The 57,120-nt window shown below is 72.9% G+C and carries 51 protein-coding genes and 1 pseudogene (1 of these 52 cut by a window edge); 33 read left to right on the plus strand and 19 right to left on the minus strand.

The genetic code is table 11. The annotated features are described in order from the left end of the window. A complete protein-coding gene (locus ACQEVB_RS33050; protein WP_432980972.1) occupies window positions 1-1,056 on the plus strand; it encodes a zinc-dependent alcohol dehydrogenase family protein in 1,056 nt (351 codons plus the stop codon). Here the strand turns inward: ACQEVB_RS33050 and ACQEVB_RS33055 are convergent. The 4 genes from ACQEVB_RS33055 to gltB all read right to left on the minus strand — a co-directional run bounded on the left by ACQEVB_RS33055 (window position 1,033) and on the right by gltB (window position 7,853). Then, window positions 1,033-1,536, minus strand: a complete 504-nt coding sequence (locus tag ACQEVB_RS33055; RefSeq protein WP_432980975.1) for a TA system VapC family ribonuclease toxin — start codon at window positions 1,534-1,536, stop codon at window positions 1,033-1,035. The two genes, ACQEVB_RS33050 and ACQEVB_RS33055, sit on opposite strands and share 24 nt — an antisense overlap. After that, the gene (locus ACQEVB_RS33060) at window positions 1,496-1,735 is read right to left on the minus strand and encodes a ribbon-helix-helix protein, CopG family (protein WP_432980978.1); all 240 of its coding nucleotides are present in this window, start codon (window positions 1,733-1,735) and stop codon (window positions 1,496-1,498) included. Before ACQEVB_RS33060 ends, ACQEVB_RS33055 begins: the two co-directional genes overlap by 41 nt. A 105-nt stretch (window positions 1,736-1,840) precedes the next feature. Next, window positions 1,841-3,295 (minus strand): glutamate synthase subunit beta, encoded by a 1,455-nt coding sequence (locus tag ACQEVB_RS33065; RefSeq protein ID WP_432980981.1) that lies wholly within the window; start codon window positions 3,293-3,295, stop codon window positions 1,841-1,843. Next, complete coding sequence (gene gltB, locus ACQEVB_RS33070) at window positions 3,288-7,853, minus strand: glutamate synthase large subunit (RefSeq protein ID WP_432980984.1); 4,566 nt, start codon at window positions 7,851-7,853, stop codon at window positions 3,288-3,290. Before gltB ends, ACQEVB_RS33065 begins: the two co-directional genes overlap by 8 nt. Window positions 7,854-8,508: 655 nt before the next feature. Between gltB and tig the strand changes: the two genes are divergently transcribed. The 8 genes from tig to ACQEVB_RS33110 all read left to right on the plus strand — a co-directional run bounded on the left by tig (window position 8,509) and on the right by ACQEVB_RS33110 (window position 15,671). Beyond that, on the plus strand, window positions 8,509-9,933 hold the full coding sequence (gene tig / locus ACQEVB_RS33075) for a trigger factor (protein ID WP_432980987.1): 1,425 nt from the start codon (window positions 8,509-8,511) through the stop codon (window positions 9,931-9,933). A 199-nt stretch (window positions 9,934-10,132) separates the two neighbouring features. After that, window positions 10,133-10,735 carry an ATP-dependent Clp protease proteolytic subunit gene (locus ACQEVB_RS33080; protein ID WP_432980990.1) on the plus strand — a complete coding sequence of 201 codons (603 nt, stop codon included), beginning with the start codon at window positions 10,133-10,135 and terminating at the stop codon, window positions 10,733-10,735. Between the two features lie 2 nt (window positions 10,736-10,737). Continuing rightward, window positions 10,738-11,412, plus strand: a complete 675-nt coding sequence (locus tag ACQEVB_RS33085; protein ID WP_432980993.1) for an ATP-dependent Clp protease proteolytic subunit — start codon at window positions 10,738-10,740, stop codon at window positions 11,410-11,412. 159 nt (window positions 11,413-11,571) lie between these two features. Further along, entirely contained in the window at window positions 11,572-12,849 is a 1,278-nt protein-coding gene (gene clpX, locus ACQEVB_RS33090) for an ATP-dependent Clp protease ATP-binding subunit ClpX (protein WP_432980996.1), read from the plus strand. Between the two features lie 9 nt (window positions 12,850-12,858). Continuing rightward, window positions 12,859-13,677 (plus strand): hypothetical protein, encoded by an 819-nt coding sequence (locus tag ACQEVB_RS33095; RefSeq protein ID WP_432980999.1) that lies wholly within the window; start codon window positions 12,859-12,861, stop codon window positions 13,675-13,677. Window positions 13,678-13,791: 114 nt separating this feature from the next. Further along, on the plus strand, window positions 13,792-15,159 hold the full coding sequence (locus tag ACQEVB_RS33100) for an OFA family MFS transporter (RefSeq protein ID WP_432981002.1): 1,368 nt from the start codon (window positions 13,792-13,794) through the stop codon (window positions 15,157-15,159). Continuing rightward, entirely contained in the window at window positions 15,156-15,302 is a 147-nt protein-coding gene (locus ACQEVB_RS33105) for an MFS transporter small subunit (protein ID WP_432981004.1), read from the plus strand. Before ACQEVB_RS33100 ends, ACQEVB_RS33105 begins: the two co-directional genes overlap by 4 nt. Window positions 15,303-15,392: 90 nt before the next feature. Continuing rightward, window positions 15,393-15,671, plus strand: a complete 279-nt coding sequence (locus ACQEVB_RS33110) for a DUF6457 domain-containing protein (protein WP_432981007.1) — start codon at window positions 15,393-15,395, stop codon at window positions 15,669-15,671. Here ACQEVB_RS33110 and ACQEVB_RS33115 read toward each other — a convergent pair. Continuing rightward, the gene (locus ACQEVB_RS33115) at window positions 15,668-16,087 is read right to left on the minus strand and encodes a PPOX class F420-dependent oxidoreductase (protein ID WP_432985411.1); all 420 of its coding nucleotides are present in this window, start codon (window positions 16,085-16,087) and stop codon (window positions 15,668-15,670) included. The genes ACQEVB_RS33110 and ACQEVB_RS33115 overlap by 4 nt on opposite strands. Window positions 16,088-16,198: 111 nt before the next feature. Here ACQEVB_RS33115 and ACQEVB_RS33120 point away from each other — a divergent pair, with 111 nt between their 5' ends. From ACQEVB_RS33120 to ACQEVB_RS33155, 8 genes are all read left to right on the plus strand, one after another. Beyond that, complete coding sequence (locus ACQEVB_RS33120; RefSeq protein WP_432981010.1) at window positions 16,199-16,876, plus strand: hypothetical protein; 678 nt, start codon at window positions 16,199-16,201, stop codon at window positions 16,874-16,876. Window positions 16,877-17,011: 135 nt separating this feature from the next. Beyond that, window positions 17,012-19,633, plus strand: a complete 2,622-nt coding sequence (locus tag ACQEVB_RS33125) for a valine--tRNA ligase (RefSeq protein WP_432981013.1) — start codon at window positions 17,012-17,014, stop codon at window positions 19,631-19,633. Beyond that, on the plus strand, window positions 19,630-21,171 hold the full coding sequence (locus tag ACQEVB_RS33130; RefSeq protein ID WP_432981016.1) for a bifunctional folylpolyglutamate synthase/dihydrofolate synthase: 1,542 nt from the start codon (window positions 19,630-19,632) through the stop codon (window positions 21,169-21,171). The genes ACQEVB_RS33125 and ACQEVB_RS33130 overlap by 4 nt, the downstream gene beginning before the upstream one ends. Further along, complete coding sequence (locus ACQEVB_RS33135; RefSeq protein ID WP_432981019.1) at window positions 21,168-21,557, plus strand: DUF4233 domain-containing protein; 390 nt, start codon at window positions 21,168-21,170, stop codon at window positions 21,555-21,557. The genes ACQEVB_RS33130 and ACQEVB_RS33135 overlap by 4 nt, the downstream gene beginning before the upstream one ends. A gap of 35 nt (window positions 21,558-21,592) precedes the next feature. Then, window positions 21,593-22,105, plus strand: a complete 513-nt coding sequence (locus tag ACQEVB_RS33140) for a DM13 domain-containing protein (protein ID WP_432981022.1) — start codon at window positions 21,593-21,595, stop codon at window positions 22,103-22,105. Window positions 22,106-22,248: 143 nt separating this feature from the next. Further along, the gene (locus ACQEVB_RS33145) at window positions 22,249-23,040 is read left to right on the plus strand and encodes a hypothetical protein (RefSeq protein ID WP_432981025.1); all 792 of its coding nucleotides are present in this window, start codon (window positions 22,249-22,251) and stop codon (window positions 23,038-23,040) included. 268 nt (window positions 23,041-23,308) lie between these two features. After that, complete coding sequence (locus ACQEVB_RS33150) at window positions 23,309-24,100, plus strand: sugar phosphate nucleotidyltransferase (protein ID WP_432981028.1); 792 nt, start codon at window positions 23,309-23,311, stop codon at window positions 24,098-24,100. After that, complete coding sequence (locus tag ACQEVB_RS33155) at window positions 24,097-25,059, plus strand: NAD-dependent epimerase/dehydratase family protein (protein WP_432981031.1); 963 nt, start codon at window positions 24,097-24,099, stop codon at window positions 25,057-25,059. The genes ACQEVB_RS33150 and ACQEVB_RS33155 overlap by 4 nt, the downstream gene beginning before the upstream one ends. A 1-nt stretch (window position 25,060) precedes the next feature. Here the strand turns inward: ACQEVB_RS33155 and ACQEVB_RS33160 are convergent, their stop codons facing one another. Then, window positions 25,061-27,175 carry a hypothetical protein gene (locus ACQEVB_RS33160; RefSeq protein ID WP_432981034.1) on the minus strand — a complete coding sequence of 705 codons (2,115 nt, stop codon included), beginning with the start codon at window positions 27,173-27,175 and terminating at the stop codon, window positions 25,061-25,063. A 163-nt stretch (window positions 27,176-27,338) separates the two neighbouring features. Between ACQEVB_RS33160 and ACQEVB_RS33165 the strand changes: the two genes are divergently transcribed. The 9 genes from ACQEVB_RS33165 (at window position 27,339) to ACQEVB_RS33205 (ending at window position 38,670) form a co-directional block, all read left to right on the plus strand. Then, window positions 27,339-29,279, plus strand: coding sequence for a TIGR03960 family B12-binding radical SAM protein (locus tag ACQEVB_RS33165; RefSeq protein WP_432981037.1), 1,941 nt, complete (start codon window positions 27,339-27,341; stop codon window positions 29,277-29,279). Further along, the gene (locus ACQEVB_RS33170) at window positions 29,272-29,754 is read left to right on the plus strand and encodes an N-acetyltransferase family protein (protein ID WP_432981040.1); all 483 of its coding nucleotides are present in this window, start codon (window positions 29,272-29,274) and stop codon (window positions 29,752-29,754) included. Before ACQEVB_RS33165 ends, ACQEVB_RS33170 begins: the two co-directional genes overlap by 8 nt. Window positions 29,755-29,863: 109 nt before the next feature. After that, window positions 29,864-30,637: a TIGR03936 family radical SAM-associated protein gene (locus ACQEVB_RS33175; protein ID WP_432981043.1), complete on the plus strand. Its 774-nt coding sequence runs from the start codon at window positions 29,864-29,866 to the stop codon at window positions 30,635-30,637. Window positions 30,638-30,806: 169 nt separating this feature from the next. Continuing rightward, window positions 30,807-33,740 carry a translation initiation factor IF-2 N-terminal domain-containing protein gene (locus ACQEVB_RS33180; protein WP_432981045.1) on the plus strand — a complete coding sequence of 978 codons (2,934 nt, stop codon included), beginning with the start codon at window positions 30,807-30,809 and terminating at the stop codon, window positions 33,738-33,740. Between the two features lie 159 nt (window positions 33,741-33,899). Beyond that, entirely contained in the window at window positions 33,900-34,208 is a 309-nt protein-coding gene (rplU, locus tag ACQEVB_RS33185; RefSeq protein ID WP_432981048.1) for a 50S ribosomal protein L21, read from the plus strand. Between the two features lie 12 nt (window positions 34,209-34,220). Further along, window positions 34,221-34,478, plus strand: a complete 258-nt coding sequence (gene rpmA, locus ACQEVB_RS33190; RefSeq protein WP_432981051.1) for a 50S ribosomal protein L27 — start codon at window positions 34,221-34,223, stop codon at window positions 34,476-34,478. Window positions 34,479-34,561: 83 nt separating this feature from the next. After that, entirely contained in the window at window positions 34,562-36,052 is a 1,491-nt protein-coding gene (gene obgE / locus ACQEVB_RS33195; protein WP_432981054.1) for a GTPase ObgE, read from the plus strand. Continuing rightward, complete coding sequence (proB, locus tag ACQEVB_RS33200) at window positions 36,049-37,170, plus strand: glutamate 5-kinase (protein WP_432981057.1); 1,122 nt, start codon at window positions 36,049-36,051, stop codon at window positions 37,168-37,170. The genes obgE and proB overlap by 4 nt, the downstream gene beginning before the upstream one ends. A gap of 126 nt (window positions 37,171-37,296) precedes the next feature. Next, window positions 37,297-38,670: an amidase gene (locus ACQEVB_RS33205; RefSeq protein WP_432981060.1), complete on the plus strand. Its 1,374-nt coding sequence runs from the start codon at window positions 37,297-37,299 to the stop codon at window positions 38,668-38,670. Window positions 38,671-38,680: 10 nt separating this feature from the next. On the opposite strand, the gene ACQEVB_RS33210 is transcribed toward ACQEVB_RS33205, so the two are convergent. Continuing rightward, window positions 38,681-39,772 (minus strand): threonine aldolase family protein, encoded by a 1,092-nt coding sequence (locus tag ACQEVB_RS33210; RefSeq protein ID WP_432981063.1) that lies wholly within the window; start codon window positions 39,770-39,772, stop codon window positions 38,681-38,683. Between the two features lie 83 nt (window positions 39,773-39,855). On the opposite strand from ACQEVB_RS33210, the gene ACQEVB_RS33215 reads away from it, so the two are divergent. Beyond that, on the plus strand, window positions 39,856-40,905 hold the full coding sequence (locus tag ACQEVB_RS33215; RefSeq protein WP_432981066.1) for a DNA topoisomerase IB: 1,050 nt from the start codon (window positions 39,856-39,858) through the stop codon (window positions 40,903-40,905). 5 nt (window positions 40,906-40,910) lie between these two features. Here ACQEVB_RS33215 and ACQEVB_RS33220 read toward each other — a convergent pair whose 3' ends face one another. From ACQEVB_RS33220 to ACQEVB_RS33235, 4 genes are all read right to left on the minus strand, one after another. Then, window positions 40,911-41,750 carry an NAD(P)H-binding protein gene (locus tag ACQEVB_RS33220; protein ID WP_432981069.1) on the minus strand — a complete coding sequence of 280 codons (840 nt, stop codon included), beginning with the start codon at window positions 41,748-41,750 and terminating at the stop codon, window positions 40,911-40,913. Window positions 41,751-41,877: 127 nt separating this feature from the next. Then, a complete protein-coding gene (locus ACQEVB_RS33225) occupies window positions 41,878-42,855 on the minus strand; it encodes an AsnC family transcriptional regulator (protein ID WP_432981072.1) in 978 nt (325 codons plus the stop codon). A gap of 22 nt (window positions 42,856-42,877) precedes the next feature. After that, entirely contained in the window at window positions 42,878-43,306 is a 429-nt protein-coding gene (locus tag ACQEVB_RS33230; protein ID WP_432981075.1) for a nitroreductase/quinone reductase family protein, read from the minus strand. A 23-nt stretch (window positions 43,307-43,329) separates the two neighbouring features. After that, complete coding sequence (locus tag ACQEVB_RS33235; protein WP_432981078.1) at window positions 43,330-45,423, minus strand: RecQ family ATP-dependent DNA helicase; 2,094 nt, start codon at window positions 45,421-45,423, stop codon at window positions 43,330-43,332. Between the two features lie 81 nt (window positions 45,424-45,504). Between ACQEVB_RS33235 and ACQEVB_RS33240 the strand changes: the two genes are divergently transcribed. After that, complete coding sequence (locus ACQEVB_RS33240; protein ID WP_432981081.1) at window positions 45,505-46,149, plus strand: nitroreductase family protein; 645 nt, start codon at window positions 45,505-45,507, stop codon at window positions 46,147-46,149. A 22-nt stretch (window positions 46,150-46,171) separates the two neighbouring features. On the opposite strand, the gene ACQEVB_RS33245 is transcribed toward ACQEVB_RS33240, so the two are convergent. Continuing rightward, window positions 46,172-46,366 (minus strand): hypothetical protein, encoded by a 195-nt coding sequence (locus ACQEVB_RS33245; RefSeq protein WP_432981084.1) that lies wholly within the window; start codon window positions 46,364-46,366, stop codon window positions 46,172-46,174. A gap of 265 nt (window positions 46,367-46,631) precedes the next feature. On the opposite strand from ACQEVB_RS33245, the gene ACQEVB_RS33250 reads away from it, so the two are divergent. Then, window positions 46,632-47,504: an AAA family ATPase gene (locus ACQEVB_RS33250; protein WP_432985414.1), complete on the plus strand. Its 873-nt coding sequence runs from the start codon at window positions 46,632-46,634 to the stop codon at window positions 47,502-47,504. Here the strand turns inward: ACQEVB_RS33250 and ACQEVB_RS33255 are convergent. From ACQEVB_RS33255 to ACQEVB_RS33285, 7 genes and pseudogenes are all read right to left on the minus strand, one after another. Further along, complete coding sequence (locus ACQEVB_RS33255; protein WP_432981087.1) at window positions 47,501-47,929, minus strand: hypothetical protein; 429 nt, start codon at window positions 47,927-47,929, stop codon at window positions 47,501-47,503. The two genes, ACQEVB_RS33250 and ACQEVB_RS33255, sit on opposite strands and share 4 nt — an antisense overlap. A 106-nt stretch (window positions 47,930-48,035) precedes the next feature. Further along, window positions 48,036-49,166 carry a serine hydrolase domain-containing protein gene (locus ACQEVB_RS33260; RefSeq protein WP_432981090.1) on the minus strand — a complete coding sequence of 377 codons (1,131 nt, stop codon included), beginning with the start codon at window positions 49,164-49,166 and terminating at the stop codon, window positions 48,036-48,038. A 20-nt stretch (window positions 49,167-49,186) separates the two neighbouring features. Continuing rightward, entirely contained in the window at window positions 49,187-49,966 is a 780-nt protein-coding gene (locus ACQEVB_RS33265) for a sigma factor-like helix-turn-helix DNA-binding protein (protein WP_432981093.1), read from the minus strand. After that, window positions 49,939-50,715 (minus strand): annotated as a pseudogene (locus tag ACQEVB_RS33270) (sigma factor); the annotation flags it as partial. The pseudogene ACQEVB_RS33270 and the gene ACQEVB_RS33265, both read right to left, overlap by 28 nt. A 33-nt stretch (window positions 50,716-50,748) precedes the next feature. Continuing rightward, entirely contained in the window at window positions 50,749-52,455 is a 1,707-nt protein-coding gene (locus tag ACQEVB_RS33275; RefSeq protein ID WP_432981096.1) for a DUF4153 domain-containing protein, read from the minus strand. Beyond that, the gene (locus ACQEVB_RS33280) at window positions 52,452-53,462 is read right to left on the minus strand and encodes a HAMP domain-containing sensor histidine kinase (protein ID WP_432981099.1); all 1,011 of its coding nucleotides are present in this window, start codon (window positions 53,460-53,462) and stop codon (window positions 52,452-52,454) included. The genes ACQEVB_RS33275 and ACQEVB_RS33280 overlap by 4 nt, the downstream gene beginning before the upstream one ends. Continuing rightward, the gene (locus ACQEVB_RS33285; RefSeq protein WP_432985417.1) at window positions 53,459-54,151 is read right to left on the minus strand and encodes a response regulator; all 693 of its coding nucleotides are present in this window, start codon (window positions 54,149-54,151) and stop codon (window positions 53,459-53,461) included. Before ACQEVB_RS33285 ends, ACQEVB_RS33280 begins: the two co-directional genes overlap by 4 nt. 137 nt (window positions 54,152-54,288) lie before the next feature. Between ACQEVB_RS33285 and ACQEVB_RS33290 the strand changes: the two genes are divergently transcribed. From ACQEVB_RS33290 to ACQEVB_RS33305, 4 genes are all read left to right on the plus strand, one after another. Further along, the gene (locus tag ACQEVB_RS33290; RefSeq protein WP_432981102.1) at window positions 54,289-55,722 is read left to right on the plus strand and encodes a vWA domain-containing protein; all 1,434 of its coding nucleotides are present in this window, start codon (window positions 54,289-54,291) and stop codon (window positions 55,720-55,722) included. 56 nt (window positions 55,723-55,778) lie between these two features. After that, window positions 55,779-56,552 carry an SAM-dependent methyltransferase gene (locus ACQEVB_RS33295; RefSeq protein WP_432981105.1) on the plus strand — a complete coding sequence of 258 codons (774 nt, stop codon included), beginning with the start codon at window positions 55,779-55,781 and terminating at the stop codon, window positions 56,550-56,552. Between the two features lie 97 nt (window positions 56,553-56,649). Next, a complete protein-coding gene (locus ACQEVB_RS33300; RefSeq protein ID WP_432981108.1) occupies window positions 56,650-57,015 on the plus strand; it encodes an SPW repeat protein in 366 nt (121 codons plus the stop codon). 76 nt (window positions 57,016-57,091) lie between these two features. Continuing rightward, window positions 57,092-57,120 carry the 5' portion of a TetR/AcrR family transcriptional regulator gene (locus tag ACQEVB_RS33305; protein WP_432981111.1) on the plus strand. It continues 544 nt past the right edge of the window, so 29 of the gene's 573 nt are visible here — the first part of the coding sequence; its start codon is at window positions 57,092-57,094; its stop codon lies beyond the right edge, outside the window.

The following is a 57,120-nucleotide window of genomic DNA, read 5'->3' on the forward strand; positions in this document are numbered from 1 at the left end:
ATGACCGTTGCACCATCCACCATGCGCGCCTGGACCACCCGCGGACTCGGCATCGACGACCTCGCCGAGGAGACCGTGCCGGTGCCCGTCCCAGGACCGACCGACGTGCTGGTGCGCATGTCCGCCGTCGGCCTGAACTACCGCGACCTGCTCGTCGTCGGCGGGGTGGACGGGTGGCGCCCTGCCGCCCCGGTCGTGCCGATCTCCGACGGTGCCGGCGTCGTCGTCGCCGTCGGGGACGCGGTGACCGCCTGGCGGCCGGGCGACCGCGTGTCAGCGGCGTTCCTGCCGCGCTGGCGGTCCGGCCCGCTCACCCGCGAGACGTACGTCGCGCCGGTCGGCGGACCGGTCAACCGCGGCATGCTGGCCGAGTACGTGCTCCTCGACCAGGACGAGGCCGTGCGCGCGCCCGAAACCCTCGACGACGTCCACGCCGCCGTCCTGCCCGCCGCCGGCGTGACCGCGTGGCACGCGCTCGTCCGCCGCAGCCGGGTCCAGGCCGGTGAGACGGTGCTGGTCCACGGCACCGGCGGCGTCGCCCTGTACGCGGTGCAGATCGCGCTGGCACTGGGTGCACGCGTCATCGTCACGTCCGGCAGCGACGAGAAGCTCGCCCGCCTGCGCGAGCTCGGCGACGTCCTGACGATCAACCACCGCACTGCCGACGTCGCCGCCGAGGTGCTGGCCCTCACCGGCGGCGAAGGAGCGGACCACGTGGTCGAGACGGTGGGCGGCACCAACCTCAACGTGTCGCTCGCATCGGTGCGCATCGGCGGCACGATCGCGTTCATCGGCCTCATCGCCGGCCGCGCCGCCGAGATCAACACGTACGAGTTCGTGACCCGCAACGTCACCGTGCACGGCATCGAGACCGGCTCGCACGAGATGTTCGCCGAGCTCGCCGCCTTCGTGGACGAGCACGGCATCGTGCCCGTCCTCGACTCCGTGCACCCCGTCGAGGACGTGCGGGAGGCCCTGCGGCACCTGGAGCACGGCGCGCACTTCGGGAAGATCGCGGTGACCCTCCCCGGCTCAGCCGTTGCGTTGTCCGGGTAGGTCGACCGCGGGATCGAACCACGGCACACCGAAGCGGGCGAACCCGCGATCCGCGGTCGCCACGGTGCCCCCGTGCGAGGCGGCCAAGGCGGCGATCCAGGCATCCGGCACGAGGTTCCCGCGGATCTGGCGGTCGGCCGCAACCAGCGTGCTGAAGCGGCTCCAGGTGGTGTCCGTAGCTGGGCAGGGATGCGCGCGCGATCCGCTGCGGAGAACCTCGACGAACCCGAGTGCATCGTCGGTCGGCGCCGGAGTCGCCAGGATGCGTGGATTGGTCACGATCCGCACGAAGCCGGTGAGCACCGTTTCCGGCAGCGCCAGCTCGTCCGCGCCAGCGACGATCCGGTTCAGCCACCCCGCGTACCGATCGTGCAGCTCGGCTTCTCGGCGGTAGGCGTACACGAGCACGTTCACATCGGGAATGATCATCAGCGCCGGATCATCGCAGCCCGTCGGCGTCCAACGCGGCCCACACCGCATCCCGATCGGTGATGTCGACGAGGAACCTTCCGCCAGGGTCTCCGAAGGCGGGCAGTTCGCGCGTCGCAGAGGGTGGGGTGCTCGCCATCACAAGGCGCAGGCCTTCCTCGATCAGGCTGGTCACGGTGCGGCCCTCCGCCGCAGCGCGAGCTTTGACCGCTTCGGCGAGGGAATCCGGGAGGTTCACCGTAGTGCGCACGCATACGAGCATACGCGTCGATATGGCGGTGTGCCCCGGAACCCTGGCCGGACGACGCAGCCCCGCCGGAAAGCGCCCGGCGGGGCTGTGACGTCGACCGGCGACCTACGCGATCGGCCGGTCCGTCGGCTCGATCGGCCGCGGCAGGACCGTCCGCCCGGTCAGGTAGGCGTCCACCCCGGCCGCCGCCGCGCGGCCCTCGGCGATCGCCCACACGATCAGTGACTGGCCACGGCCCATGTCACCGGCCGAGAACACGCCGTCGACGGAGGTCATGAACTGCTCGTCGCGCGCGACGTTGCCGCGCCCGTCGATCTCGACGCCCAGGTCGGTCAGCAGCTTGCCCTTCTCCGGCCCGACGAAGCCCATCGCGAGCAGGACGAGCTGCGCGGGCAGCTCCTGCTCGGTGCCCTCGATGGGGACGAACCGGCCGTCGGCGTCGCGCTGCACCTCGACGATGCGGATGGCGCGCAGCTTGCCCTCGTCGTCGGCGAGGAACTCGGTGGTGTTGACCGAGAACAGCCGCTCCCCGCCCTCCTCGTGCGCGGAGGAGACGCGGTAGACCATCGGGTACGTCGGCCACGGCATGCCGGCGGTGCGCTTCTCCGGCGGCGTCGGCATGATCTCCAGCTGCGTGACCGACGCGGCGCCCTGCCGGTGCGAGGTGCCGAGGCAGTCGGCGCCGGTGTCGCCACCGCCGATGATCACCACGTGCTTGCCCTCTGCCGAGATGGGCGGCGCATCGATGTCGCCCTGCTGCACGTGGTTGGCCCACGGCAGGAACTCCATCGCCTGGTAGACGCCCTCGACCTCGCGGCCCTTGGCCGGCAGGTCGCGCCACGCGGTGGCCCCGCCGGCCAGCACGACGGCGTCGAAGTCGGCCCGCAGCTGCTCGGCGGTGATGTCGGTGCCGACGTCGACGGACGCGCGGAAGAGCGTGCCCTCCTCGCGCATCTGCGTGAGCCGACGGTCGAGCCGCGACTTCTCCATCTTGAACTCGGGGATGCCGTAGCGCAGCAGCCCGCCGATTCGGTCGGCCCGCTCGAACACGACGACGTCGTGCCCGACCCGGGTGAGCTGCTGCGCGGCGGCGAGCCCGGCCGGCCCGGAGCCGACGACGGCCACCTTCTTGCCGGTCTTCGTGACCGGCTTCTGCGGGGTGACCCAGCCCTCGTCCCACGCCCGGTCGATGATCTCGATCTCGACCTGCTTGATCGTGACGGCGTCGTCGTTGATGGCCAGCACGCAGGCCGCCTCGCAGGGTGCGGGGCAGAGCGTGCCGGTGAACTCCGGGAAGTTGTTCGTGGCGTGCAACCGCTCCGACGCCGTGCGCCAGTCCTTCCGGTAGACGAGGTCGTTCCACTCCGGGATGAGGTTGCCCAGCGGGCAGCCCTGGTGGCAGAACGGGATGCCGCAGTTCATGCAGCGGCCGGCCTGCTTCTCCAGGGTGTCGCGGGAGAAGTCCTCGTAGACCTCTTTCCAGTCCAGGAGTCTCAGGTCGACGGGGCGGCGGGTCGGGCCCTGACGGGGGGTCGTCAGGAAGCCCTTCGGGTCACCCATGAGCGGCCTCCATGATCGCGGCGTCGACGTCGCGGCCCTCCGCCTCGGCGGTGGCCTGCGCCTGCAGGACGCGCTTGTAGTCCTTGGGCATGATCTTCGCGAAGCGGCCGACCGACTCGTCCCACTCGGTGAGCAGGCGCTTCGCCACGGCCGACTCGGTCTCGGCGTAGTGCCGCTCGACGGCGTCGCGCAGGAACGCGCGGTCGTCGTCGTCGAGCGGGTCGATGTCGACCATCTCCGGGTTGACGCGGCCGCGCGGCGCGTCGAGCACGTAGGCGATGCCGCCGGACATGCCGGCCGCGAAGTTGCGGCCGATCTTGCCCAGCACGACCACGCGCCCGCCGGTCATGTACTCGCAGCCGTGGTCGCCCACGCCCTCGACGACGGCCAGCGCGCCGGAGTTGCGCACGCAGAACCGCTCGCCGACCACGCCCCGGACGAAGATCTCGCCGGACGTGGCGCCGTACAGGATGACGTTGCCGGCGATCACGTTCTCCTCGGCCGTGAACGGCGCCGACGGGTCGGGCCGCAGCGTGAGCCGCCCACCGGACAGGCCCTTGCCGAAGTAGTCGTTGGTGTCGCCGACCAGGCGCAGCGTGATGCCCTTGGGCACGAACGCGCCGAAGCTCTGCCCGGCCGAGCCGGTGAACGTGACGTCGATCGTGTCGTCGGGCAGGCCGTCGCCGCCCCACCGCTTGGTGAGCTCGTAGCCGAGCATCGTGCCGACGGTGCGGTTGACGTTGCGGACCGGCAGGTCCAGCCGCACCTTGTCGCCGGACGACAATGCGCCCTCCGACAGCTGGATCAGCGTGTTGTCCAGCGCCTTCTCCAGGCCGTGGTCCTGGCTGCGGGTGCGCAGCCGCGCGGTGCCCGGCGGCAGCTCCGGCATCGTGAAGATCGGCCGCAGGTCCAGGCCCTGGGTCTTCCAGTGCCGGACGGCGTCGTCGGTGTCGAGCACCTCCGCGTGCCCGACGGCCTCGGCGATCGAGCGGAACCCGAGCGCCGCCAGGTACTCGCGGACCTCCTGCGCGATGAAGCGCATGAAGTTCACGACGTACTCGGGCCGCCCGTCGAACCGGGCGCGCAGCTCCGGGTTCTGCGTCGCGACGCCGACCGGGCAGGTGTCGAGGTGGCAGACCCGCATCATGATGCAGCCCGACACCACCAGCGGCGCGGTGGCGAAGCCGAACTCCTCGGCGCCCAGCAGCGCGGCGATGACCACGTCGCGGCCGGTCTTCAGCTGCCCGTCCGTCTGCACGACGATGCGGTCGCGCAGGTTGTTGGCGAGCAGCGTCTGCTGCGTCTCGGCCAGACCCAGCTCCCACGGGCCGCCCGCGTGCTTGATCGACGACAGCGGCGACGCGCCCGTGCCGCCGTCATGGCCCGAGATGAGCACGACGTCGGAGTACGCCTTCGCCACGCCCGCCGCGACCGTGCCGACGCCGACCTGGCTGACCAGCTTCACGTGGATGCGGGCGCGCGGGTTGGCGTTCTTCAGGTCGTGGATGAGCTGCTTGATGTCCTCGATCGAGTAGATGTCGTGGTGCGGCGGCGGGGAGATCAGCCCCACGCCGGGCGTGGAGTAGCGGGTCTTCGCGATCCACGGGTAGACCTTCGCGCCCGGCAGCTGACCACCCTCGCCGGGCTTGGCGCCCTGCGCGATCTTGATCTGCAGGTCGTCGGCGTTGACCAGGTACTCGCTGGTGACGCCGAACCGGCCGGACGCCACCTGCTTGATGGCGCTGCGCCGGGAGTCGCCGTTCTTGTCCGGGGTGAACCGGTCGGCGTCCTCACCGCCCTCGCCCGTGTTGGAGCGGGCGCCGAGCCGGTTCATGGCGATGGCCAGCGTCTCGTGCATCTCCTTGGAGATGGAGCCGTAGGAGATCGCGCCGGTGGAGAACCGCTTCACGATGTCCTCGACCGACTCCACCTCGTCCACCGGCACCGGCGGGCGCACGCCCTCCTTGAACCGGAAGAGCCCGCGCAGCGTCATCAGCCGGTGCGCCTGCTCGTCGACGGCCTTCGTGTACTCCTTGAAGATCTCGTACCGGCCCTGCCGGGTGGAGTGCTGCAGCTTGAAGACGGTCTGCGGGTTGAACAGGTGCAGCTCGCCCTCGCGCCGCCACTGGTACTCGCCGCCCACGGTGAGCGCGCGGTGGTTGGGGCGCACGCCGTCGGGCGGGAACGCGCGGCGGTGGTGCTTGAGCACCTCCTCGGCGAGCACGTCGAAGCCGACGCCGCCGAGGCGGGACGTGGTGCCGGTGAAGCAGGTGTCGATGACCTCCTGGCCCAGCCCGATGGCCTCGAAGATCTGCGCGCCGGTGTACGACGCGACCGTCGAGACGCCCATCTTCGACATGGTCTTGCGCACGCCCTTGCCGAGCGCCTTGACCAGGTTCTTCGCCGCCGTAGCCGGGTCGACGCCGGGGATGTCGCCGCGCAGCGCCATGTCCTCGACGGTGGCCATCGCCATGTACGGGTTGACCGCGGCCGCGCCGAAGCCGAGCAGCAGCGCGATGTGGTGCACCTCGCGGGCGTCGCCGGACTCGACGACCAACCCGACCCGGCTGCGCTTCCGCTCCCGCACGAGGTGCTGGTGCACCGCGCCGACGAGCAGCAGCGACGGGATCGGCGCCAGGTCCTTCGTGACGCCGCGGTTGGACAGCAGGATCAGCCGGGCGCCGTCCTCGATGGCCTCCGACACCTGCGTGCAGATCTCGTCGAGGCGCCGCTTGAGGCCCGCGCCGCCCTCGGCCGCGCGGAAGGTGCCCATGGCGGTGACGGCGGTGAAGCCCGGCTTGTCGCCGTCGTCGTTGATGTGGACGATCTTGGCGAGGTCGTCGTTGCCCAGCACCGGGAACGGCAGCACGATCGTGCGACAGCTCGCCGGCGACGCGTCGAGCAGGTTCTGCTCCGGCCCCAGCTGGCTGGTCAGCGCCGTGACCAGCTCCTCGCGGATCGCGTCCAGTGGCGGGTTGGTGACCTGGGCGAACAGCTGGATGAAGTAGTCGTAGAGCTGCCGCGGGCGCTCCGAGATCGCCGCGATCGGCGCGTCGTTGCCCATGGAGCCGATCGGCTCGGCGCCGGTGGCCGCCATCGGCTTGAGCAGGACCGACAGCTCCTCCTCCGTGTAGCCGAACGCCTGCTGGCGCAGCTCCAGCGCGGAGTGCCCGGGGATCTCGCGCTCCCGCTCCGGCAGGTCGCGCAGGTGGATGAGCCCGGCGTGCAGCCAGTCGGCGTACGGGTGCTCCGCCGACAGCGCGCCCTTGATCTCGGCGTCGTCGACGACCTTGCCGGCGTCGGTGTCCACCAGGAACATGCGGCCCGGCTCCAGCCGGCCCTTGCGCACCACCTGGTTCGGCGCCACGTCCAGCACGCCCACCTCGGACGCGAGCACGACCGTGCCGTCCTCGGTGATCCAGTAGCGGGCCGGGCGCAGGCCGTTGCGGTCGAGCACCGCGCCGATCTGGGTGCCGTCGGTGAAGCAGACGAGCGCGGGCCCGTCCCACGGCTCCATGAGGGTGGAGTGGAACTCGTAGAAGGCCCGGCGGGCCGGGTCCATCTCGGTGTGGTTCTCCCACGCCTCCGGGATCATCATCAGCACCGCGTGCGGCAGGCTGCGCCCGCCCAGGTGCAGCAGCTCCAGCACCTCGTCGAACGTGGCGGAGTCGCTCGCGTCCGGGGTGACGATGGGGGAGAGCCGAGCCAGGTCGCCCGGGATCAGGTCGCTCTCCAGCAGCGCCTCGCGGGACGCCATCCAGTTGCGGTTGCCGCGCAGCGTGTTGATCTCCCCGTTGTGCGCCACGTAGCGGTACGGGTGCGCGAGCGGCCACGCCGGGAACGTGTTGGTGGAGAACCGCGAGTGCACGACGGCCAGCGCGCTGGTCACCCGCTCGTCGGCGAGGTCCGGGTAGAACGCCTCGACCTGCGGCTCGGCCAGCATCCCCTTGTAGACGATGGTGCGCGGCGACAGGCTCGGGAAGTAGGTGCCGGTGGCGTGGTCGGCCCGCTTGCGCAGGCAGAACGTGCGCCGCTCCAGCTCGATGCCGGTCTCGCCGGCCTTGCCCGCGACGAACAGCTGGCGGAACGCCGGCATGGCCGCGCGGGCCGTCGGGCCCAGGTCGGCCGCCTCGACGTCGGTGGGCAGCTCGCGCCAGCCCAGCACGACGAGACCCTCCTCGTCGGCGATGCGGTCGATCTCCGCGACCGCGGCGTCGGCCTTCGCCACGTCGACGGGCAGGAACGCGATGCCGGCCGCGTACGCGCCGGCGGCGGGCAGGTCGAAGTCGACGACCGCCCGGAAGAACTCGTCCGGGATCTGGAGCAGGATGCCGGCGCCGTCACCGGTGTTGTCCTCGGCGCCGCGGGCACCGCGGTGCTCCAGCCGGAGCAGGGCCGTGATCGCCTTGCGGACGATGTCGTGGGAGCGGCGGCCCTTCAGGTCGGCCACCATCGCGACACCGCAGGCGTCGTGCTCGAACTCGGGAGAGTAGAGCCCACCGGCCGACGGGGGGAGCGGGACACTGGCAGGACCGGTCCCGTGGTTCGTCTCAGCCAAGAGTGACCTCCTGTCGTCTCGGTGCACCCCGACCTCAAGGCATCGGGACGACGCTGCTGAAAGTGGAGAGAGGGTACGTGACTAAGCTGTCCGGGCGCCCGTCGAAGGACGCATCGGAGCAGCGCGCAGTGCCGAAGGGCCGAGGGTTTGTGGCCGCGGACGCCGGCACGACGACCGGAGCCGTGGTGGGCGTCGGCCGGGCTGTGGTGCTGAGTGCAGTGCGCACGCGTCAGTGGGTGCGGTCTTCCGTCGCACAATGTCGCATGCGGTAGCCGGAATCCGCCAGACGGAACGGGAGTGACCAGCGCAACCTCCCGTTCACATTGCGGGACACCGCCGATCGGGTAGTCCGGCATGACCTGGACCACGTGGCCCCGCTCACGCACACCGTCGGGCGCTCACGCACAGCGTCGAACGTGTGCGCGGGCGCGCGGAGGTGTGCGTGAGCGGGGCGAGCGTGGGCCGCCCGACCGCTCGCGCGCGCACCGCCTAGACTCGACGGGCCCGGCCGTGCGCCTGCCGGCCCTGCTCGCAGGGCTTGCGCCGACCGCGGCGACGAGCCAGATCGCCCGCCGGTGGCGAGCGGCGCGGGAGCCGGTGCGGCGCCCGGCCGCCGTCGCACGTTCCACCAGTTCCACCGATCGAGGAGTACGCAGTGAAGAGCACCGTCGAGCGGCTGAGCCCGACCCGGGTCCGCATCAACGTCGAGGTGCCGTTCGACGAGCTCAAGTCCGACTTCGACCGCGCGTACCGCTCGCTCGCCAACCAGGTCCAGGTCAAGGGCTTCCGCAAGGGCAAGGTGCCCGCGCGGGTCATCGAGGCGCGCGTCGGTCGCGGCCCGATCCTCGACGAGGTCGTCAACGCCGCCATCCCGCGCAGCTACGAGGAGGCCGTCACCGCCTCCGCGGAGAAGGTGCAGCCGCTGGGCCGCCCGGAGATCGAGGTCACCGAGATCGCCGACGGCGAGCGCATCGCGTTCACCGCGGAGGTGGATGTGCGCCCGGAGATCGCGCTGCCGGACCTGAAGTCGATCGTGGTGTCGGTCGACGACGTCGAGCTCGACGAGGCCGACGTCACCGAGCAGCTCGACAACCTGCGCGCCCGCTTCGGCACCCTCACCGGGGTCGACCGGCCGGCCGCGAAGGACGACTTCGTGCTGATCGACCTCTCCGCCACCGTCGACGGCAAGCCCGTCGAGGAGGCCCAGACCACCGGCTTCTCCTACCAGGTCGGCCAGGGCGGGCTCATCGACGGCATCGACGAGGCCATCACGGGCCTGTCCGCCGGCGAGGAGAAGGTCTTCACCACCAAGCTGGTCGCCGGCGAGTTCGAGGGCCAGGACGCCGAGGTCACCGTCAAGGTCACCGCGGTGAAGGAGCGCCACCTCCCCGACGCCGACGACGAGTTCGCGCAGCTGGCCAGCGAGTTCGACACGCTCGACGAGCTGACCGAGGACCTGCGCACCCGGCTCGGCCGCGTGCGGCGTATGGAGCAGGTCACGGCGGCCCGCGACAAGGTGCTGGACGCGCTCGTCGAGGCCACCGAGGTGCCGCTTCCCGAGGGCATCGTGCAGGCCGAGGTCGACAACGCCGTGCACGACGCGGTGCACCCGTTCGACCACGACGAGGACAAGTTCGCCGAGTCGCTGGTCGAGCAGGGCAGCTCCCGCGAGGAGTTCGACACCGAGACCCGCGCCGAGGCCGAGAAGTCGGTCCGCACCCGCCTCGTGCTCGACGCGCTGGCCGACGCCCAGGAGGTCACCGTCTCCGAGCAGGAGCTGACCGAGCGCATCGTCTTCCAGGCCCAGCAGTACGGACTGGCGCCGGAGGAGTTCGTGCGCCGGCTGCAGGAGGCGCAGCAGCTGGGCGTGCTCTACGCGGACGCGCGGCGCTCCAAGGCGCTGATGCTCGCCGTCCGCGAGGCCACGGTCACCGACTCGGCCGGCGCGGCGATCGACATGTCGGAGTTCCTCGGGACGGACGAGGACGAGGCGGCGCAGGCGGGGACCGAGACCGAGGCCGAGACCGAGGCCGAGGAGTCCACCGAGGAGCCGGCCGCGTCGAGCACGGGCTCGGCCTGATCTCCGGGCCGGTGCGCGACGGGTTCGCACGCCCAGAGCGAACAACCCGGGTGTGCGGCCCGTCATCGGCCGGTTTCCGCGTAGGGTCTGGAAACGTGACAGGGGCTTACCGAGTGATCGGCGAAAGCAGGGTGAAGTGAGGGATCAGGTGAATCGTCGGGTCGGGTCCCCGTTGTCGCGCAGCGGTTCCGGGGTCGCCATGGGATTGTCGGACTCGGTGTACGAGCGGCTCCTGCAGCAGCGCATCATCGTGCTGGGCCAGGAGGTCGACGACGACATCGCCAACCGGATCTGCGCGCAGCTGCTGCTGCTCGCGGCGGAGGACTCCGACCGCGACATCATGCTGTACATCAACTCGCCCGGCGGGTCGGTGACGGCGGGCATGGCGATCTACGACACGATGCAGTGGATCAAGCCGGACGTGCAGACGGTCGCGATGGGCATGGCCGCCTCGATGGGGCAGGTGCTGCTCACGTCGGGCGCGCCGGGCAAGCGGCTGGCGCTGCCCCACGCCGAGGTGCTGATGCACCAGGGCTCGGCGGGCGTCGGTGGCGACGAGTCCGACATCGTCATCCAGGCGAAGCGGCTCACCCGCATCAACAAGGACCTCGCGGAGCTGACCGCCCGGCAGAGCGGCCAGACGGTCGAGACCATCATCCGCGACTCCGACCGCGACCGCTGGTTCACCGCGCAGGAGGCCAAGGACTACGGCCTGATCGACGCGATCATCCCGATCGGTCAGTTCGCCCGCGGATTCGAGGGCGTCGACTCGACCAATGGCAGCACGAACGGAGCGTCGTGACGATGGACGATTCATTCCGCGCTATGTACCAGCCGGGTCTGAACCCGCAGTCGGTCTACAACGTGCAGTTCGAGGAGCGCACCAACTACGGCGTGCGCACGATGACGCCGATCGCGAAGCTGTTCGAGGAGCGCATCATCTTCGTCGGCGGCACGATCGTCGGCGAGGCCGCCGACCAGCTGATGGCGCAGCTGCTCGTGCTGGAGTCGCTCGACCCCGACCGCGAGATCACGATGTACATCAACTCGCCGGGTTCGGGCCCCAACGACGAGTACGCCGACGACATCTACTCGCTCACCGCGGTCTACGACACGATGCAGTACGTGCGGCCCGACATCCGCACGGTCTGCCTCGGCCAGGCGGTGTCCACGGCGGCGGTGCTGCTCGCGGCCGGCGCGCCGGGCAAGCGGCTCACCGTGCCGAACGCCCGTGTGCTGATCCGGCAGCCGCGCAGCGGTTCGCCGCGTCGCGCCCAGATCACCGACCTCGAGATCAAGGCCAACGAGGTGTCGCGCACCCGGCAGCTGCTGGAGTCGACGCTGTCGCGGCACACCGGTCGGCCGGTCGAGGACGTGCGGCTCGACATCGAACGCGAGAAGATCCTCACGGCCGAGGAGGCCAAGGAGTACGGGATCGTCGACGAGATCATCCAGAGCCGCAAGCTTTCCGCGGTCTGATCGTCTACGGTTCTCCAGCTACAAGCCAGGAACTGCTCGACCGGTCGGCGCGTCACCCGAAACTCCGGGGTGCTGGTGCTCCCGCGGGGACGCGTCGACCGGGTACCGTCACAAGGGCGCGTCGTACGGGCGCGCCAGATGGGACTGGGGTCTGCACTCATGGCACGCATCGGTGACGGCGGTGACCTGCTCAAGTGCTCCTTCTGCGGGAAGAGCCAGAAGCAGGTCAAGAAACTCATCGCCGGTCCAGGCGTCTACATCTGCGACGAGTGCATCGATCTCTGCAACGAGATCATCGAGGAGGAGCTGGCCGAGGCCGGTGAGGTCAAGCTCGACGAGCTGCCCAAGCCCGCCGAGATCCACGACTTCCTCGACCAGTACGTGGTCGGCCAGAGCCAGACCAAGCGCACGCTGTCGGTGGCCGTCTACAACCACTACAAGCGCATCCAGGCCGGCGACAAGGGTGGCCGCGACGGCGACGCCGTCGAGCTGGCGAAGTCCAACATCCTGATGCTGGGCCCCACCGGATGCGGCAAGACCTATCTCGCGCAGACGCTGGCGAAGCTGCTGAACGTGCCGTTCGCGATCGCCGACGCCACCGCGCTCACGGAGGCCGGCTACGTCGGCGAGGACGTCGAGAACATCCTCCTCAAGCTGATCCAGGCCGCCGACTACGACGTGAAGCGCGCCGAGACGGGCATCATCTACATCGACGAGGTCGACAAGATCGCCCGCAAGTCGGAGAACCCGTCGATCACGCGCGACGTGTCCGGCGAGGGCGTGCAGCAGGCACTGCTGAAGATCCTCGAGGGCACCACGGCGAGCGTGCCGCCCCAGGGTGGGCGCAAGCACCCGCACCAGGAGTTCATCCAGATCGACACGACGAACGTGCTGTTCATCGTGGCCGGCGCGTTCGCCGGGCTGGAGAAGATCATCGGCGATCGGGTCGGCCGCCGCGGCATCGGCTTCGGCGCGGAGATCCGGTCGAAGAACGACGTCGAGTCGGCGGAGAGCTTCGCCGACACGATGCCGGAGGACCTCATCAAGTTCGGGCTGATCCCCGAGTTCATCGGCCGGCTGCCGGTCGTCGCGTCCGTCACGTCGCTCGACAAGGAAGCCCTGGTCAAGATCCTCACCGAGCCGCGCAACGCGCTGGTGAAGCAGTACCAGAAGCTCTTCGAGATGGACGGCGTCGAGCTCGAGTTCACCGACGACGCCATGGAGGCGGTCGCCGACCAGGCGATCCTGCGCGGCACGGGTGCCCGCGGCCTGCGGGCGATCATGGAGGAGGTCCTCCTCCCCGTGATGTACGACATCCCGAGCCGCGACGACGTGGCCAAGGTGGTCGTCACCGAGCAGACCGTGCGCAGCAACGTCAACCCGACGATCGTGCCGCGCACCCCCGCGCGTCGCGAGCGGCGCGAGCGCTCCGCCTGAGCCAGGCCCGTGCACGGCCTCCTGCGCAGCGTCGCGCTGGTGGTACTGGTGTTCGGGCTCGCGGGGTGCGGCGCCTCCGAGCCTCCGCCCGCCCCGGCGCCGACCACGCCCGCGCCGCCACCTGCTGCCGACGGCACGAACGTCGAGGCCTGCCGTGACGGTGCGTGCGAGATCCGCGTCGACGGGCCCGTGGGGATCCCCGTCGACGAGCGGTACGGCACGCAGGCGCTGCAAGTGACGGCCGTGGGCGGCGGTGCGGTGACGGTGACGGCCACGATGTCGCGGTCGTCCACGATCTACTCCGACTGCCCGGTGGGCGACTGCGCGTCGGCCTCGGTGCGGTCCAAGGCCACCGGACCGGACGACCCGCAGGTCGTCGAGGTGCGGGCACCGGCCGGCTACATCGTGCGGTTCCCCGCGCTCACCATGACGTCCAGCGCGGTCGTCGGTAGCTCGGCCGTGCTGCGGCTGGCACATCCGGAGGCGGTGCACGGCAGCGACCTCGCCGCCTGCCGCGACGGCGACTGCGCGGTGGCCGTCCCCGGTCCCGTCACGATCCCGCTCGATCCGCAGCTCGGCGCGGGCGGCGAGCTCCGGGTCACCGCCGTGCTGCCCGAGGCACTGCGCGTCGAGTTCACGGTGCCGGTGGGCAGCGACCTGCGCGTGTCGTGCGGTGGCGACGACCTCGCCCGGTGCCCGACCACCGCGCGCGGCGGCCGGGTTCAGAGCACGGTCCTGCTGGGCGGCCAGATCACGTTGCCGAAGCTGCGGATCGTGCCGGCCGCCATCGACGGTGGCAGCGCGGTACTGCGCCTGAGACCCCCGTGAAACTTCGCTCACCTACGCTGATTCGACACTTCGGAAGCCGTTGCGCAGACGAAGTGTTGTGTCTAGGTTTCGTTGATCAGTGACGCATCGGTGCGCGCGAGGGGGACCAACTACATGGCCGCCGGATTCCTGTCCCGTGAACGGATCGTCGCCTCGCCCGGCTGGAGTCGCTGGCTGATCCCACCTGCCGCGCTGTCGATCCACCTCGCGATCGGCCAGGCGTACGCGTGGAGCGTGTTCAAGCCGCCGCTGGAGAAGGGGCTGGGGATCTCCGGCGTGGCGAGCGCGCTGCCGTTCACGCTCGGCATCATCATGCTGGGCCTCTCGGCCGCGCTGTTCGGCACGAAGGTCGACGCGAACGGGCCGCGATGGGCCATGGCCGTGTCGTCGGCGTGCTTCGTCTCCGGCTTCCTGATCTCCGGCATCGGCCTGTACCTCGGCCAGTACTGGCTGGTGGTGCTCGGCTACGGGTTCGTCGGCGGCATCGGGCTGGGCATCGGCTACATCTCGCCGGTCTCGACGCTGATCAAGTGGTTCCCCGACCGGCCGGGCCTCTCCACCGGCATCGCCATCATGGGCTTCGGCGGCGGTGCGCTGATCGCCTCGCCGCTGACCAGCCAGCTCCTCGGCGCGTTCGGCGCCACCGGCAGCACGCCGTCCGTCCCGGGGATCGGCACGACGTTCATCGTCATGGGCCTGATCTACGCGGTGTTCATGTCGGTCGGTTGGCTGCTCATCCGGGTCCCGGCCGACGGCTGGTCGCCCACGGGCTGGGATCCGGCCACCGCGAAGCAGGGCGTGCTGATCAGCCGGGGCAACGTCTCGGCGGCGAACGCGATCAAGACACCGCAGTTCTGGCTGCTGTGGGTGGTGCTGTGCTTCAACGTCACCGCCGGCATCGGCATCCTGGAGAAGGCGGCGCCGATCTTCCAGGACTTCTTCGGCGGTGCGGCCGTCGCCGCCGCGGCGGCGAGCTTCGTGGCGATCCTGTCGCTCGCCAACTCGCTGGGCCGCATCCTCTGGTCCTCGACCTCGGACCTGTTGGGCCGCAAGAACATGTACCGCTTCTACTTGGGCGTCGGCGCGCTGCTGTACCTGACCATCACGCTCACGACCAACGCCAGCCAGCCGCTGTTCCTGGTGTGCTGCCTGTTCATCCTGAGCTTCTACGGGGCCGGGTTCGCCACGGTGCCCGCGTACCTGCGCGACCTGTTCGGCACCTACCAGGTGGGCGCCATCCACGGCCGGCTGCTCACCGCGTGGTCGACGGCCGGCGTGCTGGGGCCCGTCATCGTCAACGCGATCGCCGACGCGCAGAAGGCCGCCGGGGTGACCGGCCCGTCGCTGTACACCCTGTCGTTCTCGATCATGATCGGGCTGCTCGTGATCGCGTTCGTGTGCAACGAGCTGATCAAACCGGTCGACCACCGGTTCCACGAACCGGAGCAGACCGGAGCCCGCGCGGAAGGAGCGTCCGCATGACCGCGAGCGCGTCGGAGAAGCCCAGCGCCACGTGGGGACCCGGGCAGTGGGTGCTCGCGGTGCTGCTCTGGCTGTGGGTGCTCGTCCCGTTCGGGTACGGCCTCTACCAGCTGCTGATCAAGATCCCGGCGCTGTTCGGCTGAGCGACCCGGGTCACTCCGCAGCGTGTGAAGGTTGTCGCACTCTGCGGCCACGCGCGGCGGGGAGGCGTCGCGTGGGGCTACCGTTCTGGGATGCCTGCCAGTAGCGAAGCGACCGCCCTGTACGACTGGGTCGCCTCCGTGGCCGCCGAACTCGACATCGAGGACGCGGTCGACCACGACGCGATCGTCGACACCGTGCTCGACCTCACGGCCGACGTCGCCCACAACGTCAGCCGCCCCGGAGCGCCCATCACCGCGTTCCTGGTCGGGATCGCCGTCGGTCGCGCCGACAACCCCAAGGTCGCCGCGCGTGACCTGGTCGCGAAGGTCGCGAAGCTCTCCGAGGACTGGACGGTCGAGGGCTCCTAGCCCGTGACGTCGAAGTCCGCCAGCACCTTCACGGGGCACAGCCGCACCAGGAGCTCGCCCTCCACGCCGTTGCGCTTCCCGAACTCCTCCCCGCGCTCGGCACCCATGTAGCGGGTGCCGATGCGGGTGGCCCACTCCTGCAGATCCGGATGGTTCTCGGCCACCGTGGCCGTGCCCTGCACCTGGACGTAGGCGTACGGCGGCACGCTGTCGTCCACGCACAGCGACAGCCGCGGATCGCGGGACAGTGCCCGGCCCTTCGCCGAGGTCGCGTACGTGGTGAACACGAGCTCGCCGGTCGCGTCGTCGACCACGAACCAGACGGGCGCCACCAGCGGCCGCCCGTCCTTCGCGGTCCAGCCCAGCTTGCCCGTCCGCGTGCCTTCGGTGAGGAACGCGCGCACCTCGTCGGTCATACCGTCCACCAGGCCCACCCTAAGCATCCGTACGGGCGGCGCTCCGTGGCGCACCGCCGGTTCGCGATGCAGGATTGACGTATGCGGACGGTGTGTGGAATTGCGCGGAGCGTGCAGCGGTTGGCGGCCCGCCGCCGTCCTGCGCCGACGCCCGTGCCGCCGGTCCGGCTGCTCGCCGTGGGGCGCCGCCCGCTGATCGTCGACCGGCTCGGCCCGCAGCGCCACGGCGGTGCCGTGCTCGACCAGGTCGACGGCACCACCTGCGGCAGCGCGGTCCTGGTCGCCCTCGCGGCGTGGGCGGAGCCCGCCGAGCTGGAGCGCCTCGACGGCACCGGCCGGGCCGCCGCGGGCGCCGGCGGGTCCGCCCCGTTGGGGTTCGGCGCCCGCTACGACGTGCGGCAGCTGCAGGTGCACCGCGAGTCCACCAAGTACTGGCCGGCCGCGCTGGGCACCTCGCCGTGGGGGATGGTGGCGTGGCTGCGCCGCAACGCCCCCGGCGCCGGCCCGTACCGCGTCCGGCTCGTCGACGACGTGTCCGCCGACGACGTCGACGACGCCATCACGGCCGTCGACGCCGCGCTGGCCGCCGGCCGCCCGGTGCCGCTGCTCATCGGCACGTTCGTCCCGCGCCACTACGTGATGGCGACGGGCGCCGGCCCGGCCGGGTGGCGGGTGTACGAGCCGACCAGCGGCGAGGTGCGGGAGGTCCCGCGCGACACGGTGCGCGCCAGGGCCACGGCCGGTCTCCTGGGCTTCGACCGCCTGCACGCCGTCCTGCTGCCCACCTGAGCTGAGCCGGCGACCTCACACATGGCCGGGCCCGTTCACACACGTCCGAACATGTGTGAACGGGCCCAGCGATGTGTGACGTGCCGGGCCAACACCGCACGAAGGTGGCAACCGCCCCGCTCGTAGACTTGGGGAGTGACCGAGACCCTCCCCCCACGCACTGCCGAGCTGCCCGCCCAGTGGAACCCGGGCGAGGTAGAGGCCGGCATGTACCGGCGGTGGGTCGAGGCCGGCTACTTCACGGCCGACCCGGGCAGCGGCAAGGAGCCGTACTGCATCGTCATCCCGCCGCCCAACGTCACCGGCAGCCTGCACTACGGGCACGCCATGGACCACACGTTGATCGACATCCTCACGCGGCGCCGCCGCATGCAGGGCTACGACGCGCTGTGGCTGCCGGGCATGGACCACGCCGGCATCGCCACGCAGAGCGTCGTGGAGCGTCGCCTGGCCGAGGCGGGCGAGCCGGGACGGCGTGAGCTGGGCCGGGAGGCGTTCGTCGAGCGCGTGTGGCAGTGGAAGGCCGAGTCGGGCGGCCAGATCCTGAGCCAGATGGCCCGCCTCGGCGACGGCGTCGACTGGTCGCGCGAGCGGTTCACCCTGGACGAGGGCCTGTCCCGCGCGGTCACCACGATCTTCAAGCGCATGTTCGACGACGGCCTGATCTACCGCGCGGAGCGGATGGTCAACTGGTCGCCGGCGCTGCAGAGCGCGATCAGCGACATCGAGGTCGACCACAAGGAGGTCGACGGCGAGCTCGTCTCCATGCGCTACGGCGACGGGGACGACGCGATCGTCGTGGCCACCACCCGCGTGGAGACGATGCTCGGCGACACCGCCGTCGCGGTGCACCCCGACGACGAGCGCTACGCCCACCTGGTCGGCCGCGAGATCGAGCTGCCGATCGTCGGCCGGCGCATCCCGGTCGTCGCGGACAGCCACGTCGACCCGAGCTTCGGCACCGGCGCGGTGAAGGTGACCCCGGCGCACGACCCGAACGACTTCGAGATCGGCCGCCGGCACGACCTGCCGATGCCCACGATCATGGACGAGTCCGGCGTGATCACCGGCACCGGCACGCGCTTCGACGGCATGGACCGGTTCGCCGCCCGCGAGGCCGTCCGCGAGGAGCTGCGCGCGCAGGGCCGCATCGTCGCCGAGACCCGCCCGTACAAGCACTCGGTGGGTCACGACTCGCGCACCGGCGTGGTGATCGAGCCGCGCCTGTCGCTGCAGTGGTTCGTGAAGGTGGAGTCGCTCGCGAAGGCGTCCGGCGACGCGGTCCGCTCGGGCGAGACCACGATCCACCCGCAGGAGATGACGTCCCGGTTCTTCTCCTGGGTCGACTCGATGCACGACTGGTGCATCTCGCGGCAGCTGTGGTGGGGCCACCGGATCCCGGTCTGGTACGGCCCCGACGGCGAGGTCGTGTGTGTCGGACCGGACGAGGAGCCGCCGAGCGGCGAGGGCTGGCGCCGCGACGAGGACGTGCTCGACACGTGGTTCTCGTCGGGCCTGTTCCCGTTCTCCACGCTGGGCTGGCCGGACGCCACGGTCGACCTGGAGCGCTACTACCCCAACGCGGTGCTGGTCACCGGCTACGACATCCTGTTCTTCTGGGTCGTCCGGATGATGATGTTCGGCACCTACGCGACGGGGCGCTCCCCGTTCACCGACGTCTACCTGCACGGACTCGTCCGCGACGAGCACGGCGCGAAGATGTCGAAGTCCAAGGGCAACGTGAAGGACCCCCTGGAGCTGATCGACGCCTACGGCGCCGACGCGCTGCGGTTCACGATCGCGCGCGGCTCCAACCCGGGCGCGGACATGTCGCTGTCGGAGGACTGGGTCGCCGGCTCGCGCGCGTTCGGCACCAAGCTGTGGAACGCCACCCGGTTCGCGCTGGCCAACGGGGCGTCGGCGCAGCTGCCGCTGCCGAGTCGCCCGACCGATGCCGACGCGTGGATCCTGGGCCGGCTGCGCGAGGTGGCGGCCGAGACCGACGCGCTGCTGGACGACTACCAGTTCGCGAAGGCCGCCGAGGGGCTCTACCACTTCACGTGGGACGAGTTCTGCTCCTGGTACCTGGAGCTGGCCAAGGACCAGCTCGCCGACGACGCGACCGCCGAGGGCACCCGCGCGGTGCTCGGGCACGTGCTCGACGCGCTGCTGCGGCTGCTGCACCCCATGATCCCGTTCGTCACCGAGGCGCTGTGGCAGGCGCTGACCGGCGGCGAGTCGGTCGTCGTGGCGGCCTGGCCGACGGAGCCCGGCGCGCCCGTCGACGCTGCCGCGAGCGCCCGCGTCGAGGACCTGCAGCGGCTGGTCACGGAGATCCGCCGCTTCCGCTCCGAGCAGCGGGTGCCCGACAACAAGCGCGTCGCGGCGAAACTGGTCGGGCTCGACGAGGCGGGCCTCGGCGGGCACCGTTCCGCCGTGGCGTCGCTCGTGCGGCTCACCGAGCCGGGGGAGGCCTTCACGGCCACCGCCACGGTCGAGGTCGGGCTCGCCGGCGGCAACGTGCACGTCGAGATCGACACCTCCGGCGCCATCGACGTGGCCGCCGAGCGGGCCCGGCTCGGCCGCGACCTCGCCGTCGCCGAGAAGGAGCTGGCGCAGGCGGAGAAGAAGCTGGGCAACGAGGCCTTCATCGCGAAGGCACCGCCCGCGATCGTCGACGGCATCCGCACGCGGCACGCCGCCGCGGTGGCCGACATCGAGCGGATCAACGCCCGGCTGGCGGCGCTTCCCTCGTGAGCCCGCGCGAGGACGGCTACGACGACGACTACGAAGAGGGTCTCGTCGGCCCGGACGACGGTTTCAGCGAGGCACCCGAGCCCGGCGCCGAGGGCACGGGCGAGCTGCCGGACCCCGAGGACGCGCTGATCGCGCGCGTCCTCGACCAGATCCGCGGCGCCGAGACCCCGGACGTGGTGCCCGCGCAGTCGACGGTGGCCGGGTTCGCCGAGTTCCTGGCCGTCGACGCGGTGCTGGACCAGCGCTGGCCGGAGACGGTCATGGAGCCGTCGCTGGAGAAGATGCGCGCAGTCGTGGAGCTGCTGGGCGACCCGCACCGCGGCTACCCCGTGGTGCACCTGACCGGCACCAACGGCAAGACGTCGACGGCCCGCATGATCGACGCGATCCTGTCCGAGATCGGGCTGCGCACCGGTCGCTACACCAGCCCGCAGCTGCAGCGCACCACCGAGCGCATCAACATCGACAACCGGCCGATCACGGCGGAGCGCTTCGTCGAGCTCTACCGGGACGTCCTGCCGTACGTGGAGCTGGTCGACCAGCGCATCGGCCTGCTGAGCAAGTTCGAGGTGCTCACGGCGATGGGGTTCGCGGCGTTCGCCGACGCGCCCGTCGAGGCGGCGGTGCTGGAGGTGGGGCTGGGCGGTAGCTGGGACGCCACCAACGTCGCCGACGGCGACGTCGCGGTGATCACCCCGATCGGCATCGACCACGTGAAGTTCCTCGGCGCCGACGTGCTGTCCATCGCGCGGGAGAAGTCGGGGATCATCAAGCCGGGTGCCGTCGCCGTGCTCGCCGCGCAGGACACCAAGGTGGCCGAGCTGCTGGTGGAGCGGTGCGTCGAGGTCGATGCGCAGGTGGCTCGCGAGGGTGCGGAGTTCGGCGTGCGGGAGCGCGAGATCGCCGTCGGCGGGCAGCGGCTGTCCCTGCAGGGGCTCGGCGGCCAGGTCGACGACATCTTCCTGCCGCTGCACGGCGAGTACCAGGCGAGCAACGCGGCGCTGGCGCTGGCCGCAGCGGAGGCGCTTGTCGGGGCAGGGCCGCAGCAGCCGATCGACCCCGACGCGATCCGCGCCGCGTTCGCGTCGGTGCGGTCGCCCGGCCGGCTGGAGCGGCTCGTGTCCGAGCCGGGACGGGCCAGCGTGTTCGCCGACGCCGCCCACAACCCGGCCGGCGCCCGTGCCCTCGCCGGTGCGCTCACCTCCGACTTCCGGTTCGAGCGGCTGGTCGGCGTGCTCGCGGTGCTCGGCGACAAGGACGTGCGCGGCATCCTCACCGAGCTCGAGCCCGTCCTGCAGGAGGTGGTGGTCACCACCAACTCCTCGCCCCGCGCCATGGATCCCGACGAGCTGGGGGCACTGGCGAGCGAGGTGTTCGGTGCGCAGCGCGTCAGCGTCGAGACCGAGCTCGCCCGGGCCGTCGAGCAGGCCGTCGAGCTGGCGGAGGAGAGCGGCGGCTCCGGGGTCGGGGTCGTGATCACCGGTTCGGTGGTCACGGCCGGCGAGGCGCGCACGCTGTACGGCAAGGAACCCTCGTGACGCAGGCACCTGCGCCCGACCCGATGAAGGGCATCCGCGGCGTCTTCGCCATGACGCTGGTGCTGGAGGCGATCGTCGTCGGGCTGGCGCTGCTGGTGCTGCCCAAGTTCGGCGGCGCGCCGTCGGGTGCCGCCTTCGGGTTGATCGGTGGGCTGGCGGTCGCCATGGTCGTCGCGTCCGGACTGCAGCGGCGGTCGTGGGGCCTCGCGGTGGCGCTGGTGCTGCAGGTCGCGGTGATCGTGGCCGGGTTCGTGCTGGTCCCGGCCCTGGGCGTCATGGGGCTGGTGTTCGCGGCGGTGTGGCTCTTCCTGCTGTGGTTGCGGCGCGAGGTGACGCGGCGGATGGCGGCGGGACAGCTGCCCGCGCAGCAGGTTCCCGAACCGTAAGAACCGGACGTACCGCTCGCCGCCATGCTGGACGCATGCGGTCCCTGCTGCGGCGCCCCGTCGTCATGAGTGGTCTCGTGGTGGCGGCGGTGCTGGCCGTCGTCGCCCTGCTCGTCTTCGAGCCGTGGAAGCTGGTGGTCGACCAGCGCGTCGACGAGGCGGCTCCCGCGCCGCCCGTCGCCGCGAGTGCAGCGCCCGCCGTCCTCGCGCGCGGCGAGCTGGTCGCCCACGAGCACGCGAGCAGCGGCACCGTCGAGGTGCTCGCACTTTCCGACGGCTCGCGGGTGCTGCGCCTGCAGGACCTGCGCACCAGCAACGGTCCGAAGCTCAAGGTGTGGCTCTCCGACCAGCCGGTGCTGCCGGGTCGCGACGGCTGGTTCGTGTTCGACGACGGCCGCCACGTCGATCTCGGCGACCTCAAGGGCAACATCGGCAGCTCCAACTACGCCGTCCCGGCCGACGTCGATCTGTTGGCGCTGGGCAGCGTGACGATCTGGTGCGACCGGTTCTCCGTGTCGTTCGCCGCGGCTCGGCTCGTGCCGGCCTGAGCCGGCAGGTCGGGCCGGCCGATGGCGACGCCGCGCTGCGGCACTCGTCGTCGACGCCGCCGGGTGAACGGCAACGCGACCGCAGCCGAAGTGAAACCGCGCCAGGGTGGCCGGGTGCACCGGTCCGGGTCGATGATGTGTGCATGACGGTCACGTCGCCGCGTTCGATCCGCCTTGACCAGGCGCGCATCGCGCTGGTGGTCGTGCTGGGAATCGCCCAGGTCGCGGTCGGCGCGGCCGGGGCGAACGGGGGGCTGGGCACGCGCATCGGCGAGGTCGCGCTCGCCCACCCGACCCCGCTGCTGGCCGCTTCGTGGGCGTTCGACATCTGGATCCCGATCTACGTCGGATTCCTCGCCTACGCCGGCTACCAGTGCTTCCCGCGCCAGCGCCACCGCGACCTGCACCGCCGCACCGGGTGGTGGCTCGCCTTCTCCGCCGTGTGCAACCTGGGGTGGACGTGGGCGTGGACGGCGGGGCTCGTTCCGCTCGCCGAGCTGATGCTGATCGGCCTGCTGGTCAGCCTCGCGCTGGTGTTCGGCCGGCTCAGCCGGGAGCCGGCCACCAGCACGCCGGAGCGGTTCGCGTTCCGCGCGCCGGTGGCGGTGTACACGGGCTGGGTGTCGATCGCGATCGTCATGGGCACCGCGGCCACCGGGGTCTGGATCGGGCTGCCCGGCGCCACGGCGATCGCGTCGGTGGCCGCCGTGATCGTCCTGGTCGCGGTGGCGACCGTCGTCTCGTGGGCGATCCTGAACGGCACCGCCGTCGTCGGGTACGCGGCGGCCGTCGTCTGGGCGCTCGTCGCGATCGTCCTGAACGGACCGCCGATGTCGGTTGCGGTGGCTGTTGTCGTGGTCGTCGCCGGCGTCCTCGCGGCGGCCGTCCGTCGCCTCGCCTCGTCCGCAGATCGGACCCGTGCGGCATTCGGTTGAGCGCCGTTCATTCAGGGTTTGCCCGGTGACCGCGGTCGGGTGACCGTTCGCCGGAGTGGTCACACAGGCAGCATCCGGAGTTCTGGATCTACCACTGAGGCTGCCCTACGATCCGGGCATTCCGTCGCACCCCAGCGTGACGGACCGGCGATGACGCCGACTTGGTGACGATCTTCGCGTGGCTTCCCGGGGAGAGCTGCGCCCGTGACGGCGGGAGACCGATGGGCGCCGCAGCCGACAACGGCACAGCGACATCTGGAGAGCACGGGTGAGCGGTCGGCGCGCCGTGGTGCTGGCCGGAGGCCTGGGCACCCGCCTGCGGCCCTACACGGCCGTGATCCCGAAGCCGCTGCTCCCCGTGGGCGAGCAGCCGATACTGGAGATCGTGCTGCGCCAGCTGCGCGAGCACGGGTTCGAGCACGTGTCGATCGCGACCGGGCACCTGGCCCAGCTGATCGAGGCGTTCTTCGGCGACGGGTCGGCGTTCGACTTGAAGATCGACTACTTCCGGGAACGGGAGGCGCTCGGCACGGTCGGCGCGCTCGCCATGATGGAAGGGCTGGAGGAGCCGTTCCTCGTCATGAACGGTGACGTGCTCACCGATCTCGACTACTCCGAGCTGCTCGACGACCACGTCGACAGCGGTGCCGCCGCGACGATCGCGGCGCGGGCGCAGGAGGTTCAGGTCTCCCTCGGCGTGCTGCACTTCGCGGACGCCGACGACGGCACCCGGATCACCGACTACGTCGAGAAGCCGGCGATCCGCTACGAGGCGTCGATGGGCGTGTACTGCTTCAGCCCGCGGGCCGTCGACCAGATCGTGCCGGGTGAGCGCCTGGACTTCCCCGAGCTGATCCTGCGGCTGATCCGCTCCGGCGAGACCGTGCGCGCGTGGCGCTCCGACGCGTACTGGCTCGACATCGGCCGCCACGACGACTACGAGCGCGCGATGGAGGAGTTCGAACGCATGCGCCACCGGCTGCTTCCCGAACCGCAACTGATCGGGCCGGCGTCGATCCCGGCTCAGCTCGACCGGCTCAGGGTGGAGCAGGGCGCATGACCGTCCTGGTCACGGGCGGGGCCGGCTACATCGGCATCGGCACCTGCGCGCAGCTGGTGGAGTCCGGGCGCCGGGTGCGCGTGCTCGACTCGTTGCTGCACGGGCAGCGCGGCCTGGCCGACGAGCTGGTCGCGAGCGGCGTCGAGCTGCAGGTTGGCGACGTGCGCGATCCGGCTGCACGGGCGGCTGCGCTCGACGGCGTGGACGCGGTGGTGCACCTGGCCGCCATCGTCGGCGACCCGGCCTGCGCTCGCGATCCGCAGCATTCGCACGACGTCAACGTCGAGGGCAGCAGGGCGCTGATCGCCGATGCGGCGGCCGCCGGGGTGGCGCGGTTCGTGTTCGCGTCCACCTGCTCGAACTACGGGCGGATGGCCGACCCGACGGTGCCGATCACGGAGGACGGCGAGCTCGCCCCCGTCTCGCTGTACGCGGAGCAGAAGGTGGGCGTCGAACAGCTGCTGCTCGCCGGCGCGCACGGCATGACGGCGACGTGCCTGCGGTTCGCCACGATCTACGGGGTCGCTCCGCGCATGCGGTTCGACCTCACGGTCAACGAGTTCACCCGCGACCTGTGGGCCGGCCGTCACCTCGAGGTGTTCGGCGAGCAGTTCTGGCGCCCGTACGTGCACGTCCGGGACGCGGGCCGGGCCGTGCGCGCGGTGCTCGACCAGCCGGTCGGCGTCGTCGGCGGGCAGGTGTTCAACGTCGGACGCACCGACGAGAACTACCGCAAGCTCGACATCGTCGAGGCGGTGGCGAAGGCGGTGCCGGACGCGTCGGTGTCGTACGTGGCCCGCAACGAGGACCCGCGCGACTACAAGGTCTCGTTCGAGAAGATCGCCGAGGTGCTCGGCTTCACCACCACCTCGACGGTGCCCGACGGCATCGCCGAGGTGATCGCCGGGCTGGAGGCGCGGCGGTTCGGCGACCCGTTCGCCGCCGTGCACCGGAACTGAGCTAGTCGGGCAGGTCGACGCGCTGCAGCGTGCCGTCGGTGTTCTGCACGATGCCGCCCTCGACGGTCGTCGGCGCCACCAGCAGCGGGTCCTGCGCGATGGCGGTGACGGCGCCGGTGACGGGGTCGGCGCGCAGCACCACCCCGTCCGAGCAGACGACGACGGGCCGGCCGGACGCGTCGAGCGCGAGGTGCGCCCCGGTGAGCGCGAGCTGTGCGGGCGGGACGCCGCGGGCCAGCTGGACGGCGGCCGGTGCGGGTTCGGAGCGCCGGTCTCCCGCGTCGACGAGGGTGCCGAGCACGGCGGACCCGGCGGTGGCGACGAGCCGGCCGTCGGCGAGGAACCAGCCGCGCCCGTCGGCCCGCACCACACCGCCCGTCACCGGTCCGGTCACCGGCGGGACGGCCGCTCCGGGCGCCGCGGCGGCGAGCCCGGTGGTCGAGGCGAGCAGGGGTGCGCGCCCGCCGAGGTCGGGCACGGGCGCGGCGTCGTCCGGGGCGGCGACCGCGGGGAACCGTTCGGTGGCTGCGCCGGGGCGCGCGTGGACGGCGACCACGTGACCGCGGCCTGCGCGCTCCGTCCACCACACGCCGCCGCTGCCGTCCGGCACCACCGGGACCGGGAGCGGGCCGTCCCGCCGCCCCAGCGGGACGCGGGTCGCGCCGGAGACGCCGGCGAGGTCGCCGTGGGCCTGGCTCGCCCAGCGCCCGGTGACGGCGAGCGCGGTCCCCACCTCGGGACCGGTGGCACCCACCGGCACGAACGCCACGGGCGGGCCGGCGCGCGGCGGGTGCGGCGTGCAGGCCGGCGTCGGCGGCAGGTCGACCAGCGTCGTCGCGGCCGTCGGGAGCCGCCACAGGCCGGCGCGCTCACCCGCCACGATCACGTCGACGTCGCCGGCGGGGGTCGCGATCATCGCGGTGACCGGGCCGGGTGGGGGAGCGGTCGCCCGCATGGTGCCGGCGGGATCGACGCGGACCAGGCGGTCCGCGGTGGCGAGCCAGATGCCGCCGTCCGGTGCCGGGGCGGGCGGCGTGGTCGCGCCGGCGAGGTAGGCGTCGCGCGCCGCGCCCGTCAGCCCGCAGGCGGGGTCGCTGCCGCCGGCCAGCACGTCCACGGTGGCGGCGGCCGGGGTGGGCTGGATGCGCTCCAGCCGCGGGCCGCCGTCGCGGTCGACGATCCGCAGCCCGCCATCGGCGAGCGGGACCGACCGCGCCGGGTCCACCGGCACCGTGCCGGGCGGGAACCCGATCGACAGCACCGGCAGGTACGTGGCGGCCAGGCGCTGCCGTCCCTGGTAGACGCCCGGGTCGAACACCCGCACCGCGCCCGGCGGGTCGCCGTCGGCGCGCAGCCAGAGCGTCCCGTCCGGTCCGACCGGACCCACCGCGGCGATCGCGTAGATCTCGAGGTCGACGGGGTCGGCGGCGCGCAGGCTCGTCACCCGCAGGCGGTCGGCCGCGATCCGGCGGGCCACCCGGTCGCCGGCGAGCCCGAGGATCTCGCCGGGCACGTCCGGGCGGGCCAGGTCGCGGGTGTGGCCGTGCGCATCGAGAACGACGACGGCGGTGTCGGACGCGATCGCCGTCGCGCCGCCGACGAGGACCGGTCGCCCCGTCCCGGCGGCGAGCCGGATCCACGGCCCGTCGTGCTGGGCGGCCGGGTCGGCCGTCACGACGGCAAGGGCGGTCGCGGCGACCGCCGCCGCGGCGAGCCAGGGCAGGACCGGGCGGCCGGCGGCCCCGGCCAGCGCCAGCAGCCCGGCGGCAGCGGCCAGCCATGCCCCGGGCGCGCCCGTCACGCCCCAGCCGACCAGCACCGCGATGCCGGTGGCCGCGACACCCGCCCCGGCTGCCGCCAGCACCGGCCGGGCGACGCGGCTCGGCGCGAACGCGACCGCACCGACGGCGGCGACCGCGAGCACCGCCAGCAGCACCGAACCGGGCAGCCCGACGACCTCCGCGCCGCGCCGGACCTCAGCGGCCTGCACCGGGACGCCCGGCACCAGCAGCACCGGCGGCGGCGCCGTCCACCACGGCAGCGCCAGCGCGGCCGCACCGCACGCGCCCAGGCCGGCCGCCGCCGCGCGGACGGCGGAGTCCAGGCGTGCCGCCATGCGAAGGCCCTCCGCGGGGTGGGGCGCCGGAGTGGCAGAGCCACTTCCACGCAGGATCCCTGCATGAAAGTGGCTTTGCTGCAACTGGTCAATGCCACCGATCCGGCGCCGTCGTGGGCGGACGGGTGCGGGAGGGGTCCCGCGTCTACCCTGGTGCAGCGTGATGCCCGCTCCGTCCGTCTTCGCCGCGCTCGAGCCGTTGCTGCCCCGCGTCGCCAAACCCGTGCAGTACGTCGGCGGTGAGCTGAACGCGCAGCAGAAGGACTGGCACGCCGCCACCGTGCGCTGGGCGCTCATGTACCCCGACGCGTACGAGGTCGGCCTGCCCAACCAGGGCATCCAGATCCTCTACGAGATCCTCAACGAGCGCCCGGACGCGCTCGCGGAGCGCTGCTACGCGGTGTGGCCCGACCTCGAGGCGCTGATGCGCGAGCACGGCGTGCCGGCGTTCACCGTCGACGCGCACCGGCCGCTGGGCGCGTTCGACCTCATCGGGGTCAGCTTCTCCACCGAGCTGGGCTACACGAACCTGCTCACCGCGCTGGACCTCGCCGGCATCCCTCTGCACGCCGTCGACCGCGGGGACGAGCACCCGATCGTCGTGGCCGGTGGGCACGCGGCGTTCAACCCGGAGCCGATCGCGGACTTCGTCGACGTCGCGGCCCTGGGTGACGGCGAGGAGGTCGTCGGCGACATCTCCGACGTCGTGGCCGCCTGGAAGGGCGAGGGCCGCCCCGGCGGGCGCCGCGAGCTGCTGCTGCGGCTGGCCGCCACCGACGGCTGCTACGTGCCCAGCCTCTACGCCGTGTCGTACGGCGCCGACGGCGCGATCGCGTCCGTCACGCCGACCGACGAGCGGGTGCCGGCCACCGTCACCAAGCGCACCACGATCGACCTTGACGACTGGCCGTACCCGAAGGCGCCCCTGGTGCCGCTCGCCGAGACCGTCCACGAGCGGGCCAGCGTCGAGATCTTCCGGGGCTGCACCCGCGGCTGCCGCTTCTGCCAGGCCGGGATGATCACCCGGCCGGTGCGGGAGCGCAGCCTGCAGGGCATCGGCGAGATGGTCGACGCGGCCGTGCGCAACTCCGGGTTCGACGAGGTCGGCCTGCTGTCGCTGTCGAGCGCCGACCACTCGGAGATCGCCGAGATCACCAAGGGTCTCGCCGACGCCTACGAGGGCACGAACACGTCGCTGAGCCTGCCGTCCACCCGCGTCGACGCGTTCAACATCGACCTGGCGAACGAGATCAGCCGCAACGGCCGCCGCTCCGGGCTCACGTTCGCGCCGGAGGGCGGGTCGGAGCGGATCCGCCGGGTGATCAACAAGATGGTGTCGGAGGAGGACCTCATCCGCACCGTCTCCGAGGCGTTCGGCCAGGGGTGGCGGCAGGTGAAGCTGTACTTCATGTGCGGCCTGCCCACCGAGGAGGACGCCGACGTCGTCCAGATCGCGGACATGGCGCACAACGTCATCCGCGCCGGCCGGGCCGCCGCCGGGCACAACGACGTGCGCTGCACCATCTCCATCGGCGGTTTCGTGCCTAAGCCGCACACCCCGTTCCAGTGGGCGGCGCAGGCGCACCCCACCGTCGTCGACGAGCGGCTGCGCAAGCTGCGGGCGGCCGTCAACGCGTCCAAGCTGGGGCGCAACGTGGGCATGCGCTACCACGACGGCGAGCCGTCGCTGATCGAGGGCCTGCTGGCGCGCGGCGACCGCCGGGTCGGGCGCGTCATCGAGCGGGTGTGGCGCGAGGGTGGCCGCTTCGACGGGTGGAGCGAGCACTTCTCCTACCCGCGCTGGGTCGACGCCTCGGCGGCCGAGCTGGAGCCGCTGGGCGTCTCCCTCGACTGGTTCACCACGAGGGAGCGCACCCGCGAGGAGATCCTGCCGTGGGACCACCTCGACTCCGGCCTGGAGCGCGACTGGCTGTGGGACGACTGGCAGGATGCGCTCGCCGGCCGCGAGCAGGACGACTGCCGCTGGACGCCGTGCTTCGACTGCGGGGTGTGCCCGTCCACCGGCACCGACATCCAGGTCGGCCCCAGCGGCACCACCCTGCTGCCGCTCACCGTGGTGAAGGGGCCCGGCGGGGGTGGCTGATGCCGACGGGGTGAGCGTGCGGGTCGCCGACGAGCGGGACATGCCGGCGATCGCCGCGCTGCGCCGCGCCTGGCTGGAGGAACGCACCGGCACCGCCGTCGACGACCCGGGCTTCGAGGCGGCCTTCGCCCAGTGGTGGCGGGTCGAGCTACCGCGCCGCACGTTCTGGGTGGCCGAGACGGGATCGGCGCGCAGCGGGTTCACCGCGGTCGGGTCGATCAACGTCGTCGAGATCGTGCACATGCCGCGTCCCGGCGCCCGCGGCGGGCGGATCGGGCACGTCGGCAACGCGTTCGTCCTCGCCTCGTTCGCCGACCGCGGGGTGCCCGGCGCGCTGCTGGCGGCGGCCATCGAGCACGCGCGGACCCGGCACTACCGGCGGCTGCTCCTGGCCCCCACGGCGGGCAGCGCGGGCTTCTACCGGCGCGCCGGCTTCGTCCCGGTGGGCGGCGACCTGCTGACGCTGGGGGAGTAGCTCCGCCGGCTGACTCGTCGAGAACGACGTTACCGTCGACTGAATCGATTCAAACTCGCGGCAACGTCGTTCTCGTCGGGTGCGCGGTGGGGCACCGTAGGCTGTTCCGATGCCCCGCGTCCGCGCCGGGGAGGCGGCCAACCCCTCCCTGCCCACCGTCGCCCGGGTCCGCGTGCAGTTCGCCAAGCGCGGCCGGTTGCGCTTCCTGTCCCACCGTGACGTGGCGCGCAGCGTGGAGCGGGCGGTGCGCCGTGCCGCCATCCCCGTCTCCTACTCGCACGGGTTCAGCCCGCACCCGCGGCTGACCTGGAGCTCTGCCGCGCCCACCGGCACGGCCAGCGAGGCCGAGTACCTGGAGATCGGGCTCACCCGGCCCGTCGAGCCGGGGGAGCTGGCCACCGCCCTCGACGCGGCCCTCCCGGACGGACTGGACGTGCTCGCCGCCGCCGTGACCGACGGGGTCGCGCTCGCCGACCGGATCGACGCCGCCCGGTGGCGCATCGAACTGGACGGGGTGCCGGTCGCCGATCTGGAGGCCGCGATCGCCGCGCTGCTCGCCGCCGACGAGGTGCTCGTCGAGCGCGTCACACCCAAGGGCAGACGGCACGTCGACGTGCGGGCGGCGCTGGTCCGGGCCGACGTCACGGCGCGGGACGGCTCGGCGAGCACCTCCGACGAGCGGGACTGTGCGATACTGACGGCGGTCGTGCGGCAGGGCTCGCCCGTCGTGCGACCCGACGACGTGTTGGGCGCTCTCGACGTTGTCGCAGGTCTGCGGCCACCGGTCCCCGCGAGGGCGACCCGGTTGGCCCAGGGCCTGCTCGACGACCGGGGCGAACTGGCCGATCCGCTGGGCTCCGACCGGGTCACCACCCGGGCCTGAACCTGCGGCGCGGTCCCGGGCGCACCGGCGCCACTGCCGGATCCGGCACGCCGTCTGGCACTACCAGGATTGCGCTGCACGCACCGCGCGCAGTGAGACGAACGAGCGAGAACTGCACGGGCCCCTGCGCGGCCGCCTTCACCGAGGCGCCCGGGGGCGGAGGAGCTGAATGTCGAAGAGTGATGCGCCCGCCGGTGGCACCGGCGGGTCGGCGACCGTACCCGCCGGCGTCGATCTGGACGAACTGCCCGACCGGATCCGGGTGCACGCGCTGGCGAAGCTGATCGGTCGCACGAGCCGCGAGCTGCTCGCCACGCTCGCCGACCTCGGCGTCGAGGCGAAGAGCGCCCAGTCCAGCGTCGACCGCAAGGCGGCCGAGCAGGCGATCGTCGCGCTGGTCCCCGCGGCCGAGCCGGCCGAACAGCCCGAGCCAGAGCCGGCGCCCCCGGCCGCTGCCTCCATGGCGCCCGTGTTCGCCCCGCCGACGCCGCTGTTCCAGGCCCCCGAGCCGGTGTCGCGCCGCCGCCGCGCCGCCCAGGAGCCGGCTGCCGACGAGACGGCGAGCGAGGAGCCCGAGGCCGGTGACGAGCCGGCCGCACCGGTGGGTCGCCGGCGCACCCGCGCGCGGCGAGCCGCCGAGCCGGTCGAGGAGCCCGCCGCCGACGAGTCCGACGACGACACCGCCGAGGACGGCACCGACGAGAGTGCCGACGAGTCCGAGGACGGTGGTGCCCGCCGGCGCCGCCGCCGCGGCCGTCGTGGCCGTGGTCGTGGCCGCGGGGGTGACGAGGCCGCCGACGAGTCGTCCGACGGCGAGGACGCCGACCAGGAGTCCGACGAGGCCGCCGACACCGACGACTCCGACTCGGATGCCGAGTCCGACTCCGACGACGGTGACGACACCGACGAGCAGGCCGAGGGCACGTCCCGCCGTCGCCGGCGCCGCCGGCGGCGCCGCGGAGCTGCCGACGAGGTGTCCGACGACGACCCGCCCGGCACCGTCACCAAGGTCCGCGCGCCCCGCGAGGACCGCGACGAGGGCGACGGCGTGCAGTCGGTGCGCGGCTCGACGCGCCTGGAGGCGAAGCGCCAGCGCCGCCGCGACGGCCGCGACGCCGGCAGGCGGCGCGCCCCGATCCTGTCCGAGGCGGAGTTCCTGGCCCGCCGCGAGTCGGTCGACCGCACGATGGTGGTGCGCGAGCACGGCGAGCGCGTCGAGATCGCGGTGCTGGAGGACGACGTCCTCGTCGAGCACTTCGTCGCCGGCGCCGGCCGCGACGGCAAGTCGCTGGTCGGAAACGTGTACCTCGGCCGCGTGCAGAACGTGCTGCCGTCCATGGAGGCCGCGTTCGTCGACATCGGGCGCGGCCGCAACGCCGTCCTGTACGCCGGCGAGGTCGACTGGGACGCCGCCGGCCTCAACGGCAAGGCCCGCCGCATCGAGCAGGCCCTGCAGAGCGGCGACAGCGTGCTCGTGCAGGTCACCAAGGACCCGGTCGGGCACAAGGGCGCGCGCCTGACCACGCAGATCAGCCTCGCCGGCCGCTTCCTGGTCTACGTGCCCTCCGGGGGCGCCGCGGGCATCAGCCGCAAGCTGCCCGACGTCGAGCGCAAGCGGCTCAAGGACATGCTCAAGGAGATCGTCCCCAGCGAGGCCGGGGTGATCATCCGGACGGCGTCGGAGGGTGTGAGCCACGAGGCGCTGGAGCGCGACGTCCGCCGCCTGCAGGCGCAGTGGGAGGTCGTCAAGGCCAAGGCGGAGGCCACCGGCCCCAACAAGCCCAAGGCGCCCGTGTTGCTCTACGAGGAGCCCGACCTCATCGTCAAGGTCGTGCGCGACCAGTTCAACGAGGACTTCACCTCGTTGATCGTCGAGGGCGACGACGCCTGGGACACCGTCTCCGGCTACATCTCCCACGTCGCGCCCGAGCTGGTCGAGCGGCTGCACCGGCACACCGGCCCGTCCGACGTGTTCGCCGCGCACCGCATCGACGAGCAGCTGTTGAAGGCGCTCGACCGCAAGGTGTGGCTGCCCTCGGGCGGCACCCTGGTGATCGACCGCACCGAGGCCATGACGGTCATCGACGTCAACACGGGCAAGTTCACCGGCTCCGGTGGCAACCTCGAGGAGACCGTCACCCGCAACAACCTCGAGGCGGCCGAGGAGATCGTGCGCCAGCTGCGGCTGCGCGACATCGGCGGCATCATCGTCGTCGACTTCATCGACATGGTGCTCGAGGCCAACCGGGACCTCGTGCTGCGCCGGCTCACCGAGTGCCTGGCCCGCGACCGCACCCGCCACCAGGTGGCCGAGGTCACCTCGCTCGGCCTGGTGCAGATGACCCGCAAGCGGGTCGGCGGCGGGCTGCTGGAGCACTTCTCCACCCCGTGCGAGCACTGCCGGGGCCGCGGCATCATCGTCAGCACCGAGCTGCCCGCCGAGAAGCCCCAGCCGGGCGACGCCGACCGCGGCGGGCGCCGCCGCGGTGGCCGTGGCCGGCGCGGCGACGAGGGCGGCACCGGCGGCGGCAACGGCTCCACCAACGGCAGCAGCGGCGGCAACGGCAGCGGTACCGGCTCCACGAACGGGAGCACCGGCGGTGGCGGGCAGCGGTCCGACCAGGGCGGCCGGGTCGAGCGGCCGGCCGCCGACACGCCCGTCGCGGAGAAGCCGGTTCCGGAGACCGTTGCTGCGGAGCAGCCGTCCGTCGAGGCAGCCGTGGTGACCGAGTCGGTCGCGGAGAAGCCCGTCGCGCCGAAGCCCGAGCCGGCGCCGGTGGCGGCGGAACCGGTGGCGCGCAACGGACACGGAGTCGCGGCGGCGGAAGTGGAACCGACGCCGGAGCCCGTCAACGGCACGCACCCGGCGGAGGAGGCACCGCGCCCGCGCCGTCGTGGCCGGGTCACCCGCACCGCAGGCGCGCCCACCACGACGAGTGGTGAGGCACCGGCGGTCGGCGTGGTGACCGTGCCGGCCGAGGCCGCGCCGGCAGCAGCGGCTCCGCCCGTGCCGGCGCAGCCCGAACCGACCGTCACCTCCCGGCCCCGCCGGGCCCGCCGGGCGGCGTCGCGGCCCGCCGGTCCGCCGGTGGGGGAGGAGTAGCGAGGTCCGTCGACCCACCCGCTGGGGGTGGGTCGGCGGTGCAGTATCCTGAGTACCTGCGTCGCGGTCGGTCATGCCCGATCTGCGGCACGCGCCAGCCATGAGGATGTGTGGACGCGGGCTGGCGCCTCGTGTCCCCGAGCTAGGAGCAGTGCGTCGATGTACGCGATCGTCAAGACCGGCGGCAAGCAGTACAAGGTCGCCGAGGGCGACGTACTCACCGTCGAGAAGCTCGTCGGCGAGCCCGGGGCCGAGCTGACCCTGCCCGTCGTCCTCCTGGTCGACGGCGGTGACGTCACCACCGACGCGTCCGCGCTCGCGACCGCCTCGGTCACGGCCACCGTGGTGGAGCACACCAAGGGCCCCAAGATCCGCATCCACAAGTTCAAGAACAAGACCCGGTACCACAAGCGGCAGGGTCACCGTCAGCCGCTGACCAAGGTGCAGGTCACCGGGATCGCGAAGTAGGAGGACGACACCATGGCTCACAAGAAGGGTGCGTCCAGCTCCCGCAACGGTCGCGACTCCAACGCGCAGCGCCTCGGCGTCAAGCGCTTCGGTGGCCAGGTCGTCAACGCCGGCGAGATCCTCGTCCGGCAGCGCGGCACCAAGTTCCACCCCGGCACCAACGTGGGGCGCGGCGGCGACGACACGCTGTTCGCCCTCGCCGACGGCGCCGTCGAGTTCGGCTACGCCCGCGGCCGCAAGGTCGTGAACGTCGTGCCGGCGCAGGTCTGAGACCCGCGCCAGCTATCAGCTTTCGCCGAACGGCGGGTCGCCCCTGAGGGTGGCCCGCCGTTCGCTCGTGTCAGGAGTACTGCATGCCCAGGTTCGTCGACCGCGTGGTGGTGCACGCCACCGCCGGTGCCGGCGGCAACGGCTGCGCATCGGTCCACCGCGAGAAGTACAAGCCGCTCGGCGGCCCCGACGGGGGCAACGGCGGCCGCGGTGGTTCGGTCGTGCTCGTCGTCGATCCCGGGGTGCACACGCTGCTCGACTTCCACCACCGGCCGCACGCCGTCGCCAAGAACGGCACGCAGGGCCAGGGCAGCTTCCAGGCCGGCGCCAACGCCGAGGACCTGGAGCTGCGCGTCCCCGACGGCACGGTGGTGTTCACCGAGGACGGCGAGCTGATCGCCGACCTGGTCGGGCCCGGCACCCGCTTCGTCGCCGCCGAGGGCGGCCGCGGCGGGCTGGGCAACGCCGCGCTGGCCTCGGCCGCGCGCAAGGCGCCGGGGTTCGCGCTGCTCGGCGAGCCGGGCGAGAGCCGCAACCTGGTGCTGGAGCTGCGCTCCATGGCCGACGTCGGGCTCGTCGGGTTCCCGTCGGCCGGCAAGTCGTCGCTGGTGGCGGCGCTGTCCGCGGCACGGCCGAAGATCGCCGACTACCCGTTCACCACGCTGGTGCCGCAGCTGGGCGTCGTCACCGCGGGCGACGAGGTGTTCACCGTCGCCGACGTGCCCGGTCTGATCCCCGGCGCCGCCGAGGGCCGCGGTCTGGGCCTGGACTTCCTGCGCCACATCGAGCGCTGCTCGGTGCTCGTGCACGTGGTCGACTGCGCCACGTACGAACCCGGCCGCGACCCGATCTCCGACATCCAGGCGCTGGAGGACGAGCTCGCCCGCTACACCCCGGCGCTGGGCGGCGAGCTCGCCGGCCGGCCTCGCATGGTCGCCCTCAACAAGATCGACGTGCCGGACGCGCGGGAGCTCGTCGAGATCGTCACCGCCGACGTCGTCGAGCGGTTCGGCTGGCCGGTGTTCCCGATCTCGACGGCGAGCCGGGCCGGGCTGCGCGAGCTGTCGTTCGCGATGGCCGCCGAGGTCGCGGCGTTCCGTGCAGCACAGCCCGTTGTCGAGCCGACGCGGGTGGTCGTGCGGCCGGTCGCCGTCGACGACGCCGGGTTCACCATCGAGCCGGACCCCGAGGAGGACGGCGGCTGGATCGTGCGCGGCGCCCGTCCCGAGCGCTGGGTGCGGCAGACCAACTTCGACAACGACGAGGCCGTCGGCTACCTGGCCGACCGCCTCGCCCGGCTCGGCGTGGAGGACGCGCTGGCGGAGGCGGGTGCCCAGCCGGGCTGCCCGGTCACCATCGGCACGATGACGTTCGACTGGGAGCCCACCACGCCGGCCGGCATCGCGGTGCTGATGTCCGGCCGCGGCACCGACCGCAGGCTGGAGCAGAACGACCGCGTGGGTGCCGCGGCGCGCAAGATGGCCCGGGCGGAGCGGCGGCGCCACCGCAGCGACGCCGAGCTGGCCATCGAGGCGGCGCAGAAGGCCGCGCTGCAGGAGGAGTCGGGGGAGTGAGTTCGACCCGGCGGGCACTGGCCGCGGCGCGGCGCGTCGTGGTCAAGGTCGGATCGTCCTCGCTGACCAGCCTCGACGGTGGGATCGACCCGCTGCGGCTCGACGCGCTCGTCGACGCGCTGGCCCGCCGTCGCGCCCGCGGCAGCCAGGTCGTGCTGGTGTCGTCGGGCGCGATCGCGGCCGGCCTGGCCCCGCTGGGCCTGGCGAAGCGACCCACCGACCTGGCCACGCAGCAGGCCGCGGCTGCCGTCGGGCAGCTGCTGCTCGCGCACGCGTACGAGGCGTCGTTCACCCGCTACGGCCAGACCGTCGGGCAGGTGCTGCTCACGGCCGACGACATGATCCGCCGGGCGCACTACCGCAATGCCCAGCGCACCCTGGAGCGGCTGCTCGGGCTCGACGTGCTGCCGGTGGTCAACGAGAACGACACGGTCGCCACCGAGGAGATCCGCGTCGGCGACAACGACCGGCTCGCCGCGCTCGTCGCCCACCTCGTCGGCGCCGACGCGCTGGTGCTGCTCTCCGACGTCGACGGCCTCTACGACGGCGACCCCCGCAAGGCCGGGTCACAGCTGCTGGCCGACGTCGACGCGCCCTCGGATCTCGACGTGGTGCGCATCGCGAAGCCCGCCAGCCGGAGCCTCGGCACCGGCGGCATGGCCACCAAGATCACCGCTGCCGGGATGGCGGCTGCCGCGGGCATCCCGGTGCTGCTCGCCTCGGCCGCCGACGTCGACGACGCGCTCGACACCGCGGCCGAAGGACCCAAGATCGGCACGGCGTTCCGCCCGTCGGGGCGGCGGATGGGGGCGCGCCGGTTCTGGCTGCTCAACGCCGCGGACGCGCAGGGCAGGCTGGAGCTGGACGCCGGAGCGGTCGCCGCCGTGGTCGGGCGCCGCCGCTCGCTGCTCGCCGCCGGGATCCGCGGGGTCGCCGGCGACTTCGTGGCCGGTGACGTGGTCGACCTCGTCGGCCCGGACGGCGCGGTGGTCGCCCGCGGTGTCGTCGGCTTCGACGCGGCCGAGCTGCCGGCGCTGATCGGCCGCCGCTCCCGCGACCTCCCCGTCGAGCAGCGGCGCGAGGTCGTGCACGCCGACGACCTGGTCGCGCTCGGCTGACCCGGGCTGCCCCTGCGGTCGCCCCGACGTGGCTGCGCGGTGCTGTCGTGTCTCCGGCGGCGTGGTGTGATCCCCGATGACGCCGTGCGACCGGTGCGCCGTCGCCGGCAGGAGGAGGACGCGGTCGTGGACGGGAACCAGCTCTGGCATCGGGACGCGACCGGGCTGGCGGAGCTGATCGCCACCCGGCAGGCGTCGGCGGTGGAGGTGGTCCAGGCGCACCTGGACCGCATCGACGCCGTCAATCCGACGATCAACGCCGTGGTGACGGTGCTCGCCGACCAGGCACTCGCGGGAGCGGAGGTGGCGGACCGGGCGGTGGCGGCGGGCGAGCCGCTCGGACCCTTCCACGGCGTGCCGTTCACGATCAAGGACTCGCTGGACGTGGCCGGCACGGTGACCACCCGCGGTTCGACCCTGTTCCGCGACCGGGTGCCGGCCACGGACGCCACCGCGGTGGCCCGGCTGCGGGCGGCCGGCGCCCTCCCGCTCGCCAGGACCAACCTGCCGGAGTTCTCCTACTGGACCGAGACGGACAACCTCCTGGTCGGCCGGTCGAACAACCCCTGGGACCTCGACCGCACCCCCGGGGGCTCCAGCGGCGGCGAGTCCGCCGCCATCGCCGCCGGCATCTCGCCACTGGGGCTGGGCAGCGACGTGGCGATCTCGGTGCGCGGACCCGCGCACGACACCGGCATCGTCGCGCTGAAGGCGACCCGCGGACGGATCCCGATCACGGGGCACTGGCCCGACGTTCCTCGCCGCTACTGGCACGTCGGCCCGATGGCGCGCAGCGTGCGGGACGTCGGCACCGCCTTCGGGATCCTCGCCGGCCCGGACGGCGTCGACGGGTACGTCCAGCACGCACCGCCGACAGGGAAGGGGCCCGCGGCACTCACCGGGCTGCGGGTGGGCTGGGCGAGCGAGCCCGCGTTCGGCCCGGTGGATCGCGAGGTGTCGGCCGCGGTCATGGCCGCGGCGGACGCGCTCCGCGACGCGGGTTGCGTGGTCGAGCCCGCCCCGCTGGACGGGCTGGCGGACGTCGACGGCACCGCGCTGAGCTCGGTGCTGTTCACCGCGGAGGTGGTGCCGTACTTCCGCCGGGCGGTGGCCGGACGGGAGTCCGAGGTGCACGCCGTCGTGCGGCGGACGCTCGCCGCGCCGGAGGTGTCGACGGCCGACTACGTCGACGCACTGCAGCAGGTGGACGCGCTCAGCGGCCTCTTCGCCGGGTACTTCGAGCGCTACGACGCGCTGCTGTGCCCCGTGTGTCCCGTCCCCGCGCAGCCCCACGCCCGCTCGACGTTCCCCGTCGGCGACGTGACCGTCCCGGCGCGCGGGATCATGCGGGCCACCGTCCCGTTCAACCTCACCGGCCTGCCCGCGCTGGCAGTGCCGTTCGGGGTCAGCACCGGCGGCCTCCCCATCGGCGTCCAGCTCGTTTCCCGCTGGTACGACGAGGCGACCATCCTGCGCCTCGGGGCCGCGCTGGAGCCGTGAGGCAGTCCTCTCAGCCGAGGGCGACCTTCGCGACGAGTTCCGCAACGTGCACCGGGTCGTGGGCGAGGGCTGTCGTGGTGACGGTGACCTCGCACTGGGCGAAGCCGGGCACCTCGGTCGGGCGCCAGCGGGCGCAGAGGTTGGCGCGTTCCTGCTCCAGGAACGCGAGCAACCGGTCGTTGATCTCCTCGGGGGAGCGGTCGGCGTACAGCACGAACGTGGTGGACTGCGGCACCTCCGGATGCACCCGCAGACCGTTCGCCGCAGCGGCGAAGGTGCGGGCCCACGCCACGCACTCGCCCATGCGCGGCAGCTCGTCGCGCAGCGCCAGCAGCGCGGAGAGCGCGTACGGCGTCATCTGGAACATCTCCCCGCCCTGGCGGCGGCGCCACCGCCGCACGTCGGCCACGACGTCCTCGGCCGCGGCGACGGCGGCTCCCGCGAACGCGCCGAGGCCCTTGTAGAACGACACGTAGACGCTGTCGACGAGCCCGGCGAGATCGGCGAGTGCGCGTCCCTCGTAGAAGGGTGCGACCTCCCACAGCCGCGCGCCGTCGACGTGCAGCGGCACGCCGCGCTCCCGAGCCGCGGTCGAGAGCTCCTGCAGCTCGTCCCAGGTCGGCGCGATGCAGCCGGCCTCCCGCAGCGGCAGCTCGATCATGGCGGCACCCAGATCACCGGTGACGGCCGCGAGGTGCGCCGCCGTCGCGACGGTGCGGCCGGTGGTGAGGTGCTCGAACCGGAAGCCGTGCAGCAGGCGTGGCCCGTCCTGCTCGTGTGTGACGGGATGGGCCAGATCCGGAAGCGCGACCCGCCACGAGCCACGCCGCTCGCACCACACCCGCAGCACCGCCTGCTGGGCCATCGTGCCCGTCGGGAGGAACACCGCAGCCGGCTTCCCGAGCAGCGCTGCGACCCGCGCCTCGAGCAGCTCGACGGCGCCGCCCTCCGCCCCGTACCAGTCGGCCTTCGTGATGCCGAAGTCCGAGCACGCCGCGGCGAGGGCGGAGAACGCCGCTGCAGGGGTGCGCCGGGGACCGCGCAGGACCGACACCGTGCAGGCGTCGGAGGCCGCAGCGAACCGCTCGTCGAAACTCGTCACGGCGCCACTCTTCCAGCACACCCTGCTCGCGGCAGGAGTCGATCTCGTGCTTGATCCTCCCGGATCGGTGGTACTGATCCGATGTGGAGCCTGACGAGATGCCGCCGGGGCTCGTCCGCAGCGATCCGGCCGGCCCCGGGCTGACCCGTCGGCGCCGTGGACGCGGCTTCGGCTACCTCGACGTCGGCGGCGTCGCGATCACCGACGCGGCCGAGATCGCCCGCATCAAGGCGCTGGTCATCCCGCCCGCCTGGCAGGACGTGTGGATCAGCCCGGACCCGGCCGGGCACATCCAGGCCGTCGGCACCGATGCCGCCGGTCGCCGCCAGTACCTCTACCACCCGGACTGGCGGGCGGCTCGGGACAAGGAGAAGTACGACCGCGTGCTGGGGCTCGGCCGGCGCATGCCCCAGGTGCGGCCGGTGATCGCCGAGCGGATGGCCGGGAAGGGGCTGGGCCGCGAACGGGTGCTGGCCGGCGCGCTGCGGATGCTCGACCTCGGAGTCTTCCGGGCCGGTGGCGAGCAGTACGCGCCCGGCGAGGACGACGACGAGGGCACCTTCGGGCTGGCGACGCTGCGCCGCGAGCACGTCCGGCTGCACCGCGGCGCCGTCGAGGTGAGCTACCTCGCCAAAGGAGCGATCGAGCGGACCGTGGCCCTGCGCGACCCTGCGCTGCACCGCATGGTCAACGGGTTGCTGCGCCGCCGCGGCGGGGGTGACGACCTGCTGGCGTACCGGATCGGCAGCACCTGGCACGACGTCACCGCCGACGACCTGAACCTCGCCGTCAAGGAGGTGATCGGGAAGCGGTACACCGCGAAGGACCTGCGGACCTGGAACGCCACCGTGCTCGCCGCGGTGACCCTCGCCGGCGCTGCTGCGGAGGGGATACCGAGCGCGCAGCGCGCCCGGGCACGGGTGGTGAACGCGGCGATCAGCGAGGTGGCCGCGCACCTCGGCAACACCCCCACCGTGGCGCGGGCGTCCTACGTCGATCCGCGCGTGATCGAGCGGTTCGAGGACGGTCGCACCCTGCTGCCCACGTTGCGCCGCAACCACCTCTCCGACCCGCTCGACGACGATGGCCGCGCGGTGCTCGACCGGGCAGTGGTGCGGCTGCTCAAGGACTAGGAGCATCACCCCAGATCGGGGGCGTGCTCGCGCGCCCACTCGGTGAACGGGAGTGGCTCGCGGCCCAGCACCGTGCGCGCCGTGCCCGTCGCTGGGGAGCGGCCGGCCACGGTGCCGGCCGCGATGAAGGCCAATACCGCCTCGACGGTCGAGGCGTCGCCGTAGGCCCCGAACCGTTGCCGCGCCTGGTCCGGGGTCAGCTCGACGACCCGCAGCGGGCGTCCGAGCGCCGCAGCGACGATGTCGACCTGCTGCCGCTGGGTCAGCAGGTCGGGCCCGGTGAGCAGATCGCTGACGGCCGAACCGCCTGCGCCGGTGAGAGCGGCGACGGCCACGGCGGCGATGTCGCGTTCGTGGATCGGGGCCGACCGGGACTCGGGATGCACCAGCTCGACCGTTCCCTCGGCCCGGATCGTCTCCGCCCAGCTCAACGCGTTGTTCGCCAGCACCAGCGGTCGGATCGGCGTCACCGGCAGCCCGGCCGCGGCCAGATCGTCCTCAAGTGCGCGGTGCTCCTCGGTGATCGGGTTGCCCGCCGCCCACGGCAGCAGGACGCTGCCCGAGGACAGCACCACAACATGCCGGATCCCGGCCGCGAGCGCAGCCTTCGCGAACCCCGCGCCGGTGCCCGGCGCCGCGTAGAGGAACACCTGATCGACGCCGTCCAGAGCGGGTTCCAGGGTCTCCGGTCGGGTCAGATCGGCCTCGACGACGTCGACGCCCGGTGGCAGCGCGGCCGTCGACAGGGCGCGGGCCGAGGCGCGGACGGGCTCGCCCGCGGCCAGCAGACCGGCGACGACGTGCCGCCCGACCGCGCCCCGCGCGCCAATGACCAACGTGGACATGACATGACCTCCAGCCGGCCGGCGAGGACCGGCCACGGCAGCGAGCGTTGCCGCCTGCTGCCGTCGACAGCGCGTCAGCGGCCGAGGGTCGAGCGCTTTCGACACCGGAGCACCCGTCGCGGTCGTTTCACGACATCCGATGCGGGCGGAGCACCGTCGTGGCGGCCTTGACCGTGCGCAGCACCGGCACGCTCGACACGGCCTCGATGCCGGCGACGCTCGGCACCGTCGTGGTCAGGTAGCGGAACGTCGCCTCGACGTCGGGCATCGGGACGGCCGCGAAGAGGTTGCTGCTGCCGGTGGTGGCGGCCGCGAAGGCGACCTCGGGATGGCCCGCGAGTGCGGCCCCGGCGGCCAGCAGGTGGCGCGGGCCGACGGTCAACCACAGGAGGGTCTGCACGGGGAGATCGAGCACCTCCATCTCGACGTCGACATCGAGGTGCAGCACCCCGGCGGTGCGCAGCTCGGCCAGCCGGCGTCGGGCGGTCACCGTGGACGTGCCCGCGGCCGCCGCCAGCCGCTCGGTGCTGGTGCGGCCGTCGAGGCGGAGGAGGTCGAGCAGGGCCCGGTCGACGCCGTCGATGCGACTGGGGAGCGTCGGATCGACGGCCGGGAGGTGGCGGGCGAGCTGGTCGACCTGGGCGGCGGAGAGCGGTCCGCGCTTGCTGTACGGCTCTCCGACACCGCCGTAGAACACGTGCAGCACGCGGTCGGCGCGCACGTCGAGCAGGTGCCGGGTGCGCGGCAATGCGTCCAGCAGGAGCGGCTGCACGCCGTCGCCGTAGACGGTGCAGACGATCTCCGTGCCGCCCGCGCACAGGCAGATCCAGCTGGTGTCGGCGCGGCGGGCCAGCGCCGCTGCGATGTCGGCCGCTGCCTCGGGCAGCGCGCGGATGCGCACCATCCACTGGACCTCGCCCGTCCGGTGCGGGGTGGTGAGGCCCACAACCCGTAGGCCGTGGTCGCGGCGCAACCGCGCGTAGCGGCGGGCCGCTGTCTGGTCCGACACGCCCAGCACCTCGCCGATCCGGCGGAACGGTGCGCGCCCGTCGACGTGCAGGGCGTGGATCAGCGCCCGGTCGAGCTCGTCCGGCCGCGGTGCCACACGCGCACGTTACCGGCGATGATCAGGCCGGACTGAGCAGGACCAGCGGGATCTCGCGCTGGGTGCGCTTCTGGTAACCGGCGTAGTTGGTGAAACTGGTCGCGATCTTCGGCCACATCCGGGCCCGCTCCTCCGGTGTGGCGACCCGCGCGCTCCACCGCTGCTTGGGCGCGCCCTTGATGGAGACCTCGACCTCGGGGTTGTCGCGCAGGTTGAGGAACCACGCCGGGTGGTGGTCGTCGCCGCCGCGGGAGGCCACGACCACGTAGGTGTCACCTTCCTGCAGGGGCGAGGTGAGCATCACCGCGCGCGGCTGACCGGACTTGCGACCGATCGTGGTGAGCTCCAGGACGGGCATCCCGGCAACGACCTGACCCACCTTTCCGCCGGTTGCCGTCAGCAGCAGCCGGTGGATCCCGTTCATCGCCTTGAGCGCGAGGTCGTGTGGCATGACAACACCTTACTCCGGGTAACTTAACCTCGTTGGGCAAGTGCGAGCGGAAGAACAGCAGTGGCGCCCGCGAGGCGCAGCGCGCGGGCGGCGACCGTCACCGTCCAGCCCGTGTCGATCACGTCGTCGACGAGCAGCACCGGTCCGGCCGGCACGGCGAACCCCGGCTCCGCGAAAGCGCCCCAGACGGCCGCCAGCCGCTGCGCGGAGTTGGCGTGCGCCTCGGGCCGCGGGCCGACCGGCTCCAGCATCCCCAGCAGCGGCAACCGGCCGATCTCGGCGATCCGCCGGGCGAGGTGCTCCAGCTGGTGCGGACGGGTGCGCGAGCCGATCCCGACCACGCCGACGGGTCGCTCCGCCCAGCCCCACCCTGCGAGCACGCGCACCACGGCGTCGAGCACGTCCTTGCCCACCGGCTGGTCAGGGGTGTCCGGACCGACGAGCTCGCGCAGCCGGGTGCCCCAACCGATGTCGGACAGCCGCCCGACGACGCGGCCGCTCTCGGCGACCTCGCCCGCCTTGATCCGCCCCGACGCGGGCACGTCGAGCTCGGCCATGCCGCTCGGCCACTGCTTGCGCGGCGGCACCTCCACGCCGGGCCGGTTGATCCGCTCACCCGCCGCGGCTTCCACGGCGGCGTCGACGTCGGCGCGCCAGGCCGGGCCGGCGCAGTTGTCGCAGCGGCCGCAGGGAGCCGGATCGGGATCGTCGAGCTGGCGGCGCAGGAACTCCAGCCGGCACATGTCGGTGGCCAGGTAGTCGAGCATCGCCTGCTGCTCTGCCTTGCGGGCCACCGCGATGCGGCGGTGGCGCTCCTCGTCGTAGAACCACTCCTGGCCGGTCGCGAGCCAGCCGCCCTTCACCCGGCGGACGGCGCCGTCGGAGTCGAGCACCTTGAGCAGCATCTCCAGCCGGGTGCGGGAGAGGTCGACGCGGGTCTCGATCGCCGCGGTGGAGAGCGGCTCCACGGTGTCGAGCACCTTGAGCGTCTGGCGGACCAGGTGCTCGGGCGGGAACGCGAGGGAGGCGAAGTAGGCCCAGATGTCGCGGTCCTCGTGGCCGGGCAGCAGAACCACCTCGGCCCGTTCCACCGCGCGGCCCGCGCGGCCGATCTGCTGGTAGTAGGCCACCGGCGAGGACGGGGCACCGAGGTGGACGACGAACCCGAGGTCGGGCTTGTCGAACCCCATGCCCAGCGCCGACGTGGCGACCAGCGCCTTGACCCGGTTGCCGAGCAGGTCGGCCTCCGCGGCCAGCCGCTCCTCCGGATCGGTCTTGCCGGTGTACGCCGCGACCGGATGGCCGCGCTCGCGCAGGAACTCCGCCACCTCCTCGGCGGCGGCGATCGTGAGCGTGTAGACGATGCCGGCACCCGGCAGCGTGTCGAGCATCGCCGCCAGCCACGCCAACCGCTGCGCGGGCGTGCGCAGGGACACCACGGCGAGCCGCAGGCTCTCCCGGTCGAGCGAGCCGCGCAGCACCAGCGGCTCGCCCGCTTGCAGCCCCAGCTGCTCGGTGACGTCGACGACCACGCGGTCGTTCGCCGTGGCCGTGGTGGCGAGGACGGGGATGCCCTCGGGCAGCTCGGCGATGAGGTTGCGCAGGCGCCGGTAGTCGGGCCGGAAGTCGTGGCCCCAGTCGGACACGCAGTGCGCCTCGTCGACGACGAGCATGCCGGCGCTCGCGGTGAGCCGGGGGAGCACCCGGTCGCGGAAGTCGGGGTTGTTGAGGCGCTCCGGCGACAGCAGCAGGACGTCGACCTCGCCGGCGTCGATCGCCGCGTAGGTCTGCTGCCACTCGCCGACGTTGGCCGAGTTGACGGTGACCGCGCGGATGCCCGCCCGCTCGGCGGCCTCGATCTGGTTGCGCATGAGCGCCAGCAGCGGCGACACGATCACGGTCGGCCCGGCACCCGCGGCCCGCAGCAGGGCGGTGGCCACGAAGTACACGGCCGACTTGCCCCACCCCGTGCGCTGCACGACCAGCGCCCGGCGGCGCTCGGCGACGAGGGCGTGGATGGCGGTCCACTGGTCCTCCCGCAGGCGGGCGCCGTGCCCGGCGAGCGTGGCCAGCACCTCTTCGGCCCGGGTGCGGAGATCGGTGGTGGCGCTGGTCATGCCCCCATGGTGGCCGAACCCCCCGACAGTTCCTCGACGGCCCCCGTGACCTGCGCTGGGGTCGCACTACGGTGGAGGGCCATGGACACTGCGGCGACCGACCACCTCCTGAGCACCACCCGTTCGGTCCGGCTGAAGCTGGACCTCGAGCGCCCCGTGGAGGACGAGGTGCTGGCGGACTGCCTGCGGCTGGCCGTGCAGGCCCCCACGCCGGGCGGAGCCGAGACGTGGCGCTGGCTCGTCGTGCGCGACCGGGAGGTCAAGAACGCGCTCGGTGCTCTGTTCCGCCAGGTCGGCGAGGAGTACCTGCGACAGGGCCTGGCGCGGGCCGGCGGCGCGGACGCCCCGCCGCAGGTGCAGCGGATGGTGCGGTCGGGGCAGCACCTGATCGACGTCATCGAGCGGGTGCCCGTGCTCGTCGTGCCCTGCGTGCAGGGCGTACCGAGCGGCGGCAACGAGGAGCTCTCCGTCTTCTACGGCGGCATCTTCCCGGCTGTCTGGGGCTTCCAGCTGGCGCTGCGCTCGCGCGGGCTGGGGTCGACGTTGACCAGCTACCACCTCCAGCACGAGCAGGAGGCGGCGCGCATCCTGGGCGTGCCCGACGGCGTGACGCAGGTCGGCCTGCTGCCCGTCGCCTACACGACGGTGTCGGACTTCAAGCCGGCACGCCGCCGTCCCGTCCCGGAGATCGCGTTCCTCGACAAGTGGGGCACCCCGCTCTCCTGATCGGTAAGAGTTCGCGTACTGATCAGGCCTCCCGCGCGAGGTCGTCCATCAGCTCGCCTGCGATGCGGAGGAGCTGGACCTCCGCGGGGGTGCGCCCGGCGAGTGCCCTGGCGAGCCACGCGTCGCGCTGCGCCATGTCGGCGACGAGGGCGGCCCGCCCGCGCTCGGCGAGACGCTCGCACGGCTCTCGGAGATCGCGGGACTGCTGCGAGCGCACCGCCGGCTCGTGCGGTGGGGGGCGAGTGCGCGGCCCGCACCCCGCCGACTCGGTCGACGCGCTGCTCGCATGCAGCGAGACCACGGGTGCAGCGCCTGCGGCGGCCCGGACTGCGCCGCGGGATGCGCGCGCCCGACGGGCACCTCTCGCCCCGGTTCGGGGAGCTGCCACACCTGTTGCGGCCGGCGCCGACCGAGGTGTGACCGCCGTCTCTCGCGCGGAACGGGCTGGTGGGCGGCAGTATGTCGAGGTGACCGACCGTTCGATGGCGCCGCAGTCTCCCCAGTTCGGCTCCGTCGCGGACGTGGCCGAACGGCTGGCCGGTGTCGGCTACCTCGCCTCGACCGCCGTCGCCACCACCGTTTACCTCGCCGACCGCCTCGGCAAGCCGCTGCTGGTCGAGGGGCCGGCCGGCGTGGGGAAGACCGAGCTGGCGAAGGCCGTCGCCGCGGCCACGGGCTCCGGACTCGTGCGGCTGCAGTGCTACGAGGGCATCGACGAGGCCCGAGCGCTCTACGAGTGGAACCACGCCAAGCAGCTGCTGCGCATCACCGCGGGCAAGCAGGGCGAGTCGTGGGACCAGACCCGCGACGACGTCTTCAGCGAGGAGTTCCTGCTGCCGCGGCCGCTGCTCACCGCGATCCGGCGCACCGACCCGACCGTGCTGCTCGTCGACGAGATCGACAAGGCCGACGTGGAGGTCGAGGGTCTCCTCCTGGAGGTCCTCTCCGACTTCCAGGTGACCGTGCCGGAGATGGGCACGATCACGGCCGTGCGCAGGCCCATCGCGGTGCTCACGTCGAACTCGACGCGGGAGCTGTCCGAAGCGCTCAAGCGGCGCTGCCTGTTCCTGCACCTCGACTTCCCCGACGCCGAGCTGGAACGGCGCATCGTGGCGTCACGGGTGCCGGAGCTGGCCGACGCGCTCGTCGACGCGCTGGTGCGCACGGTCCGCGTGCTGCGCGGGCTGGAGCTGCGGAAGTCCCCGTCCGTCGCGGAGACGATCGACTGGGGCCGCACGCTCCTCGCCCTCGGCCTTGACACGCTCGACGACGAGGCCGTGCGGGCCACGCTCGGTGTGGTGCTGAAGCACCAGAGCGACACGACGAAGGCGGCGACGGAACTCCGGCTCAACTAGAGCAGGACGTCGCACACCGCGACGATCGGGGAGAGGACCGTCTGCAGCAGCGGGGGTCCGGTCCGGCCGAGCGTGGCGCACAGCCCGCCGGAGGCAGGGGCGATCGGCACCGGTTGCGGTACTGCGGCGGGCGGGGCGGGGGCGCGACCGCCCGTCACCACCGACCGGACGACCGGCGCGGAAGCCGTGCCGCGGCTGGGCGTCGCACCCTGGATGGCACCGCCCGGGACGGCCGCGGCCGGCGCAGGTCGACTGCAGCACTCCGCCCGGCTGGACGCAGCCCCGACCGGCGCGCCGAGCTGGTCGAACCCGGCAAGGGCGCGGCCGCCCACGGATGTGATCGCCAAACCGAGCCCGGCGACGATGGCGACCGCGAGGAGCAGCACGAGCAGGGTGCCGCCCCGGCGGGAGATCGGCTCGTCCACGAGCAACCACCACCTTCGCCGGCGCCGGGTCCGGCGCGGTGGTGCGAGCGTAGGTGCCGCCCGGTCCGTGACCAGCGGTTCCACCCGAAGGTGGGCATTTCCCGGCTCAGGTCAGGCAGCTCTGCACCACCTGCACGTACGCCGCGGACCGGTCCGAACCGATGATCCCCGGCGCCATCCGGTTCATGACGTAGCTGACGGTTGTGCGGGAGTCGAGGTCGGCGATCGTCAACGACCCGCCCCAGCCGCCCCAATACAGCGCGCGCCCCTGCGGCACGTACGGGACCGTCTGCGACTCGGGGAGGGCGAAACCGATGCCGAACCGCAGCGGTACCCCGAGCACGAGGTCGACGCCGTGGCTCTGCTCCTCGAGGGTCAGCGCGATGGTCTCCGGGGAGAGCAGACGCACGCCGTCGACCGTGCCGTCGAGGGCCAGCGCCTTGAGGATGCGGTTGAGCGAGCGGGCGTTGCCGTGCCCGTTCAGCGCCCCGAGCTCGGCCTTCCGCCACGCGTCGGTGTTGGCGGCGTCGGCGCTCGCCGCCGGGCCGGTGAACGTCTTGAACGCGACGCTGTCCGGCGGGATCTCCAGCGCCAACGGCGGCGGCGGGACGACGGGCGCGATGCGGGCCGGGTCGACGTCGCGGGCGCCGATGCTGAAGTCCGCGCCGACCGGGCCCGCGATCTCCTCGGCCACGAACGCCGTCAGCGACCTGCCGTCGGTGCGCCGGATCAGCTCGCCGAGCAGGTGCCCCTGGTTCTGCGCGTGGTAGCCGGACGCGGTGCCCGGCGCCCACCACGGAGCCTGCGCGGCGAGCCGTTTCGTGGCGCCCTCTGTGTCGTACATGTCCTCGACCTGGAACGGCTGGTCCCAGCCGGAGACCCCGGAGGTGTGGGAGAGCAGGTGCCGCACCTCCACCGCGTCCTTGCCGTTCGCGGCGAACTCCGGCCAGTACCGCGCGACGGGCGCGTACGGGTCGAGCAGGCCCCGGTCGACGAGCATCAACACGGCGAGCGCGGTGACCATCTTCGTCGACGACCACACGTTGACGACGGTGTCCGCGCCCCACGGGGTGCGCCGATCTGCGTCCTGCCACCCGCCCCAGATGTCCACGACGACGTGCCCGTCGACGTCGACGACGATGGCCGCGCCCAGCTCCTCCTCGGCGGCCAGTCGGGCGGCCAACTCGTCGCGCACCGCGTCGAACGCGGGATCGTTCCGTCCCTGCACCTCGGTCATGCCGGCCACGCTATGCCCGATCATCGCGATCCGAACAGCCCGACGTGCGACTCCCCGAGGAACGAGACGATCCCGCGTATCCGTCCGTCGTGGACGTCCAGTGCCGTGACGGACCAGGGCTCGAACGCGCTGCTGGTCCCCGAGCGGTGGCAGACGACGGCCGGCAGGCTGTTGGCCCACGTCAACCTCGTGCGCCATGCTCCGCAGGACCCGCTGAACGGGACCGCCCGCGCGAACGCAGCGACGTCGTCCCGACCCGCGTACCAGGAGGCCAGCGGCGGCATCGACCAGGTGATGTCGGCGGCGAGCAGCGCGACGAGCGCGTCGGCGTCCCCGCGCTCCAGAGCGTCGGCGAAGGCGGCGGCGACAACCCGCCGGCGCGGATCCGGTGTCGGCGCGACCGTCGGGCCGGCGGCAGCTCCCGCCCGCTGCAGCGCGCTCGCCACCGCGACCGGGGACGTCGCCATCGCGTCCGCCACGTCCGCCACGGTGAACCCGACCACCTCCACCAGCAGCAACGCCGCCCGCTGGTTGGGCGGCAGGTGCTGCAGGGCAGCCACGTACGCCAGCTCGACGGCCTCCCGCTGCTCGTAGTGCTCGTCGGGATGCGGGCCGAGCCATGCCACGTCGGTGCGCGGCGCTGCGTCGAGCACGACGGTGGGGCTGGCCGGGCCGAGGTCGACGGGCAGCGCGCGGCGGCGCCGGCTCCGCGCCGCGTCGATGCAGCTGTGCGTCGCGATCGCGTAGAGCCACACGAGCGCAGCGAGCCGCGGCCGGCGAAGCCGGACAGGCCCCGCCACGCCCGCACCAGCGCCTCCTGCAGAGCGTCGTCGGCGTCGTGGACGGAGCCGAGCATGCGGTAGCAGTGGGCGTGGAGCTCGTCCCGCAACGGTGCCACGAGCTCGGTGAACGCGGCGTCCGGCGCTCGATCCACACCGGCTCCTCTCAACAGCGCTCCCGCAGCGCCGCCACGCCGTCGCCGGTGAGGTCGGCGAGGTGGGCGGGGCGACCGGTCATCCCCATGATCAGGGCGATCGTCGGACCGTTCACGGCCGGCCCGGTGCCGGTGGTGAACGCAGAGTCCGTGGCGGCGAGGCGCAACCCGGCGATCCAGCTGCGCGCGGGCACCGCCAGGTCGGTGGCGGCGTAGAACTCGGCGGCCCGCAGCAGCACGCCGTCCGGGTAGCTGCGCGGCACGCCGAGCGGGCGGCGGATGTCCTCGGCGTGAACCACCGTCTCGGCCAGCATGAACTCGGCGCTGCCGCGGCGGCCGAGCGGAGTGGTGGTGCGGCCGGTGGCGCAGCACGCCGGCGAACCAGCGCGGGAACGTCAGCGTCGCGCCCGATGTCAGATGTGCCACCACCTCGCGTACGGACAGGCCGGCGCACAGCGACGGTGTCGCCCAGGCCGCGACCGGCAGGCCGGCCAGGTCCGCGGCCAGGGCTGCCCGCTCAGCATGGACGAGCGGCCAGGTGGTGCTCATGTGATCCTCCGTGCGACAGGGAGACGACGACTCACCGATACGGCGTCGGCCGCACCGCGACGGCATCGCTGAGTGTCGGAGGTCACAACGGAGGCCACCTCAGTCTCGGTACGAGGGCACCACCACCTTCGGGTCGGTGCACGCCGGCACCGGCTGCGCGCCGGCCCGTGCGCGAGCGAGGTTGGCGCTGCGCCAGTCGTCGCCCGGCACGTCCCGCAGGATCTCTGCGCGGATGCAGGAGCGCACCGGATCGGCCAGCTGCTCCAGCGGACCGAGCGCGTCGGCGGAGAGCGTCGAGAGGTAGTGGGCGTCGAGCTTCCCCGACACCGCGAACCGCTCGACGTTCTCCTGGGCGACGAACCGCTCGGGGTCCAGCACTGCGAGCGCCAGCAGTGCCGCCACGCCGGTGCCCACCATCGCCCGCGTCGGGATGCGGTCCCGCAGCCGCAGCACCGACCACGTGACCAGCACGAATGCCACGCCGAGCCACAGCTCGACCGTGAGCACCACCAGCCGCTGCACGGTGTGCCCGTAGGCCTGCTGGTAGAGCACCATGCGGTGCGTCGCCGACGCCACCACCAGCAACGTGAGGATCGTGAGCGCGGTGAGCAGGCCGCGCTTGGCCCGCCGCTGCAGCGCGGTCTCGACCGGCGCGAACCGGGCAGCCGCGATGATCACCAGTAGGGCCAGCACGGTGACCCACAGCAGCTGCCAGAACCCGCCCCGGGCGTACTCGGCGTAGGTGATGCCGGCCGTGGCCTGCACGTACGCGTCGCCGGCGAACATCGTGGTGACCGTGACGGCGAGGAAGCCGGCGAACAGCACCACGAGGAACCCGACCGGGATCGTCCACTCCAGGCCGCTCAGCCGCCGCCGTGCCATAGGTGCCGGCGGACGTGGCGCCGACGCGCTCAGGAAGCAGGTGCCGGCCATCCCGGCGGCGCCGAAGGCCGCCAGGACGAACCAGCGCACGGCGCCGTCGTCGATCCTGGGGGTGAGGCCCTCCACCAACTTGCCGAACACCGGATCGGCCGAGGCCAGCAGCCCGCCGAAGACGAGCAGCAGCAATGCCCCCGCGGCCACGGCCACCCCGACGCGGACCGCACGGCGCAGGTCGGTGCGCTCGGTGGCGGACTTGCCGAACCACGGCACCGCGCGGCACGCCGCCAGCGCGAGCGTGGCCGCGGCGGCCAGCACCCCGCGTCCGGAACGGCCGACGATCGCCAGCGTGCCCGTGCCGAACGCCGCGAGCAGGCACAGCACGCCGAGCCACTCCGCGGCCCGCACCGCGCACACCGCGGCCAGGGCGACGGTCGCCGCCGTCCACCACACGCCCTCCGGCGTGATGCGCCGGTGCCGCCACTCGACGGCGAGCGTCGCCGCCACCCCCACCAGAGCGGTCACCAGCCAGCCCAGCCCGGGCCGACCTTCCGGCACGGCACCGGCCGTGGTCAGCGCCATGATCGCGGTGCCCGCCACCATCGCCACCGACGGTGGCGCTGCCGGCACGGGCCATCGGTCACCGAACAGCGGCGGTACGGGCTGCGGCGGCAGCGGCGGCGCCATCGGCCGCATCGGACCCATCGGCGGCACGGGACCCATCGGAGCCATTGGCGCCTCGCCCGGCCGCTCCACCATCACGGTGCGACCAGCCGCGGCCCGGACCGCGGCAGCGTGGCCGGACGTCACCGGCTCCGCGCCGGCCAGCCGCTTCGCCGCGCGCCCCTCCTCGGTGTTCGTGGTCGGTGCACCGGCCGCCCCCGTCGCGTCGGCCGGTGCACCGCCCGTCTTCTCGTCGCCGGTCATGCCGCACCCGGCAGCGTCACGCGGATCCGGCACCCCGGTCCGACCGTGGACTCGTCGTTGGCCAGCACGGCGATGCTGCCGGCGTGCAGGTCCACCACCCAGTGCGCGATGGACAGGCCCAGCCCGGTGCCGCCGCCGCCCGGTCGCTCCCCGCGGGTGAAGCGGTGGAACACGCGGGTGCGCTCCTCCGGCGCGATCCCCGGCCCTTCGTCTCGGACTTCCAGCACGAGTTCCTCCCCCTCCGCACGAGCGGTGACCCGTACGTCGCTGCCGGGCGGTCCGTGCCGCGCGGCGTTGTCCAGCAGGTTGACCACGACCTGGTGCAGGCGGGCACGGTCGGCGTAGGCCGTCGTGCCGGGTGGCACGTCGACCGTGAAGTGGATGCGGCGGCCGGCGACGTCGCTCGCCACCCGCACCTCCGCCACTGCCTCCTCGAGCATCGGGGCGAGCGCGAACTCCTCGCGGTCGAGCGTGAGCGCCCCTGCGTCGATGCGCGAGAGGTCCAGCAGTTCGGTGACCAGCCGGCCCAGCCGCTGGGTCTGCACGAGTGCGGTCTGCATCGTCTCCCGGTCGGGCGCCGCGATCCCGTCGACGACGTTCTCCAGCACCGCGTGCAGCGCGGCGATCGGAGTGCGCAGCTCGTGCGAGACGTTGGCGATGAGGTCGCGGCGCTGCTGGTCGGCTGCGGCCAGGTCGGCCGCCATCTGGTTGAACGCGGCCGCGAGCTGACCGACCTCGTCGCGCGAGGTGGCCCGTACCCGGCGGCTGTAGTCGCCCCGTGCCATCGCGCGCGCGGCTGCGGTCATCTCCCGCAGCGGCCGCGTCATCCCGTGGGAGAGCAGCAGAGCCGTCCCGATGACGATCACGAGCGCGATCAGGACGGTCAGCAGCGGCGGAACCCAGCGGTAGATGCTGTAGAGGTAGGCGACGCCGGCGGCCCCCGAGAGGAGGAGCAGCACGCTCATCTTCAGCTTGATGGAGCTGAGCGGGTCCAGCGGTCGGATCATGTCGGCTCCCCGTCCACCTCGAGCGCGTACCCCACGCCGTGCACCGTGCGGATCAGGTCGGCGCCCAGCTTGCGGCGCAGCGCCTTCACATGGCTGTCGACGGTGCGCGTGCCCGACGCCACCGTCCAGCCCCACACCTTGGCCAGCAGCGCCTCCCGCGCCAGCACCTGCCGCGGGTGCGCTGCGAGCTGGCTGAGGAGGTCGAACTCGATCGGCGTGAGGTGCGCGGGCGTGCCCCCTCTGCGCACCCGCCGTTCCGCCGGATCGATCTCCAGGTCGCCCAGCACGATCCGCTCTGCCGGGCCAGCAGTGGCTTCTGCGGCGGCTTCTGCGGTGCGGTCGACCCGGCGGAACAGCGCGTGCACCCGAGCGGCCAGCTCGCGGATGGAGAACGGCTTGGTCAGGTAGTCGTCGGCGCCGACGGCGAGCCCGACGAGCAGATCGGTCTCGGCGTCGCGGGCGGTGAGCATGATGATCGGGATCGGCCGCTCCGCGTGGATGCGTCGGCACACCTCCAGGCCGTCGAACCCGGGGAGCATGACGTCGAGCACCACCAGGTCGGGCGGCGCCGCGGCCACCTGCGCCATCGCCCCCGGCCCGTCGTGCGCGACGTCGACTGTGAAGCCCTCGGCGCGCAGCCGGGCCGCGACGGACGCGGCGATGGTCGGCTCGTCGTCGACGACGAGCACCCGCCGGGTCACGCTGCCTGCGCTGGTCACGGGCTTGACGATAGGGCCGGGCGTGGGGTACCGGTGCGGAGGAACTGTGAAGATCCTGTGCGGGTCGGCCGGTGCGCCAGGGGCGCCCGCCGAGGCATGATGCGGTGGTGGACACCGCGGCGCGGCTCGCGCACGACCACGGCCTGCCCGGGCACCTGGTCGACTTCGTGGCAGCGCTGCGCCGTGCCGACGTGCCCGTCGGGCCGGGGGAGACGGTGGCGGCCGCGCAGGTCGTCGGCGCGCTGGACCTGCTGCATCGCGAGCACCTCCGGGAAGGGCTCGCCGCGGCGCTGCTGCGCCGCTCCGGCCAGCGGCAGGCCTTCGACACGCTGTTCGACCTGTACTTCCCGGCCGCGATCGGCGCCGGCACGGGCGAGGTCGACGTGCCGCGGGTGGGTGACGCCCCGGACGCGCCCGTCGACGTCGATCGCCTGCGCGCCCAGCTGGCCGAGCTCCTCCGCGACGGCGACGACGCGGCACTGGCCGCGCTGGCCAGGGCGGTGATCGACGCGCTCGGCACGGCAGGGGCCGCCGGCACCGGGATCCGCGGGCAGAGCGGCCAGCCGTCCTGGTCGGCCTACCAGGCGCTGCGCCTGCTGTCCCCGGAGACGCTGCTCGCGCAGATCCTGGCCGCGCTGCGCGAGGAGCACGGCGACGAGGGCGAGTTCGCCGACGAGATGCGCCGCCGCGAGATCCGCGACCGGATCGCGCGGTTCCGCGAGATCGTCACCGCGGAGGTGCGCCGCCGCACCGCGGAGCAGAAGGGCCGCGAGCAGGTCGAGAAGACCGCGGTGCCCAAGCAGATCGAGGAGGTCGAGTTCCTCTCCGCCTACGCCGACCAGCTCGCCGCGCTGCGCCGCACCGTGCACCCGCTGGCGCGCCGGTTGGCGAGCCGGCTGGCCGTGCGCCGCAAGCACGCCAAGCGCGGCAGCCTGGACATGCGGCGCACGCTGCGCCGGTCGATGTCCACGGGCGGGGTGCCGATGCGCCCGGCGTGGCGCACCCGACGTCCCGGCCGCCCCGAGCTCGTGGTGCTCTGCGACGTGTCCGGCTCGGTCGCCGGGTTCAGTCACTTCACGCTGCTGCTGGTGCAGGCGCTGCGCGAGCAGTTCTCGAAGGTGCGGGTCTTCGCGTTCATCGAGCGGGCCGACGAGGTGACGCACCTGTTCAGCCCGGGCGCGGAGCTGTCGGGGGTGATGCAGCGCGTGCTGCGCGAGGCCGACCTCGTCGCGTTCGACGGGCACAGCGACTACGGCGGGGCATTCGGCACCTTCGCCGAGCAGTGGGGCGAGGCCGTCACGTCGAAGACGTCGCTGCTGATCCTCGGCGACGGGCGCACCAACTACCGCGACGCGAACCTGACGGTGCTGCGCCGGCTCACCGGTGTGGCGCGGCACGCGCACTGGCTCAACCCGGAGCCCCGGCGCCAGTGGGGTGCCGGTGACTCGGCGGCGTTGAAGTACGCCGACGTGCTCCCGATGCACGAATGCCGCACGGCGGCGCAGCTCGCCGACGTGGTGGAGGCGCTGCTCCCTGTCTGAACGGGCGCGGCTGTGGTTCAATCGGCGCCCCCACCGGCCCCGTTCGAGGACGAAGCGTGCCTGAACCCGGCGAGATCGACCACTCGCGTCCGAACTCGGCGCGGATCTGGAACCACTGGCTCGGCGGCAAGGACAACTACCAGGTGGACCGCGAGGTCGCCGACGCGGTCGCGGCGCGGATGCCGGAGATCCGCGACGTCGCCCGCGAAGGGCGGCGGTTCCTCGTGCGGGCGGTGACGTTCCTGGCCGGCGAGGCCGGCATCGACCAGTTCCTCGACATCGGCACGGGCCTGCCGACGATGGAGAACACCCACGAGGTGGCGCAGCGGACCAACCCGCGTGCCCGCATCGTGTACGTGGACAAGGACCCGCTGGTGCTCGTCCACGCGAAGGCCCTGCTCACCAACGTGTCGCCGGCCGGCCGCACCTGGTACGTGCAGGCCGACGTCCGCAAGCCGGAGCAGGTGCTGGACGAGGCGCGCGCCCTGCTCGACCTCGACCGGCCGGTCGCCGTGCTGCTCCTGGGCGTCCTCGGGCTCGCGACGCCCGAGTTCTCCGACATGCTCGCGGTGGTGCGCACCCTCATGGCGGCGATGGCGTCGGGCAGCTACCTCGCCCTCCTCGACGGCACCGACACCAGCGAGGCGGCCCGGTCGGGCGCGAACCTGACCGGCTACCGGCTGCGTTCGCCCGACGAGCTCCGCGAGTGCGCCGACGGGCTGGAGCTCCTCGAACCCGGCCTCGTGCCGAGCCCGCACTGGCGTCCTGAGCCGCATCACGAGCCGCTGCCGCACCTGGACTCGTACGTGCTGGTGGCGCGCAAACCCTGACCCCGTGGCCAGTTCCGCACCTCACAATGACGTGTCTTGACCGGCCGGCCAACCAAGCGCACCATGGTCACATCGCACAGAAGGGGAGGTGGGAGTCATGGCCACCAGGACATGGACCCGCTGGCAGGACTGGGCAGCCCTCGTGATCGGAGTGCTGACGGCCCTTTCGCCGATCGTCGTGGCGACGAACGCCGCCGCGCTCTGGACGCTGATCGTGTTCGGAGTCCTCATCGCACTGTCCGGCGCCTGGTCACTGGCGATGCCAGGATCGGTCGCGAGCGAGTACGTGCACCTCGCGCTGGGTGTGCTGCTCTTCCTGTCGCCGTGGGTCCTCGGCTTCTCCGCGCTCAGTGGCGCAGCCTGGACGGCGTGGGTCGCCGGCGTGCTGACCGTCGTCGCCGGGGCGGCCGCGCTGCCCGAGGCGAACGCCGAGCACCGCGGTGGAGCCATCGCGGCACACTGATCACCGACGCATCTCGAACTCGGGCGGCCGTGGCACCAGCCACGGCCGCCCGTCGTTGTGTGGCGGGAGGCTGCACATGACCGACGAGACCACCGACGAGCCCGC

The organism is Pseudonocardia sp. CA-107938 (genome assembly GCF_050936315.1).
Taxonomy (GTDB): Bacteria; Actinomycetota; Actinomycetes; order Mycobacteriales; family Pseudonocardiaceae; genus Pseudonocardia.

What these genes read in the sequence shown, in the direction of transcription:
- ACQEVB_RS33260 (WP_432981090.1), bottom strand. Translation starts at nt 49,166, where the DNA reads ATGACCGAGGTGCAGGGACGGAACGATCCCGCGTTCGACGCGGTGCGC.
- ACQEVB_RS33280 (WP_432981099.1), bottom strand. Translation starts at nt 53,462, where the DNA reads ATGATCCGACCGCTGGACCCGCTCAGCTCCATCAAGCTGAAGATGAGC.
- ACQEVB_RS33220 (WP_432981069.1), bottom strand. Translation starts at nt 41,750, where the DNA reads ATGTCCACGTTGGTCATTGGCGCGCGGGGCGCGGTCGGGCGGCACGTC.
- ACQEVB_RS33080 (WP_432980990.1), top strand. Translation starts at nt 10,133, where the DNA reads ATGGGATTGTCGGACTCGGTGTACGAGCGGCTCCTGCAGCAGCGCATC.
- rplU (WP_432981048.1), top strand. Translation starts at nt 33,900, where the DNA reads ATGTACGCGATCGTCAAGACCGGCGGCAAGCAGTACAAGGTCGCCGAG.
- obgE (WP_432981054.1), top strand. Translation starts at nt 34,562, where the DNA reads ATGCCCAGGTTCGTCGACCGCGTGGTGGTGCACGCCACCGCCGGTGCC.
- ACQEVB_RS33065 (WP_432980981.1), bottom strand. Translation starts at nt 3,295, where the DNA reads ATGGGTGACCCGAAGGGCTTCCTGACGACCCCCCGTCAGGGCCCGACC.
- clpX (WP_432980996.1), top strand. Translation starts at nt 11,572, where the DNA reads ATGGCACGCATCGGTGACGGCGGTGACCTGCTCAAGTGCTCCTTCTGC.
- ACQEVB_RS33240 (WP_432981081.1), top strand. Translation starts at nt 45,505, where the DNA reads ATGGACACTGCGGCGACCGACCACCTCCTGAGCACCACCCGTTCGGTC.
- ACQEVB_RS33115 (WP_432985411.1), bottom strand. Translation starts at nt 16,087, where the DNA reads ATGACCGACGAGGTGCGCGCGTTCCTCACCGAAGGCACGCGGACGGGC.
- ACQEVB_RS33235 (WP_432981078.1), bottom strand. Translation starts at nt 45,423, where the DNA reads ATGACCAGCGCCACCACCGATCTCCGCACCCGGGCCGAAGAGGTGCTG.
- ACQEVB_RS33145 (WP_432981025.1), top strand. Translation starts at nt 22,249, where the DNA reads ATGACGGTCACGTCGCCGCGTTCGATCCGCCTTGACCAGGCGCGCATC.
- ACQEVB_RS33175 (WP_432981043.1), top strand. Translation starts at nt 29,864, where the DNA reads ATGCCCCGCGTCCGCGCCGGGGAGGCGGCCAACCCCTCCCTGCCCACC.
- ACQEVB_RS33110 (WP_432981007.1), top strand. Translation starts at nt 15,393, where the DNA reads ATGCCTGCCAGTAGCGAAGCGACCGCCCTGTACGACTGGGTCGCCTCC.
- ACQEVB_RS33140 (WP_432981022.1), top strand. Translation starts at nt 21,593, where the DNA reads ATGCGGTCCCTGCTGCGGCGCCCCGTCGTCATGAGTGGTCTCGTGGTG.
- ACQEVB_RS33105 (WP_432981004.1), top strand. Translation starts at nt 15,156, where the DNA reads ATGACCGCGAGCGCGTCGGAGAAGCCCAGCGCCACGTGGGGACCCGGG.
- ACQEVB_RS33275 (WP_432981096.1), bottom strand. Translation starts at nt 52,455, where the DNA reads ATGACCGGCGACGAGAAGACGGGCGGTGCACCGGCCGACGCGACGGGG.
- ACQEVB_RS33230 (WP_432981075.1), bottom strand. Translation starts at nt 43,306, where the DNA reads ATGCCACACGACCTCGCGCTCAAGGCGATGAACGGGATCCACCGGCTG.
- ACQEVB_RS33155 (WP_432981031.1), top strand. Translation starts at nt 24,097, where the DNA reads ATGACCGTCCTGGTCACGGGCGGGGCCGGCTACATCGGCATCGGCACC.
- ACQEVB_RS33085 (WP_432980993.1), top strand. Translation starts at nt 10,738, where the DNA reads ATGGACGATTCATTCCGCGCTATGTACCAGCCGGGTCTGAACCCGCAG.
- ACQEVB_RS33165 (WP_432981037.1), top strand. Translation starts at nt 27,339, where the DNA reads ATGCCCGCTCCGTCCGTCTTCGCCGCGCTCGAGCCGTTGCTGCCCCGC.
- ACQEVB_RS33055 (WP_432980975.1), bottom strand. Translation starts at nt 1,536, where the DNA reads ATGCGGTGTGGGCCGCGTTGGACGCCGACGGGCTGCGATGATCCGGCG.
- ACQEVB_RS33180 (WP_432981045.1), top strand. Translation starts at nt 30,807, where the DNA reads ATGTCGAAGAGTGATGCGCCCGCCGGTGGCACCGGCGGGTCGGCGACC.
- ACQEVB_RS33300 (WP_432981108.1), top strand. Translation starts at nt 56,650, where the DNA reads ATGGCCACCAGGACATGGACCCGCTGGCAGGACTGGGCAGCCCTCGTG.
- ACQEVB_RS33250 (WP_432985414.1), top strand. Translation starts at nt 46,632, where the DNA reads ATGGCGCCGCAGTCTCCCCAGTTCGGCTCCGTCGCGGACGTGGCCGAA.
- rpmA (WP_432981051.1), top strand. Translation starts at nt 34,221, where the DNA reads ATGGCTCACAAGAAGGGTGCGTCCAGCTCCCGCAACGGTCGCGACTCC.
- ACQEVB_RS33100 (WP_432981002.1), top strand. Translation starts at nt 13,792, where the DNA reads ATGGCCGCCGGATTCCTGTCCCGTGAACGGATCGTCGCCTCGCCCGGC.
- ACQEVB_RS33160 (WP_432981034.1), bottom strand. Translation starts at nt 27,175, where the DNA reads ATGGCGGCACGCCTGGACTCCGCCGTCCGCGCGGCGGCGGCCGGCCTG.
- ACQEVB_RS33050 (WP_432980972.1), top strand. Translation starts at nt 1, where the DNA reads ATGACCGTTGCACCATCCACCATGCGCGCCTGGACCACCCGCGGACTC.